We start from the raw sequence: 57,671 nt of genomic DNA, 5'->3' as shown, positions 1-57,671 counted from the left end.
TGTTCGCGGGCCGCACCGACGACCAGGTGAAGATCCGCGGCTTCCGGATCGAGCCCGGCGAGGTCGAGAACGTCCTCGCGTCGCACCCGCAGGTCGCCCAAGTGGCGGTCATCGCCCGCGAGGACACCCCGAACGACAAGCGGCTGGTGGCGTACGTGGTCCCGGCCGAGGGAGCGCACGCCGATCTGCCCGAACTGTTGACGCGGACGGCCGCCGAGCGGCTGCCCGCCTACATGGTCCCCTCCGTCGTCGTCGTGCTCGACGCTCTGCCGCTGACGGTCAACGGCAAGCTGGACCGCGGGGCCCTGCCCGTCCCCGCGTACACGGCCGGTTCCGGCCGCGGCCCGGCGAACGCGCGCGAGGAGGTCCTCTGCGCGGCCTTCGCCGACGTCCTCGGCGTGCAGAACGTCGGCGTGGACGACGACTTCTTCCAGCTCGGTGGCCACTCCCTGCTCGCTGTGCGCCTGGTCGAGGTGCTGCGCTCGCACGGCGTGTCCGTCTCGGTGCGGTCTCTGTTCCAGACGCCGACCCCGGCCGGGCTCGCCCTCTCGGCGGGCTCCGGCCGCCAGGTGGAGGTTCCGGCGAACCGGATCCCCGCCGACGCGCAGGAGATAACCCCGGCCATGCTGCCGCTCGTCGACCTGACCGCCGACGAGATCGCCGGCATCGCCGCCACCGTCCCCGGCGGCGCGGGGAACATCGCGGACGTCTACCCGCTGGCCCCGCTGCAGGAGGGTCTGCTCTTCCACCACCTGCTGGCGGACGGCGGCGACGACGCCTATGTCACCCCGGTGGTGTTCGAACTGGAGTCGCGGGAGCTGCTGGACACCTTTACCGAGGCCCTGCAGCAGGTGGTGGACCGGCACGACATCTTCCGCACCTCGATCGTCTGGAAGGGGCTGCGCGAGCCGGTCCAGGTGGTCTGGCGCCGGGCCCCGCTCTCCATCGAGGAGGTGATGCCGGCCGCGCACGGCGCCGACCCGGTCGAGCAACTGCTGGAGGCCGGCGGGACGTCGATGGACCTGGGCCGCGCGCCCCTGCTCACGCTGCACGTCGCCGCGCTGCCGGAGAACGACCGTTGGCTGATGCTGCTCAAGGTGCATCACACCGTCCAGGACCACACCGCCATGGAGGTGGTGCTCGGCGAGGTCCAGGCCTTCCTGACCGGCCGGGGCGACACGCTGCCGGCACCCGTGCCGTTCCGCACCTTCGTCGCCCAGGCGAGGGGCGGCATGGCGCAGTCGGAGCACGAGCGCCACTTCACCGAGCTGCTGGGCGATGTCGATGAACCGACCGCGCCGTTCGGGCTGGTCGACGTCCGCGGCGACGGCGCGGACACCGTCCGGGTCCACGTGCCCTTCGGGCCGGAGCTGCACGCGGGCCTGCGCGCGGTCGCACGCCGGCTGAGCACGAGTGCGGCGACCGTGCTGCACGTCGCGTGGGCACGGACCCTGGCGGCGGTCTCGGGCCGGGCCGACGTGGTGTTCGGCACCGTCCTGTTCGGCCGGATGAACGCCGGCGCCGGTGCCGACCGGATCCCCGGCCCGTTCATCAACACGCTGCCGGTCCGGCTGCGCACCGGTGAACTGGGCGCCCTCGAGGCCGTCTCGGCCATGCGGGACCAACTGGCCGAACTGCTGGAGCACGAGCACGCCTCCCTGGCCCTGGCCCAGCGGGCCAGCGGACTGGCCGGTGACACGCCGCTGTTCACCGCCCTGTTCAACTACCGCCACAACCCCGGCGGATCCGAGCGTGAGCGGGACGAGCGCACCCGCGGGTTCGAGGGCTTCGAGGCACGGTTCTCGCGCGAGCGCACCAACTACCCCCTCGCCGTGTCCGTGGACGACGACGGCGAGTCCATCGCGCTGGCCGTGGACGCGGTGGCGGGCGTCGACCCCCACGCCGTGGGACGGCTGGTGTGCACCGCCGCCGCGAACCTGGTCACCGCCCTGGAAGCGGCCCTGGACGGCGGCCCCGAGCAGCCGCTCAGCTCGGTACACGTCCTCGACGAGGCCACCGCCCACCACATGCTGACGGAGTGGAACGACACGGCGGTCGAGGTCGCCCCGCTGACGGTGCCGGAGCTGTTCGCCGCGCAGGTCGCGCGCACTCCGGGGGCGGTGGCTGTGGTCGCGGACGGCGTGAGCCTGTCGTATGCCGAGCTGGACGCGCGGTCGAACCGTCTGGCGCGTTATCTGATCGGTTGTGGTGTGGGTCCGGAGTCGGTGGTGGGGGTCTGCCTGGAGCGTGGTGTCGAGCTGCTGGTGGCGGTGCTCGGTGTGCTGAAGGCCGGTGGGGCGTACATGACCATCGACCCCGAGTATCCGGCGCAGCGCGTCGCCTACATGCTGCAGGACGCGGGGCCGCGGGTGCTGCTGGCCGCGACCGGGACCGAGGGCGTGCTGCCCGGTGCGGTGCTGCTGGACGACCCCGAGGTCGTGGCGGCCCTGGCGGGGCTGGACGGCGGCGCGCTGGACGAGCGCGGGGTCTTGGCACCGGACCATCCGGCATACGTGATCTACACCTCTGGTTCGACGGGGCGGCCGAAGGGTGTGCTGGTCTCGCACGCGGGTGTGGCGAGCATGCGGGCGGGCCACAGCCGTCTGCTGGGCGTGGGCGCCGGAGGCCGGGTGGGGCAGTTCGCCTCGGTGGGCTTCGACGCGTTCGCGTGGGAGTGGTTCATGGCCCTGCTGAACGGCGCGACCCTGGTGGTCATCCCGCCGGACCAGCGGGCCGGCACGCCTCTGGCGCAGCTGCTGGCCGAGCAGGCGGTGACCCACGTGACCCTGCCGCCCGCGGTGCTGGCGACGCTGGACGAGACGACGGTCGGCAAGGACCTCGTCCTGGTGACGGCGGGCGAGGCCCTGCCCCCGGAGACGGCGGCGCGCTGGTCGCGTGGTCGGCGGATGTTCAACGCCTATGGCCCCGCCGAGACCACGGTGGACGCCACCAGCTGGCCCTGCGACCCGTCCGCGGACGAGGTGGCGATCGGGTCGCCGGTGGTCAATACCCGGGTGTTCGTGCTGGATGAGTTTTTGGCTCCGGTGCCGGTGGGTGTGGCCGGCGAGCTGTATGTGGCGGGTGCCGGTCTGGCGCGGGGTTATCTGGGGCGTCCCGGTCTGACGGCGGAGCGGTTCGTCGCGCATCCCTTCGGTGGGCCGGGCGAGCGTCTGTACCGTACGGGTGACCGGGCGCGGTGGACGGCGGACGGGCAGTTGGTGTTCGCGGGCCGCACCGACGACCAGGTGAAGATCCGCGGCTTCCGGATCGAGCCCGGCGAGGTCGAGAACGTCCTGGCGTCGCACCCGCAGGTCGCCCAAGTGGCGGTCATCGCCCGCGAGGACACCCCGAACGACAAGCGGCTGGTGGCGTACGTGGTCCCGGCCGAGGGAGCGCACGCCCAACTCCCCGAGGTGATAACCCGTTTCGCCGCGGATCTGCTGCCCGCCTACCTCGTCCCGTCCGCGGTCGTGGTGCTGGACGCACTGCCGATGACGGTCAACGGGAAGCTGGACCGTGGGGCCCTGCCCGCCCCGGCGTACGTGACCGGCAGCGGCCGTTCTCCGGCGAACGCGCGTGAGGAGATCCTCTGCGCGGCGTTCGCCGATGTCCTCGGCCTGGAGAGCGTCGGCGTGGACGACGACTTCTTCCGGCTCGGCGGACACTCCCTGCTCGTGGTGCGTCTCGTCGAGGTGCTGCGCTCGAACGGCGTGCAGGTGTCGGTGCGGGCTCTGTTCCAGACGCCGACCCCGGCCGGCCTCGCGGCCTCCACCGGAGCCGTGCAGGTGGAGGTGCCGGCGAACCTGATCCCGGCCGACGCGGTGGACCTCACGCCGGAGCTGCTCTCCATGGTGGAGCTGTCGGAACAGGAGGTCGCCGCGGTGGTGGCGACCGTCCCCGGCGGTGCGGGGAACATCGCGGACGTCTACCCGCTGGCCCCGCTGCAGGAGGGTCTGCTCTTCCACCACCTGCTGGCGGACGGCGGCGACGACGCCTACGTGAGCAGGGAAGTGTTCGAGCTGGAGTCACGGGAGCTGCTGGACGCCTTCACCGAGGCCCTGCAGCACGTGGTGGACCGGCACGACATCTTCCGCACCTCGATCGTCTGGAAGGGACTGCGCGAGCCGGTCCAGGTGGTCTGGCGCCGGGCCCCGCTCGCCGTCGAGGAGGTGAACCTGGACGCGCACGGCGGCGACCCGGTCGAGCAGCTCCTGTCGGTCGGCGGGACATCGATGGACCTGGGACGGGCGCCCCTGCTCACCTTGCACGTCGCCGCGCTGCCGGACAGCGACCGCCGGCTGATGCTGCTCAAGGTGCACCACGCCGTCCAGGACCACGTCGCCCTGGAGGTGCTGCACGACGAGGTCCACGCGTTCCTGACCGGCCGGGGCGACGCGCTGCCGCAACCGATGCCCTTCCGTGATTTCGTCGCGCAGGCCCGCGGCGGCGTGGCGCAGTCGGAGCACGAGCGCTACTTCACCGAGCTGCTGGGCGATGTCGACGAGCCGACCGCGCCGTTCGGACTGGTCGACGTCCACGGCGACGGAGCGGACACGGACTGGGTACGGATGCCCTTCACGCCGGAGCTGCACGCGCGACTGCGCGCGGTCGCACGCCGGCTGAGCACGAGTGCGGCGACCGTGCTGCACGTCGCGTGGGCACGGACCCTGGCGGCGGTCTCGGGCCGGACGGACGTGGTGTTCGGCACCGTCCTGTTCGGCCGGATGAATTCCGGCGCCGGTGCCGACCGGATCCCCGGCCCGTTCATCAACACCCTGCCGGTCCGGCTGCACACTGGTGAACTGGGCGCCCTCGAGGCAGTGACGGCGATGCGCGCCCAGCTGGCCGAACTGCTGGAGCACGAGCACGCCTCCCTGGCCCTGGCCCAGCGGACCAGTGGACTGGCGGGGGACACGCCGCTGTTCACCGCCGTGTTCAACTACCGGCACAACAGTGGTGGATCCGGGCACGGCGCGGACGACGATGCGAACCACCGCTTCGAGGGCTTCACCATGCGGTTCGCGCGGGAGCGGACCAACTACCCGCTCGTGGTGGCCGTGGACGACGACGGCGAGTCGATCGAGCTGACCGTGGACGCGGTGGCCGCCATCGACGTACAGGCCGTCGGACGGCTGCTGTGCACCACAGCGGAGCACCTGGTCACCGCGCTGGAGACCGCGCTCGACGGAGGAGCGGAAGAGCCGCTGGCATCGGTGCGCGTGCTCGACGACGGGGAACTGCACCGGCTGCTCGACGAGTGGAACGGCACAGACCGGGATGCCGCCGCGCCGGTGTCCGTGCCGGAGCTGTTCGCCGCGCAGGTGGCGCGCACTCCGGAGGCGATCGCCGTCGTGTCCGAGGGCACGGAGCTGTCGTACGCCGAGCTGGACGCGCGGGTGAACCGGCTGGCCCGGTACCTGACAGGTCGGGGCGTGGGCCCGGAGTCGGTGGTGGCGGTCGCCCTGGACCGCGGGGCCGACCTGGTGGTCGCGCTGCTCGCGGTGATGCGGGCCGGAGGCGCTTACCTGCCGGTGGACCCGGAGTACCCGGCGGAGCGGGTGGCGTACACCATCGGCGACGCCGGGGCTGCCCTGGTGCTGACGGCGCGCGACCCGGGTGACCGGCTGGCGGGGCTGGGAGTCGCCGTGGTGGCCCTGGACGCCCCCGCGACGATCCGGGAGCTGGCGCAGCTGGACGCGGAGGTGCCGTCATCGGGCCGGCGAGGCGGGTCGCTCCCGGAGCACTCGGCGTACCTGATCTACACCTCCGGCTCCACGGGCCGGCCCAAGGGTGTGGCGGTGTCGCACGGAGCGCTGGCGACCCACCTGACCGGTGTGGCGCAGCGGGTGCCGCTGGCGGCGAGCGACCGTCTGGTCGCCGTGACCACGGTGTCCTTCGACATCGCGGCGCTGGAGCTGTTCCTGCCGCTGGTGTCGGGCGCGTCGGTGGTGGTGGCCTCCCGCGAGGTGGCGCGGGACCCGGCCGCCTTGACGGAACTGGTGGTCTCGTCCGGGGCGACGGTGGTGCAGGGTGTGCCGTCGCTGTGGCGGGCGCTGCTGGAGGTGCGCGGATGGCCCACCGGGGTGCGGGCGTTGGTGGGCGGCGAGGCCCTGCCGCCCGAGCTGGCGCAGCGGTTCACCGACCTCGGTGTCGAGGCGGTGAACCTGTACGGGCCGACCGAGGTGACGGTGTGGGCGACCTCCGCCGAGGTGACCGACGGCCCGGTGTTGGTGGGGCGTCCGTTCGCGGAGGTGCGCGCCTACGTCCTGGACGCCTGGATGCAGCCGGCGCCCGTCGGCGTGGTCGGCGAACTGTACCTGGCGGGTGCCCAGTTGGCGCGCGGCTACGCGAACCGTCCGGGCCTGACGGCCGAACGCTTCGTGGCCTCGCCGTACGGGCCGGGGGCGCGGATGTACCGCACGGGCGACCTGGCGAGGTGGACGCCGCAAGGGCGGCTGGAGTGCCTGGGCCGTGCCGACGACCAGGTGAAGGTCCGCGGGTTCCGGATCGAGCCGGGTGAGATCGAGGCCGTGCTGGCCGGCCAGGACTCGGTGGCACAGGCCGTCGTGGTGGTCCGCGAGGACCGGCCCGGCGACCAGCGGCTGGTGGCCTACGTAGTACCCCTCGGGGATGCGGGGGAGAAGGCCGAGGAGCTCGCGCAGGCGCTTCGGCAGGCGGCCCAGGACCAGCTTCCCGCGTACATGGTCCCGTCGGCGGTCGTGGTGCTCGACGCCCTTCCGCTGACCGCCAACGGGAAGCTGAACCGGAAGGCGCTGCCCGCCCCGGAGTACACCGCGGGTGCGGGCCGGGCGCCGGCGAACCGCCAGGAGGAGCTCCTGTGCCAGGCGTTCGCCGAGGTGCTGGGGCTCGAGAGCGTCGGCGTGGACGACGACTTCTTCGCGCTCGGCGGCCACTCCCTGCTCGCCACCCGGCTGATCAGCCAGATCAGGGCCCTGCTGCACATTGACGTCTCACTGCGAGCGCTCTACAGGACGCCGACGGTGGCCGGACTCGCCCAGCGGCTTGGAACCCAGAAGACAGCCAGGCCAGCTCTGCGGCCGATGCGTACCAACGAGGAGCACTGATGATCCCTCTGTCCTATGCCCAGCGTCGGCTCTGGTTCATCGGCCAACTGGACGGTCCCAGCCCTGCCTACAACATCCCGATCGTGCGGCGGCTGTCGGGCGAGCTGGACCCGTCGGTGATGAACGCGGCGCTGCGTGAGGTGATCGGCCGGCACGAGGTGCTGCGCACGGTGTTCCCGACCAAGGACGGCGAGCCCTACCAGCGCATCCGCACGGTCGACGAGCTGGACTGGGAGCTGGCGGTGGCCCATGTGGCGCCGGAGGACCTGGACGGAGCCGTGTCCGGGGCCGCCCGTCACCTGTTCGACCTGGCGTCGGAGGTGCCGATCAGGGCCTGGCTCTTCTCCACCGCACCCGACGAGCACGTCCTGGCGGTGGTGGTGCACCACATCGCGGGTGACGGCTGGTCGATGGGTCCGCTGGCCCGGGACGTCTCGGTGGCGTACACGGCCCGGTGCGCGGGCCGGGCTCCGGAGTGGGAGCCGCTGCCGGTGCAGTACGCGGACTACACGCTGTGGCAGCGTGAGCTCCTGGGCGACGAGAGCGACCCGGAGAGCCTGATCTCCCGTCAGATCACCTACTGGCGGGATGCTCTGGCAGATGCGCCGGAGGAGCTGGCGCTGCCCGTGGACCGTCCGCGTCCGGCGGTGGCCTCCCACCGCGGTCTCACCGCTGAGGTGGCCGTCCCCGCCGAGGTGCATGCGCGGCTCGCCGAGCTGGCCAGGGCGGAGGGCGTGAGCCTGTTCATGGTGCTGCAGTCGGCGCTGGCGGTGCTGCTGTCGCGGCTGGGGGCAGGCACGGACGTGCCGATCGGTACCGTCGTCGCCGGCCGTACCGATGTGGCGCTGGACGATCTGGTCGGGTTCTTCGTGAACACGCTGGTGATCCGCGCGGATCTGTCGGGGGACCCGACGTTCCGTGAGGTGCTCGACCGGATGCGGGAGACGAGCCTGTCGGCGTTCGATCACCAGGATGTGCCGTTCGAGAAGCTGGTGGAGGAACTGGCGCCGACGCGGTCGAGGGGGCGCCATCCGCTGTTCCAGACGGTACTGACGCTGCAGAACAACGCGGAGGCGGCGCTCGACCTGCCGGGGCTGAAGGCGAGCGGGCTGTCGGCGGGGGCACCGCCGGTGCGGTTCGATCTGGACGTGGTGCTGGGCGAGACGTTCGACGCGCAGGGCGTGCCGACGGGTGTGCACGGGACCGTGGCCGGGGCGGCGGATCTGTTCGAGCCGGAGTCGGTCGAGCGGATCGCGGTGCACTTCCTGCGCGTGCTGGCCGCGGTGGCCGCTGACCCGCAGGTACGGCTGAGCGGCGTCGAGCTGCTCGACGCCGCTGAGCGTCGCCGGGTGCTGGTGGAGTTCAACGACACGGCGGTGGCGGTCGAACCGTCGACGCTGCCCGGGCGGTTCGAGGCGCAGGTGGCACGGACGCCGGATGCGGTGGCGGTGGTCGCCGACGGCGTGGAGCTGTCGTACGCCGACCTGGACGCGCGGGCGAACCGGCTGGCCCGGTTGCTGGCCGGGCGGGGTGTGGGCCCGGAGTCGGTGGTCGCGGTGGCGTTGGAGCGCGGGACCGACATGCTGGTCTCGCTGCTGGCGGTCATGAAGGCGGGCGGTGCGTACCTGCCGGTCGATCCGGCGTACCCCGCCGACCGGATCGCGATCGTGCTGGCGGATGCCGCACCGGTGGCGGTGGTGACCTCACAGACCGTGGCCGCCACGATGCCGTCCGGCCTGCCGGCGGTCGTGCTGGACGAACCCGCGGTGGTTGCGGAGCTGGCGGGCCTTCCGGACACCTCACCGGGTGTGCAGGTGCTGCCTGAGCACCCGGCATACGTCATCTTCACGTCGGGTTCGACGGGTCGCCCGAAGGGCGTTGCGGTCACGCACGGAGGCCTGACGAACTACGTGTCGTCGGTGCCGGGCCGGGTGGGCTTCGATGCGCCCGGCGGCCGCTATGCGCTTCTTCAGGCGCAGGTCACGGACTTGGGCAACACGGTGGTCTTCGCGAGCCTGACGACGGGCGGCGTGCTGCACGTGATCGACGAGGGCCTGGTCACGGACCCGTCGGCGGTGTCGGTCTATCTGGTGGAGCACGGGATCGACTGTGTGAAGATCGTCCCCTCGCACCTGGCAGCGCTGTCCTCCGTGGTGGGCGTCGAAGGCGTTCTGCCGACGCGCTCGCTGGTCCTCGGTGGTGAAGCGGCCCCGCCCGCGCTGGTGCGCGAGCTGGTCGAGCACGCGGGTGACCGCGGGGTGTTCAACCACTACGGCCCGACCGAGACCACGATCGGCGTGGCGACGACCCGCCTCGAGGCGGACGGCGGTCTGGTGCCGGTGGGCACGCCGGTGGCGAACACCCGCTTCTACGTCCTCGACGACGCGCTCCAGCCCGTGCCGACGGGTGTCGCGGGTGAGCTGTATGTGGCCGGTGCGCAGCTGGCGCGTGGTTATGTCCAGCGCCCCGGGCTGACGGCTGAGCGGTTCGTGGCGAATCCGTTCGAGCCGGGTGTGCGGATGTATCGCACGGGTGACCGGGCCCGGTGGACGGCGGACGGCAAGGTGGTGTTCCTGGGCCGTGCGGACGAGCAGGTCAAGGTCCGCGGTTTCCGTGTCGAGCCCGCTGAGGTGCAGGCCGTGATCGCCGGGCACCCGCTGGTCGCGCAGGCCGCGGTGATCGCCCGCGAGGACGTCCCCGGGGACACCCGGCTGGTGGCGTACGTCGTCGCCGACGGCGAAGTCGGCGAACTTCCGGACACCGTCCTCGCGTTCGCCGCCGAACGGCTCCCGGAGCACATGGTGCCGTCGGCCGTCGTGGTGCTGGACGCGCTGCCGCTGACCGGCAACGGCAAGCTGGACCGCAAGGCCCTGCCCGCCCCGGTGTATGCGACCGGTGCCGGCCGTGGCCCGGTCAACGCGCGTGAGGAGATCCTCTGCGCGGCGTTCGCCGAGGTCCTGGGACTGCAGGACGTCGGTGTGGACGACGAATTCTTCCGGCTCGGCGGTCACTCGCTGTTGGCGGTGCAGTTGGTCGAGGTGTTGCGCAAGCAAGGTGTGTCGGTGTCGGTGCGGGCGCTGTTCGACTCGCCTACGCCGGCCGGTCTGGCGGCGTCGGTGGGTGCGGAGGAGGTCGCCGTGCCGGCGAACCTCATCCCTGCCGACGCGCAGGAGATCACGCCCGAGATGCTTCCGCTGGTCGATCTGACCGCTGAGGAGATCGCCCGTGTCGCGGCGACCGTGGAGGGCGGCGCGGCGAACATCGCGGACGTCTACCCGCCGGCCCCGCTGCAGGAGGGCCTGCTGTTCCATCACCTGATGGCGGAGGGCGGCGAGGACGCCTACCTGATGCCGGTGGTCATCGAGATGGACTCGCGGGAGCGTGTGGGGGACTTCGCCCGCGCCTTCCAGCAGGTGGTCGACCGCCATGACATTCTGCGGACCTCGTTCGTGTGGGAGGGGTTGCGCGAGCCGGTGCAGGTGGTGTGGCGCAAGGCCGTGCTGCCGGTGACCGAGGTGACCCTCGACCCCGAGGCCGCCGACCCGGCGGCCGAACTGCAGGCCGTTGTGGGCCTGTCGATGGATCTGGGCCGGGCGCCGCTGATCAGCGTGCACGCGGCCGCGCTGCCCGAGGGCGGGCGCTGGCTGGTGCTGCTGCGGCTGCACCATCTGGCGCAGGACCACACCGCGCTGGAGCTACTGCTCCATGAGGTGCGGGCGTTCCTGGCCGGGCGCGGCGGCGAGTTGCCCCAACCGCTGCCGTTCCGCGACTTCGTCGCACAGGTGCGCGGCAGTGCGGACCGGATCGCGCACGAACGGTACTTCGCCGAGCTGCTCGGTGACGTGACCGAGCCCACCGCGCCGTACGAGCTGGTCGACGTCCACGGTGACGGCGCCGCGGTGGAGCGCGCGGTGGTGCCGCTCGCAACCGGACTGGTCGACCGGCTGCGGAGCGTGGCGCGCCGGGCCGGAACCAGCCCCGCGACCCTGATGCACATCGCGTGGGCCCGGGTCCTCTCGGCGGTGTCGGACCATGCCGACGTGGTGTTCGGCACGGTGCTCTTCGGCCGGATGAACGCGGGTGCGGGCGCCGACCGGGTGGCGGGCATGTACCTGAACACGCTGCCGGTGCGGGTGAAGACGGGCGAGCTGGGCGCACTGGAGGCGGTGACGGCGATGCGCGGCCAGCTCGCCGAGCTGCTGGAGCACGAGCACGCCTCCCTGGCCCTGGCCCAGCAGGCCAGCGGCCTTCCGGGCAACACCCCGGTCTTCACCTCGCTGCTCAACTACCGCCACAACACCCGTGCGGAGGCCGAACAGCAGGGTCACACCGCGCCCGAGGGCATGCGCGTGCTGTCCTCCAGCGAGCGCACCAATTACCCGCTCACCGTCTCCGTCGACGACAACGGCGACACGATGGAGCTCGTGGTCGACGCGGTCGCGCCGATCGCCCCGGAGTCCGTCGGCCTGCTGGTACAGACGGCCGTCGAGGGCCTGGTTCCCCTGGTCGAGACGGCACTTGACGGTGCACCCGACGAGGCACTCCGAAACATCCCCGTGCTGGCCCCCGAGGAACTGCACCGGATCCTGACGGAGTGGAACGACGCCGGGGCCGAGCTTGCGGGGACCACTCTGCCGGCCCTGTTCGAGGCGCGGGCGGCACGGACGCCTGATGCGGTGGCGATCACCGCCGACGGCGAGCAGGTCACGTACGCTGAGTTGGAGGCGCGGGCGAACCGGCTCGCACGGTTGCTGGTTTCGCGCGGTGTGGGTGCGGAGTCGGCGGTGGGCGTCTGCCTGGAGCGCGGCGTCGAGTTGATCGTGGCGCTGTTGGCGGTGGTGAAGGCAGGCGGTGCGTATCTGCCGATCGATCCGGCGTATCCGGCGGACCGGGTGGCGTTCACGATCGACGATGCCAAGGCCGCTCTGGTACTCACCGAGCAGGGACCTGCGGACCGGTTGGCGGGGCTGGGGGTCGACGTGCTGGCCCTGGACGACCCCGCGGTGGCACAGGAGTTGGCGCACCTGGGCGCCGGTGTGCTGTCCACGGACGAGCGCGGGGTGCTGGCACCGGACCATCCGGCGTACGTGATCTACACGTCGGGTTCTACGGGACGCCCCAAGGGTGTGGTGGTGACGCACCGGAACGTGACGGACCTGTTCGCCCGGACGCAGGGCCTGTTCGGGTTCGGGCCCGCGGACGTGTGGAGCTGGTTCCACTCCTTCGCGTTCGACTTCTCGGTGTGGGAGTTGTGGGGCGCGCTGCTGCACGGTGGCCGGGTGGTCGTGGTGCCGTACGAGGTGTCGCGTTCGCCGGAGGACTTCCTTGCGCTGGTGGAACGCGAGGGCGTGACGATGCTCAGCCAGACTCCGTCCGCGTTCTACCAGTTGATGGGAGCCGAGGAGCGTCGGCCGGAGGCGGTGCGGTCCTTGCGTGCCGTGGTGTTCGGCGGTGAGGCGCTGGATCCGGTGCGGCTGGCCGGGTGGTGGGAGCGCCAGGGTGCGGATGGCCCGCGGTTGGTGAACATGTACGGCATCACCGAGACCACGGTGCACGTGACGTTCCAGGACCTGGCGGCCGGCGACACGGCGGGCAGTGTGGTGGGCCGCGGCATCCCCGGACTGGGCGTGTTCGTACTGGACGAGCGGTTGCGTCCGGTGCCGGTGGGAGTCGGCGGTGAGGTGTATGTGACCGGTGGTCAGCTGGCGCGCGGCTATCTCGGGCGCGCGGGGCTGTCGGCGGAGCGTTTCGTGGCGTCGCCGTTCGGCGCGCCGGGTGAGCGGATGTACCGGACCGGTGACCGGGCGCGGTGGGGTGCGGACGGTCGCCTGGAGTATCTGGGGCGTGCGGACGAGCAGGTGAAGGTTCGCGGCTTCCGGATCGAGCCGGGCGAGATCGGTTCGGTGGCGGCCGAGCATCCCGCGGTGGCGCAGGCCGCGGTCGTCGCGCGCCAGGACACCGGTGACACCCGCCTGGTGGCCTACGTGGTGCCCGCCGATGGTCACGACGGCGACGAACTCCCGTCCCTCACACGCGAGTTCCTGGCCGCACGGCTGCCGGAACACATGGTCCCCTCCGCGATCGTGGTCCTCGACGGCCTCCCGTTGACGATCAACGGAAAACTGGACCGCAAGGCCCTGCCCGCTCCGGAGTACACGGCCGGTTCGGACCGCGGACCGGCGAACGCCCGCGAAGAGGTGCTCTGCGCCGCCTTCGCCGAGGTGCTGGGCCTGGAGGGCGTGGGCGTCGAGGACAACTTCTTCCAGCTGGGCGGTCATTCGCTGCTCGCGGTGCGTCTGGTGGAGGTGTTGCGCGGGCGTGGTGTGTCGGTCTCGGTGCGGGCGTTCTTCCAGTCCCCGACCCCGGCCGGCCTGGCAGCGTCGACGGGCGCGACGCAGGTGGAGGTGCCGGCGAACCTGATCCCCGCGGACGCGGTGGAGATCACCCCGCAGATGCTGCCCCTGGTGGAGCTGACCGCCGACGAGATCGCCGCAGTCGTCGCGACGGTCGAGGGCGGTGCGGCGAACGTGGCGGACGTCTATCCGCTGGCTCCGCTGCAGCAGGGCCTGTGGTTCCACCACCTCATGGCTGAGGGCGGTGTGGATGCGTATGTGCTGCCCACGGTGCTGGAGTTCGAGTCGCGGACGCGTCTGGACGCGTTCGTCGAGGCGCTGCAACGGGTCGTGGACCGCCATGACATCTTCCGCACCTCGATCGTGTGGCAGGGGCTGGTCGAGCCGGTGCAGGTGGTGTGGCGGAAGGCCGTGCTGCCGGTTGCGGAGGTCGCGCTGGATCCGCAGGCCGGGGACCGGGTCGAGCAGTTGCTGGCCCTCTCCGGGCTGTCGATGGACCTGGGCCGTGCGCCGTTGATCGACATGCACGTGGCGGCGGTGCCGGGCGGCGACAGCTGGCTGGCGCTGATGCGCGTGCACCACATCGTGCAGGACCACACGGCGGTCGAGGTGCTGCTGAGGGAGGTGGAGGCGTTCCTGACGGGGCGTGGTGGCACGCTGCCGGAGCCGCTGCCGTTCCGTACCTTCGTCGCGCAGGCGCGTGGCGGCGTGGCGCAGGCGGAGCACGAGCGGTACTTCGCCGACCTGCTGGACGATGTGCAGGAGCCGACCGCGCCGTTCGGGCTGGTGGATGTGCGCGGTGACGGCGCGGCCGCGGTGCGTCGGATGGTGCCGTTCTCACCGGAGTCGCACGAGCGCCTGCGTGAGGTCTCGCGTCGGCTGGGGACGAGCGCGGCGACGGTGCTGCACGTGGCGTGGGCGCGCGTACTGGCTGCAGTCAGCAGTCGTGACGACGTCGTGTTCGGCACGGTGCTGTTCGGCCGGATGAACTCGGGTGTGGGTTCGGCGCAGGTGCTCGGACCGTTCATCAACACCCTGCCGGTGCGGGTGCGCACGGGTGAACTGAGTGTGCTCGGCGCGGTCACGGGCATGCGTGATCAGCTGGCGGACCTGCTGGAACACGAACACGCCTCGTTGGCGCTGGCTCAGCAGGCCAGTGGAGTCGCGGGCGACACCCCCCTGTTCACCTCGTTCCTCAACTACCGCCACAACACGGCCCCGAGAGCCGCGCAGGCATCGGCCGACGGCTTGGCCGGCATACGGCAGGTGTACGCGCGGGAGCGCACCAACTACCCGTTGAGCGTCTCGGTCAACGACACCGGCGAGTCGATCGCGCTCGACGTGGACGCGGTGGCCCCGGTCGATCCCCAGGCGGTGGGCGTGTTGCTGCGCACGGCCACCGAGCACCTGGTCGGCGCCCTGGAGACGGCGCTGGCCACAGGCACGGACCAGCGGCTGAGCACGCTCCCGGTGCTGGCCGAGGAGGAGCTGCGCCGGGTCCTCACCGAGTGGAACGACACGGCGGCCGAGGTGTCCCCGGTGCCCGTGGTCGGGCAGTTCGAGCAGTGGGCGGCGCGGACCCCCGACGCGGTGGCGGTTGTCGCCGACGGCGAGGAGGTGTCGTACGCCGAGCTGGACGCGCGGGCGAACCGGCTGGCGCATCAGCTGGCGGGCCGCGGGGTCGGCCCGGAGTCGGTGGTCGCGCTGGCCCTGGACCGGGGCGTGGACCTGGTCGTCGCGGTGCTGGCGGTGCTGAAGTCCGGTGCCGCCTACCTGCCGGTGGACCCGGAGTACCCGGCCGAGCGGATCGCCTTCATGCTCGAGGACGCGGTGCCCGCGCTGGTGCTGGCCTCGGCGGCCACGGCCGAAGTGGTCGAACGGGAGGGGGCGCCGGTGCTGCTCGTGGACTCCGAGCAGGCGCTCCGGGAGCCGGCCGCACCGGCCCCGGCCGAGCGGCCCGCTCAGCTGCCCGGGCAGCTCGCGTACGTGATCTACACCTCGGGGTCGACGGGCCGGCCGAAGGGCGTGGGTGTCCCGCTGGGGGCGTTCGCGAACACGGTGGCGGCGCTGGCCCGCTTCGGGGCCGGTCCGGGCTCGCGGGTGGCGCAGTTCGCCTCGGTGAGCTTCGACAACTTCTGCCTGGAATGGTCGCTGGCCCTCACGTACGGGGCGACGTTGGTCGTGGTCCCGCCGAACCGGCGTCTGGGCGCCGAACTGGCCGGCTTCTTCGCCGAGGCCGGGGTCACACACGCCACTCTGCCGCCTGCGGTGCTGGCGGGCCTGGAGGAGGGCTCGATCGGCGCCGAGGTGGTGCTGGAGGTCGGTGGCGAGGCCTGCCCGCCGGAGCTGGTCGAGCGCTGGGCCGCCGGGCGGCGGCTGTTCAACACCTACGGCCCGACCGAGACGACCGTGGACGCGCTCAGCTGGCAGGCGCGGCCCGGGGTGACGGACGTACCGATCGGCGCGCCGATCGCGAACACCCGGGCGTACGTGCTGGACGGCGCGCTGTCGCCGGTCCCGGTGGGCGCGGCCGGTGAGCTCTACCTGGCGGGCGCGGGTCTGGCACGCGGTTACCTGGGGCGTGCGGGGCTGACGGCGGAGCGGTTCGTCGCCGACCCGTTCGGCGGGGCGGGCGAGCGCCTGTACCGCACGGGCGACCTGGTGCGCCGCAACGCCCAGGGCGAGATGGAGTACCTCGGCCGGGCCGACGACCAGGTGAAGGTCCGTGGCTTCCGGATCGAGCTGGGCGAGGTCCGGGCCGCGGTGGCCGCGCACCCGCAGGTCCTGCAGGCGGCCGTGGTCGTCCGGCGGGAGGCGGTGGGTGACGCGCTCCTGGTGGCCTACGTGGTCGCCGCCGAGGGCGCGGTCGGACTGCCCGCCTCGGTCCGCGACTTCGTCGCCGAGCGGCTGCCCGGGTACATGGTGCCGTCCGCCGTGATGGTGCTGGACGCGCTGCCGCTGACGGTGAACGGCAAGCTCGACCACAGGGCCCTGCCCGCCCCGCAGTACGCCTCCGGCGCGGGCCGTGGCCCTGCCACCCTCCAGGAGGAACTGCTGTGCGGCGCGTTCGCACAGGTGCTGGGCCTGCCCGAGGTCGGTGTGGACGACGACTTCTTCGCCCTCGGCGGCCACTCGCTGCTCGCCACCCGGCTGATGAGCCGGATCCGCACCGTCCTCGGGGTCGAGGTGCCACTGCGCACGTTGTTCGACGCCCCGACGGTGGCCGGCCTGGCCGCCCGCCTGGGCGACGCCGGGACGGCGCGGACGGCGCTGACGGCAGGGGAGCGGCCGGAGCGGGTGCCGCTGTCGTACGGCCAGCGCCGTGTGTGGTTCCTGGGGCAGCTGGAGGGCCCGAGCGCGACCTACAACGTGCCGGTCGCCCTGCGGCTGGTCGGCCCGCTGGACGAGGAGGCACTGAACGCGGCACTGCTGGACGTGATCGGCCGGCACGAGGTGCTGCGCACGGTCTACCCGGTCGTGGACGACGAGCCGTACCAGCAGGTCCTCCCGGCGGAGGGGCCGGCCTGGCGGCTGTCGGTGGCCGAGGTGGCCGCGGAGGCTTTGGAATCGGCGATCGCCGAGGCGGCGGCGCACCTCTTCGACCTGGCGTCGGAGCTGCCGATCAGGGCGTCGCTGCTGCGGACCGCTCCCGAGGAGCACGTCCTGGTGGTGACGATCCACCACATCGCCAGTGACGGCTGGTCGACGGGCGTGCTGGCCCGCGACCTCTCGGTGGCCTACGCGGCGCGCACGGCAGGCCGGGCGCCGCAGTGGCAGCCGCTGCCCGTCCAGTACGCCGACTACGCGCTGTGGCAGCGCGGCCTGCTGGGCGACGAGCACGATCCGGAAAGCCTGATCTCCCGCCAGGCCGACTACTGGCGCGGCGCGCTGGCGGGGGCGCCGGAGAAACTCGACCTGTCCTTCGACCGCCCGCGTCCCGCCGTGCCCTCGCACCGCGGCCACCAGCTGCCGGTCGATGTGCCGGCGGAGGTCCACGCCCGGCTGGTGGAGCTGGCGCGGGCCGAGGGCGTGACGGTGTTCATGGTGCTGCAGGCCGCCCTGGCGGTGTTGTTGTCGCGCCTGGGCGCCGGTGACGACATCCCGATCGGCTCGCCTCATGCCGGCCGCACCGACGACGCACTCAGCGACCTGGTCGGCTTCTTCCTCAACACCCTGGTGGTGCGCACCGACCTGTCGGGCGACCCGACCTTCCGTCAGGTGCTGGGCCGGGTGCGCGAGCGCAGCCTGGAGGCGTTCACGCACCAGGACGTGCCGTTCGAGCGGCTGGTGGAGGAGCTGGCCCCGAACCGCTCGATGGCCCACCACGCCCTGTTCCAGGTGATGCTCACCCTGCAGAACACCGAGCAGGCGGTGCTGGAACTGCCCGGCCTGCGGGTCGAGCAGCGCCGGGCCGGGCGGACGCCGGCCCGGTTCGACCTCGATGTCATCGTGTCCGAGGCGTTCGACGAGCAGGGCGCCCCGGCGGGCGTGCGGGGTTCGGTGACCGCGGCGGCGGACCTGCTCGACGAGGCCTCCGCCGAACGCCTGGTGGCCCGGCTGGTGCACGTGCTGGACGTCCTCACCGGCGACCCGCAGCTCCGGCTGAGCACCGTGGACGTGCTGGGCGTGGCCGAGCGCGAGCGGCTGCTGGAGGAGTGGAACGCCACTGCTGCCGACGTGCCCTCGCAAACGGTGGCGGAGCTGTTCGCCACGCAGGTGGCGCGCGATCCGGCCGCGGTGGCGGTGGCCGCCGACGACGAGGAGGTGACCTACGCCGAACTGGACGCACGGGCGAACAGCCTGGCCCGGTACCTGGTCGGCCGGGGCGTGGGCCCGGAGTCGGTCGTCGGGGTCTGCCTGGAGCGCGGCGTCGACCTGATGGTGGCCCTCCTCGCCGTGGCGAAGGCAGGCGGCGCCTACATGCCGATCGACCCGGCCTACCCGGTGGACCGCATCGCGTACATGCTGGAGGACGCCGAGCCCGCCGTGGTGCTGGCTTCTTCGGGCACGGCCGCGGTCGTGCCCGGCACCGCGGTGCTGGTGGACGCCCCGGAGACGGCGGCTGAGGACGACGGCGCCCCGGCCACCCCGTCGGTCCGGGTGGAGAACCCGGCCTACGTGATCTACACCTCGGGCTCGACCGGGCGTCCCAAGGGCGTGCTGGTCTCCCACGCGGGTGTGGCGAGCCTGGTGGCGGGCCACGTCCGCCACCTGGGGGTCGGCGCCGGGTCGCGGGTGGGGCAGTTCGCCTCGCCGGGCTTCGACACCTTCGGCTGGGAGTGGCTGATGGCCCTGCTGACCGGCGCGACCTTGGTGACGATCCCGCAGGAGCGCCGACTGGGCGAGGCCCTGCCGCAGTTCCTCGCCGGGGAGCGGGTCACGCATGTGACGCTGCCGCCGGCCGTGCTGGCCACCCTGGACGAGGAGTCGATCGGCGCGGACGTGGTCCTGGTGACCGCCGGTGAGGCCTGCCCGCCCGACGTGATGGCCCGCTGGGCGCGCGGCCACCGGCTGTTCAACTCCTACGGCCCGACCGAGACCACGGTCGACGCGACGCTGTGGCGCTGCGACCCGGAGGCCGGCGAGGTCGCGATCGGCGCGCCGGTCGTCAACACCCAGGTCTTCGTCCTGGACGAGTTCCTCGCGCCGGTGCCGGTCGGCGTGCCCGGCGAGCTGTACGTCGCCGGCATCGGCCTGGCGCGCGGCTACCTGGGCCGCCCCGGCCTGACGGCGGAACGCTTCGTCGCCAATCCCTTCGGCGGCCCCGGCGAGCGGTTCTACCGCACGGGCGACCGAGCCCGCTGGACGGCCGACGGGCAGTTGGTGTTCGCCGGCCGCACGGACGACCAGGTGAAGATCCGCGGCTTCCGGATCGAACCGGGTGAGATCGAGAACGTCATCGCCTCGCACCCGCAGGTCGCCCAGGCCGCCGTCGTCGTACGCGAGGACACGCCCGGCGAGAAGCGCCTGGTCGCCTACGTGGTCGCCGACGGCGTGCCCGCCGACCTTCCCGGGCTGGTCACCGCTCTGGCCGCCGAGCGGCTGCCGGAGTACATGGTGCCGTCGGCGGTCGTGGTGCTCGACGCCCTGCCGATCACCGTGAACGGCAAGCTGGACCGCAAGGCGCTGCCCGCCCCCGAAGAGCGCTCCGCCGCGGGCCGGGGCCCGGCGAACCCGCGCGAGGAACTCCTGTGCGGCGTGTTCGCACAGATTCTCGGCGTGGAGAGCGTCGGCGTCGACGACGACTTCTTCGCCCTCGGCGGCCACTCCCTGCTCGCCGTCCGGCTGGCCAGCCGGATCCGCGCGGTGCTGGGCGTGAACCTGGACATCCGGGTCCTGTTCGACGCGCCGACCGTCGCGGCCCTGGCCGCCCGGATCGCCGACGAGGACGGCGACAGCCGGCCGGCCCTGACGCCGATGGAGCGCCCCGACCGGGTGCCGCTGTCCTACGCCCAGCGCCGGATGTGGTTCATCGGCCAGCTCCAGGACGCCGGTGCCGCCTACAACGTCCCGATGGCGCTGAGGCTGCCGGAGCAGATCGACCGCCAGGTCCTCGGCGCGGCCCTGCGGGATGTTCTCGGCCGGCACGAGGTGCTGCGCACCGTGCTGCCGACGGAGGACGGCGAGCCCTACCAGCGGATCATCCCGGTCGAGGAACTGGTGTGGGAGTTGACGGTCGCCGAGGTGGCGCCGGAGGAACTGGAGGGTGCCGTGGCCGAGGCCGCGGGACATGTGTTCGATCTGGCGGCGGAGGTGCCGATCCGGGCGTGGCTGTTGGAGGCGGGGCCGCGGGAGCGGGTGCTGGTGGTCGTGGTGCACCACATCGCCGGTGACGGTTGGTCGTGGGCGCCGCTGGCGCGGGATCTGTCGACGGCGTATGCGGCGCGTACGACGGGTCGGGTTCCTCAGTGGGAGGCGCTGCCGGTGCAGTACGCGGACTACGCGCTGTGGCAGCGGGAGCTGCTGGGTGAGGCCGGTGATCCGGAGAGCCTGATGTGGCGTCAGATGGAGTACTGGCGTGCGGAGTTGGCTGATGTGCCGGAGGAGCTGTCGCTGCCGGTGGACCATGTGCGTCCGGCGGTGGCGTCCAACCGGGGCCACGAAGTGCGGGTGGAGGTTCCCGCGGGGTTGCACGCGGAGCTGGCGCGGGTGGCGCGGGCCGAGGGCGTGACGATGTTCATGGTGCTGCAGTCGGCGCTGGCGGTGTTGCTGTCGCGGCTGGGTGCGGGCACGGATGTGCCGATCGGCGCGGCGAACGCGGGCCGTACGGATGCGGCGCTGGAGGATCTGGTCGGGTTCTTCGTGAACACGCTGGTGATCCGCGCGGATCTGTCGGGTGATCCGTCGTTCCGTGAGGTGCTGGGCCGGGTGCGGGAGACGAGTCTGTCGGCGTTCGAGCACCAGGACGTGCCGTTCGAGCGGCTGGTGGAGGAGTTGGCGCCGGCTCGTTCGATGGGCCGTCACCCGTTGTTCCAGACGGTCTTCACCATGCAGAACAACGCGCGGGCCGTCCTCGACCTCCCGGGTACGGGTGTGAGCGGGATGGCGACCGGCGCGGCCACGGCGGCGCGGTTCGACCTGGACGTGCTGCTCGGTGAGGCTTTCGATGCGCAGGGTGCGCCGGCAGGTGTGTACGGCACGGTGATCGGTGCGGCGGACCTGTTCGAGTCGGAGTCGGTCGAGCGGATCGCGCGGCGTCTGGTGCGGGTGCTGGAGCTGGTGGCGGGCGATCCGGGGCTGCGGCTGAGCGGTGTGGACGTCCTGGAGGAGGCCGAGCGTCGGCGGGTGCTCGTCGAGTGGAACGACACGGAGGTGGACTTCGGGACGGGTCTGGTACCGGAGCTGTTCGCGGCACAGGTGGCGCGTACGCCGGATGCGGTGGCCGTGGCGGCGGACGGCGAGGAGGTGTCGTACCGGGAGCTGGATGAGCGGGCGAACCGGCTCGCCCACTACCTGCTGGCCCAGGGCGTCGGCGCGGAGTCGCTGGTCGGCGTCTGCCTGCCGCGGGGCGTGGACATGATGGTGGCCGTCCTCGCCACCTGGAAGGCGGGTGCAGGCTATCTGCCGGTCGATCCGGAGTACCCGGCGGAGCGCATCGCGTTCACGCTGGCGGACAGTGGCGCGGTGCTGACCCTCGCGGACGAGGAGGTGCTGGACGAACTCCCCGCCGGGCGGGCCCGGGTGGTGGCGGTCGACGGTGCGCTCACGGCGATGCAACTGGCCGCCCTGCCGACGACCGCTCCCGGGGTGCCGGTGTCGGCGGACGGTCTGGCGTATGTGATCTACACGTCGGGCTCGACGGGCCGGCCGAAGGGCGTGGCGGTCACCCACGGTGGGCTCGCCAACTACGCGCGGCACGCGGCCGGTTCGTACGGCACGGAGGGCGGCGCGCCGCTGCACTCGTCGCTGGCGTTCGACCTGACGGTGACCAGCGTCGTCGTACCGCTGATCTCGGGTGCGCCGGTGGTGGTGAGCCGGGAGGGCGGCGCCGAGGGACTGGCGCACCTGCTGCGTGACGGCGGCGGGTTCGGTCTGGTCAAGGCCGTCCCGGCACATCTGCCGCTGCTGGGCGAGATGCTGTCGGACGGCCAGGTGAAGGGTGCCGCGGCCACCTGGGTGGTCGGTGGCGAGGCGCTGCCGGCCCAAGTGGTGCGGTCCTGGTTGGAGCGGGCTCCCGAGTCGGTGGTGGTGAACGAGTACGGACCGACGGAGACCGTGGTGGGCTGCGCGGTGTTCGAGCTGCGGGCCGGGCAGGAGATCGGCGAGCCGGTTCCGATCGGCCGTCCGATCGCCAACACCCGCCTGTACGTGCTGGACGAGTACCTGCGCCCCGTGGCGCCGGGTGTGGCGGGTGAGCTGTACATCGCCGGTGCGCAGCTGGCGCGTGGTTATGTGAAGCGCCCGGGTCTGACGGCTGAGCGGTTCGTCGCGAACCCCTTCGAGCCCGGTCTGCGTATGTACCGCTCGGGCGATGTGGCGCGCCGGCGTACGGACGGGCAGCTGGAGTATCTGGGCCGGGCGGACGAGCAGGTCAAGGTCCGTGGTTTCCGGATCGAGCCCGGCGAGGTCCAGGCCGTGCTGGCTGCCCACCCGCTGGTCGCGCAGGCCGCGGTGATCGCCCGCGCGGACGTCCCCGGGGACACCCGGCTGGTGGCGTACGTCGTCGCCGACGACGAAGTCGGCGAACTCCCGGACACCGTCCTGGCGTTCGCCGCCCAACGGCTCCCGGAGCACATGGTGCCGTCCGCTGTCGTGGTGCTGGACGCGCTGCCGCTGACCGGCAACGGCAAGCTGGACCGCAAGGCCCTGCCCGCCCCGGACTACGCCGCAGGCGCGGGTGCCGGCCGGGCGCCCGCCAACGCGCGCGAGGAGGCGCTGTGCGCGGCGTTCGCCGAGGTCCTGGGGCTGGAGAAGGTGGGCGTCGACGACGACTTCTTCGAGCTGGGCGGTCACTCGCTGCTGGCCGTGGAACTGGTCGCCCGGATCCGTGCCGTGCTGGAGGTCGAGGTGCCGATCAGGACGCTGTTCGACGCGCCGACCGTGGCGGGACTCGCGCAGCGGCTCGGCACGGAGAAGTCGAGCCGGCCGGCCCTGCGGCCGATGCGCGACCGGGGCGCCCGATGAGGGCGCGGCACTGACCGGATCGGCCGGGTGAACGCCGACGGCCGGCTGCCGCGGTCCGTGGAAGCGGACGCGACAGCCGGCCGTCGACGGCGGATCGGGTCGGGGCGCGCGCGTACCGGCCGCCCGTGCACCCGGCCGTGGTTACGGGGTCACCAGGCCGGCCTCGTAAGCCATGATCACCAGCTGGACCCGGTCGCGGGCGTTCAGCTTGGCCAGCAGCCGTGTGACGTAGGTCTTGGCGGTGGCGACGCTGATCACCAGGTGCTCGGCCAGCTCGGTGTTGGACATCCCCTGGGCGACCAGGGTGAGCACCTCGCGCTCGCGGCCGGTGATGCCGGTGAGGGTCCGCCGAGCCTTCGCGCCGGTCGGGCGGCCGGCGAACTCCTTGATCAGCCGGCGGGTGACGCTGGGGGCGATCAGAGCGTCGCCGTCGGCGACCACCCGCACCGCGGCCAGGATGTCGTCCAGGGCCATGTCCTTGACCAGGAAGCCGGAGGCGCCGGCCTGCAGTGCGCCGTAGACGTAGTCGTCGTCGTCGAAGGTGGTGAGGACCAGGATCTGGGCCTTGCCGGGGCCGGCGGTGATCTTCCGGGTGGCCTCGATGCCGTCCATGCCGGGCATCCGGATGTCCATCACCACGACGTCGGGCTCCAGGGCGGCGGTCAGTTCCACCGCCTCGGCGCCGTCGCCGGCCTCGCCGACCACCTCCAGGTCGGGGGTGTCGGCCATCACCAGCTGCAGGGCGGTGCGGATCAGCTGCTGGTCGTCGGCCAGCAGCACGCGGATCGTCATCGGACCACCTCCGGGACGGGAAGACGGGCAGCCACACGAAAGCCGCCCTCGGGAAGCGGCTCGGCGGAGAACTCGCCGCGGAGCAGGTCGACCCGCTCGCGCATGCCCACGAGCCCGAAGCCGGACCCGGCGGCGCCACTGGGAGGGTGCCGGCGGCCCCGGTCGAGGACCTCGATGAACAGCTCCGACTCCTGGCAGTCGATGGACACCTGGCATGCCTTGGTGTCGGCGTGGCGCACCACGTTGGTGACCGCCTCCTGGACGATCCGGAAGGCCGACATGTCGACCTCGGGGGGAAGGTGCCGCCGCTCGCCGCTCCACCGCACGTCGACCTGGACGCCGGCGGCCGCCGTGGTCGCCGCCAGCCGGTCGACGTTCGCCAGACCGGGGCCCGGCTCCAACGGGGCCGGCTCGGCGTCCGCACCGGGCCTCGGCTGCCGCAGGACGCCGAGCATCCGGCGCAGCCCGGCCAGCGTCTCCCGGCTCGCGGTCTCGATCTCGCCCAGGGCGGTGCGGGCCCGGTCCGGCTGGGTCTCGATGACCCGGCGGGCGGCGCCGGCCTGCAGGGCCACGATGCCGATGGTGTGCGCGACCATGTCGTGCAGCTCACGGGCGATCCGCAGGCGCTCGGCGGTGACCGCCCGGGCGGCCGCCTGGGCGCTGAGCTCCTTGGCGTGGTCGCGGGCCTGGCGCATCGAGTGGCCGATCAACAGGGAGATGACGGCCAGCAGCACCGCACCCTGGGCGTCGCCGGTGTCGGTGAGCGGAACCATGAGGATGTGCGCGAGCAGGACGCCGATCAGCATGCCCGCCGCGATGCGCGCGGTTCGCCGGGGCCGGGTGGCCGTGATAACGAGCAGGGCGATGTCCGCCGAGAGGAACTGCAGCGGCGGGAACTGCGAACCGGAAGACCAGCCCTTGGTCACGCTCACCGAGGCGGCGATCAGCAGGGCGAGACCGGCCAACGGCCGCCGCGCCAGCAGCACGCTGCCCGCGAGCGCCAACAGTGCCGCCGCGCCCACCATGGCCCAGTCCCGGCTCATCGCCCCCGAACGGCCGCCCATCGCGGCGCCGCTGAACCAGGCGGCGGCACCGCTCCGCCCGACGAGCAGCGTGGGGTAGAGGGTGACCACCAGCCAGGTGAGGGCTGTCCAGGCGCCTGGCGGCACGCGTTTGAGCAGCGGGAGAATCAGCGTGGCGTACATACGCCGAGAGTAGCCAGGCGTTCCCGAGCGGGCATCGGACCACGGGTGTACGACCGTGGCTGACAGGCAGGGGCGCGCAAGTGTCACCACAGGTGCGATGTGCGCAACCCGCGCCGGCAGCACGATGGTCCCTATGATCGAAGTCCACGAGCTGACGAAGCGCTACGGCAAGAAGCTGGCGGTCAACAACCTGAGCTTCACCGTGCACCCCGGTCAGGTGACCGGGTTCCTCGGCCCCAACGGGGCCGGCAAGAGCACCACTTTGCGGTTGATCCTCGGCTTGCACACCTCCACCAGTGGGACCGTCACGGTCGACGGCCGTCCGTTCCGCTCGTTGCCCCGTGGCATGCGGCACGTCGGCGCCCTGCTGGACGCCGGTGACGTGCACGGCGGGCGCACCGCCCGGGCCCACCTGCGGGCGCTGGCGCGCAGCAACAGGATCCCGCGCAGCCGGGTGGAGGAGGTGCTGCGGGAGGTCGGCATCGCCGACGCGGCGGACCGCCGGATCGGCGGCTTCTCCCTCGGCATGCGCCAGCGCCTCGGCATCGCCACCGCGCTGCTCGGCGACCCGCCGGTACTGCTCTTCGACGAACCGCTCAACGGGCTCGACCCGGAGGGCGTGCACTGGGTGCGCGGCCTGTTCCGCCGCCTGGCCGCCGAGGGACGCACGGTCTTCGTCTCCAGTCACCTGATGTCCGAGATGGAGCACACCGCCGAGCAACTCGTCGTCCTCGGCCGCGGGGAGCTGATCGCCGTGGAGAGCGTGGCGCAGTTCGCGGCCCGTGGGGCCCGCCGGAGCGTGTCGGTCCGTACGCCGGACCCGGCGGCGCTGCTGCCGCTGCTCACCGACGAGGGCGCGGAGGTGGAGCGCGAACCCGACGGGAAGCTCAAGGTGGTCGGGCTGGACGCGGACCGGATCGCGGAGATCGCGTTCCAGAACCGCATCCTGGTGAACGAGTTGACCAACCACACCAGCTCGCTGGAGGAGGCGTTCATGGAACTGACCGCCGACAGCGTCGAGTACGTCGCGGGAGAGACCAAGTGACCGCGCAGACGACATCGAAGACGACCCCGGTGTCCGACGAGCGGCCACTGGAGCCCAAGGCCTCGTTCAGCGATCTGCTCGCGTCCGAGTGGATCAAGCTGTGGTCCCTGCGCTCGATCCCCTGGGCCTTCGCCGGCACGGTGGCGGTGATCCTCACCATCACCATCACCGGCGCCGTCGCCGACGCGCACCACTACACCGGGAACAACGAGAAGGACCAGGCGTACTTCCGGGCGTTCGGGACGGTGGCCGCCACCTTCAACACCGGCGCCGCCACCATGCTGATCGTGGGCGCCGGTGCCATCGGTGCCATCACGGTCCTCGGTGAATACACCACCGGAATGATCCGGACGACCTTCACGGCCGTACCGGCCCGCCGTTCGGTGATGGCCGCGAAGGTGGCGGTGATCGTCGGTGCGGCGACCGCCCTCGGTGTGGTCGCAGCACTGCTCTCGTACGGTGCGGCTCAGGCCGTGCTGTCCGGTGAGGACGTCGGCGTGGGCCTCGGGCACCCCGGGATCGTGCGCCTGCTCATCGCCTCCGCGGCGCTCGCTCCGGTGGCCGCCCTCGTGGGCATGGGGCTGGCCGCGCTGATCCGGCACAGCGTACTGACCATCGTGGTCACGATCGCCCTCCTCTTCGTCATTCCCTCGGTGATCAACGGCCAGAGCCACTTCGGCGCGAGCCTCCTGCACATGACGATCCTGCAGGCCTGGCGGCGCATCGGCTACGACCAGGCCGTCGGGGAGATGTGGCCGTGGACGGTGGGGGGTGCCTACATCGTGCTCGTGGTCTGGTCGCTGATCGCGGCCGGGCTCGCCATCATCACCCCCAACCACCGGGACCAGTGAGCGGCGCTGCCGCTGGCCCCTTCCGCCCGGCGGGCCGAGCTGCCCGCCGGAGCACGTCCCGCTGGAGGCGGCGTTCCTCGAAACGGGCCGCCGACAGTGTCGAGTACCTTGAAGGAGAGACCGAGTGACCGCGCCGACGACTACGGACCAGACGGCGGTACCCAGCGTGTCGCCGTTGGAGCCCCGGGCCCGCTTCAGTGACCTCTTCGCCGCCGAGTGGATCAAGCTGTGGTCGCTGCGGTCGACCCTGTGGGCCTTCGTCGCCACGGCGGCGATGGTGCTCACGAGCACCAGCGCCAACGCCAGGGGAGACGCCCGGCAGTATGCGGAGGCCGACGAGGAGCGGCGGGCGCTGTTCCGGATGCTCGGGTTGGTGCCCGACTCCTTCCCGACCGGCTCCGCGACGATGCTGATGCTCGGTGCCGGTGCGATCGGTGCCATCGCGGTCCTCGGTGAGTACACCACCGGCATGATCCGGACGACCTTCACAGCCGTTCCCGCCCGTGGTTCGGTGATGGCCGCGAAGGTGGCGGTGGTCGCCGTCGCCACGGCCCTCTTCGGCGCGCTCGTGGGGTTCCTCTCCTACGGTGCCGCCCAGGCCGTCCTGTCCGGTCAGGACATCGCCGTGGGCCTCGGGCACACCGGGATCCCGCGCCTGCTCCTGGCCGCCACGCTGCTCGCTCCGGTCTCCGCACTGGTGGGCATGGGAGTGGCCGCGGTGGTCCGGCACGCCGTGATCACCATCGTGGCCACCACCGCCCTGCTCTTCGTCCTTCCCACGCTGCTGAACGACAACAGTCGCCTCAGCGCGAGCTTCCTGCACATGACGGTCCTGCAGGCCTGGGGCCGCATCGGTCGCGAACAGGACCTCGGGGAGCAGTGGCCGTGGACGGTGGGGGGCGCCTGCATCGTTCTCGCCGTCTGGGCGCTGGTTTCCGCGGCGCTGACGATCTTCTCCGCGAACCATCGGGACCAGTGAGCGGCGCTCGACAGGATCCTCTCCCCGGCGCGGGCCAATACGGCCCGCGCCTTTCCTTTGTTCATGTATGGAAAAACCTCGGCCTAGCCGTTTGTCAAGAATTCGAGCAGGCCGATTTTCTGCACTGTTCAACTGGCCCGGCGAGGCCAGTTGAACAGCCGCTTTGAACACCCCTCCCAAGCTTTTCTCACGCTGTCCGGGCCGGTTTACCGGCACGTGGGCCGAACATTGATCATCCGCTGGGCGGTGGGCCATAGTGACTGCCGGGGAAGCCGCGGTGGCCCCGTACGACCAGAGCATGAAACAGGGGGCTTTTGCCGGGCCGGAATCGGTGTCGACACGGCGCTGTCGGCAACCGGAATCGACCGAGGGCCCAAGCACGAGCGGTTGTGACAGGCCGGACCGGGCGGAGGAATTCCGTGCGGTCCTCACAGCCGTGCCCACCGACGCTGTCGGCCGTGCCGGCCGCAGGGCCGGGAGAACGGCCGGAGATCACCAGTCAGCCTCGGCCGACGTCGCGGCGAGGACGTAAGCAGGAGGGGTCCTGATGATTCCGTTGTCATACGCGCAGCGCCGGTTGTGGTTCATCCACCAGGTGGAGGGGCCGAGCGCGCACTACAACATCCCCCTTGCCCTGCCGCTGGCCGGCGAACTCGACCAGGACGCCCTCGCCGCGGCCCTGCGCGACGTCCTGGAACGGCACGAGGTCCTGCGGACCACCTTCGCCGTGGCCGACGGCGAGCCCTACCAGCACATTCACGCCATCGAGGAGCTGGACTGGGCCCTCGAGCGGGTCGACCTCTCCGGCCACGAGCCGTCCGCCGCCCGGGCCGAGCTCGACCGCGCGCTGGCCGACGCGGCCACGACCGCCTTCGACCTGTCCGCCGAACTCCCCATCCGGGCCTGGCTGTTCACCACCGCCCCGGCGGAGCACGTGCTGGCCGTGGTGGTGCACCACATCGCCGGCGACGGCTACTCGCTGCGCCCGCTGGCCGACGACGTCTCCGCCGCCTACGCGGCCCGTCGCGAGGGCCGGGCGCCCTCCTGGGAGCCGCTGCAGGTCCAGTACGCGGACTACACCCTCTGGCAACGCGAACTGCTCGGCGACCCGGCCGACCCGACGGGCCTGATGAATCGTCAGATCGCGTACTGGCAGAACACGTTGAGCGGCGCCCCGGAGGAGCTGGAGCTCCCCTACGACCACACCCGGCCCCCGGTGGCCTCCTACCGCGGCCACAGCACCCCGCTGGACATCCCCGCCGAGACGCACGCCCGGCTGGTCGAGCTGGCCCGGGCCGAAGGCGTGACCGTCTTCATGGCATTGCAGGCCGCGCTCGCCGTGCTGCTGTCCAAGCTCGGCGCCGGCACCGACCTGCCGATCGGCACAGCCGTGGCCGGCCGCACCGACGTCGGCCTGCGCGACCTGGTCGGATTCTTCATCAACAGCCTCGTGCTGCGCACCGACGTCTCCGGCGACCCGACCTACACCGAACTCCTCGCCCGGGTGCGCGAGACGGACCTGTCGGCCTTCGAGCACCAGGACGTCCCCTTCGAGAAGCTCGTCGAAGACCTCGCCCCGACCCGTACGCTGGCCCGCCACCCGCTGTTCCAGGTCATGCTCAGCGTGGAGAACCTCGCCCGCGCCGAGGCCGACCTCGGTGCCGCACGGACCGAGGGACCCGCCGCGGAGCCGGCCACGGCCGCCGGACCCATCGGCACGGTCGCCAAGTTCGACCTGGAGGTCGTCGCCGAGGAGGCCTTCGACGAGACCGGTGCCCCGGCCGGTCTGCGCGGCTCGGTCATCGTCAACGCGGACCTCTTCGAGGCCGCGTCCGCCGTCCGCATCGCCGAGCGGCTGGCCCGCGTCCTCGAGCAACTGACCGCCCGGCCCCAGGCCCGGATCGACACCGTCGACGTCCTCGCCGCGGACGAGCGCGTCCGGCTGCTGACCGCGTGGAACGACACCGCGGCCGAGGTCGGGCCGGGCCTGCTGCCCGACCTGTTCGCCCAGCACGTCGAGCGGACTCCGGACGCCGTCGCGGTGGTCCACGAGGGCACCGAGGTCAGCTACGCCGAACTCGACGCCCGCGCGGGCCGGCTCGCCCACCAACTGGCCGCCCTCGGCGTGGGCGCCGAATCGGTGGTCGGCCTCTGCCTGCCGCGCGGCGTGGACATCGTCACGGCGATCCTCGCCGTCTGGAAGACCGGCGGCGCCTACGTGCCCCTCGACCCCGAGCACCCGGTCGACCGCCTGGCGTACATCCTCGACGACAGCGGCGCCCGCGTGGTGCTCAGCACCCGGGGTGCGGCCGACGGCGTCGCAGCCGAACTCGACGCCGACCGGGTGCTGTGGCTCGACGACCCGCAGGAGGCCGCGGAGCCGGCCGCCCTGCCCGCCACGGCCCCGCACAGCCCGCTCACCCCCGCCGGACTGGCCTACGTCATCTACACCTCCGGCTCGACCGGCCGGCCGAAGGGCGTCGCCACCGCCCACGCCGCCCTCGCCAACCTGGTGTCGGTGTTCGGACCCCTGATGGAGGTGGGCCCGGGCGTCCCGGTCCTCCAGTTCGCCTCGTTCAATTTCGACGCCTCCGTCCTGGACGTCGCGGTCACCCTCGCCCACGGCGGCACCCTCGTCGTGGCGAGCGCGACCGAGCGTTCCGACCCCGCCCTCCTGCGCGCCCTCGTGCAGTCGGCCGGCGTCCGCTCCGCCAGCCTCGTGCCCTCGCTGCTCGCCGTCCTGGAACTGGAGGACCTGGCCGGGGTCGGCGCCATGGTCGTCGGCTCCGAGGGCATCGATCCCGCCCTCGCCCGGGCCTGGGCCCGCGACCGGCGGCTCGTCCACGCCTACGGGCCGACCGAGGCGGCCGTGATCACGGCCGTCGGGCAGGTCGACCCCGACGGCACCGGCGCGGTGCCCTTCGGCGGGCCCGTGGCCAACACCCGGATGTACGTCCTGGACCGCGACCTCCAGCCGGTCGCGCCCGGCGTCACCGGTGAGCTCTACATCGGCGGGGCGCAGCTGGCCCGCGGCTATGTCGGCCGAGCGGATCTGACCGCGGAGCGGTTCGTCGCCTCCCCGTACGCGCCCGGCGAGCGTTTCTACCGCACCGGCGACAGGGTGCGCTGGACGGAGGACGGCCGGCTGGTCTTCGCCGGCCGCGCGGACGAGCAGGTCAAGATACGCGGCTTCCGGATCGAGCCCGGCGAGGTGCAGGCCGTGGTCGCCGAGCACCCCGGGGTCGCCCGGGCCGCCGTCGTCCCCCGTGAGGACACCCCCGGCGACGTCCGCCTGGTCGCCTACGTCGTCCCGGCTCAGGCCACCGCCGACCAGGCCCGACTCGGCTCCGCCGTACGCGAGTTCGTCGCATCACGACTGCCGCAGTACATGGTCCCGGCGGCGGTCGTCCTGCTGGACACCCTGCCGCTGACCGTCAACGGCAAGCTCGACCGCACGGCGCTGCCGGCCCCGGAGTTCACCGTCGGCGGCGGACGCCCCCCGGCGAACCGCCAGGAGCAGGTCCTGTGCGAGGAGTTCGCCGAGGCCCTGGGCCTTGAGCGGGTCGGTGCCGACGACGACTTCTTCGCCCTCGGCGGCCACTCGCTGCTCGCCGTCCGGCTCGTCGAGCGGCTGCGTGCCCGCGGCGTCCCGGTCTCCGTGCGTGCGCTCTTCGAGAGCCCGACCCCGGCAGGGCTCGCCGTGTCCGGCGGTGCCGCCCAGGTCACGGTGCCCGAGAACCTGATCCCGGCGGGCGCGACCGCCATCACGCCGGAGATGCTCCCGCTGGTCGACGTCACCGCCGAGGAGATCGAGCGGATCACGGCGACGGTGGAGGGCGGCGCCGCGAACATCGCGGACATCTACCCGCTCGCCCCGCTGCAGGAGGGCCTGCTCTTCCACCACCTGCTCGCCGGCGCCGGCGAGGATGCCTACGCCCTCCCCACGGTGCTGGAGTTCGACTCGCGCGAGCTCCTGGACCGTTTCCTGGACGCCCTGCAGCAGGTGGTCGACCGGCACGACGTCCTGCGCACCGGCATCGTCTGGGACGGCCTGCGCGAACCGGTCCAGGTCGTGTGGCGCCGGGCGGAACTCCAGGTGGCGGAGGTCGCCCTCACCCCGAACGGGGACGACCCGATCACCGAGCTGGTGGCGGTCGGCAGCACGCCGATGGACCTCAGCCGGGCCCCGCTGATCGGCCTGCACGTGGCCCAGGCACCGCAGGGCGGAGCCGACGGCCGGTGGCTCGCCCTGATCCGGATGCACCACATGGTGCAGGACCACACCGCGAAGGAGGTCCTGCTGACGGAGGTGCGCGCCTTCCTCACCGGGCGCGGCGACGAACTCTCCGAGCCGCTCCCGTTCCGCAACTTCGTGGCCCAGGCGCGCGGCGCCGTCGACGAGTCCGAACACGAGCGCTACTTCGGCGAGCTGCTCGGGGACGTGGACGAGCCGACCGCGCCGTACGGCCTGGTCGCCGCGCGCGGCGACGGCAGCGGTGTGGTCCGCGACGCGCTCACCCTGCCGCAGGACCTGACCGACCGGATCCGGGAGACCTCCCGGCGGATCGGCGTCAGTCCGGCGTCCGTCCTGCACGTCGCCTGGGCGCGGGTGCTCGCGGCGGTCTCCGGCCGTACCGACGTCGTCTTCGGCACCGTCCTCTTCGGCCGGATGAACGCCGGCACCGGCTCCGACCGCGTCCTCGGCCCGTTCATGAACACCCTCCCCGTCCGCCTGCGCACCGGTGAACTCGGCGCCTTGGAGGCCGTGTCGGTGATGCGTGGCCAGCTCGCCGAGCTGCTCGAGCACGAGCACGCCCCCCTGGCGGTCGCGCAGCGCGCCAGCGGCGTGCCTGGCAACAGCCCGCTGTTCACCTCCTTCTTCAACTACCGCCACAGCCAGGGCACACAGGGTGCGGAGACCGATCGGAGCGACGGCCCCGAGGGCACGGCCGGCGGCATCCGCATGGTCTACGAGCACGACCGGACCAACTACCCCCTGTCCGTCGCCGTGACCGACGACGGCGACACGCTCGACGTGACGATCGACGCCATCGCCCCGATCGTTCCGCAGGCGGTCGCCGAGCTGATGCACGTCGCCGTCGCCAACCTCGCGGCGGCGCTGGGGACAGCCCTCGACGGCGGGCCCGACACGCCGCTGAACTCGGTGGACGTGCTGGGTGAGGCCGAGTCCGGTCGGGTCCTGGTGGAGTGGAACGACTCGGCGGTGGAGCTGGGTTCGGCTCTGGCGCCGGAGTTGTTCGCCGCGCAGGTGGCGCGTACGCCGGATGCGGTGGCGGTCGTGGTGGACGGCGAGGAAGTGTCGTTCGCGGAGCTGGACGCTCGGGCGAACCGGCTCGCCCACTATCTGCTGGGTCAGGGGGTCGGCGCTGAGTCACTGGTGGGCGTGTGCCTGCCGCGCGGGCTGGACGCGGTGGTCGCGATTCTGGCGGTGTGGAAGGCGGGGGCGGCGTTCGTGCCGATCGACCCGTCGTATCCGGTGGAGCGGATCTCTTTCATGCTCGCGGACAGCGGCGCGGTGCTGACCCTCACCGACGAGGAGGTGCTGGACGAACTTCCCGCCGGGCGGGCCCGGTTGGTGGCGGTGGACAGCGCGCTGACGGCGATGCAGTTGTCGACGTTGCCTGTGGCGGCGCCTGAGGTGTCGGTGTCGGCGGACGGTCTGGCGTATGTGATCTATACGTCGGGTTCGACGGGTCGCCCGAAGGGTGTGGCGGTGCCGCACGGAGCGTTGGCGAACTATGCGCTGTGGGCGGTGGGTTCGTATGAGACGGCGGGCGGTGCGCCGCTGCACTCGTCGCTGGCGTTCGACTTGACGGTGACGAGTGTGGTGGTGCCGCTGATCTCGGGTGCGCCGGTGGTGGTGAGCGGTGAGGGCGGTGCGGAGGGTCTGGCGGAGCTGGTGCGTGAGCGTGGTGGCTTCGGTCTGGTGAAGGCCGTCCCCGCTCACCTGCCGTTGCTCGTGGAGATGTTGACGGATGCCCAGGTGGCCGGTGCCGCGTCCACATGGGTGGTCGGTGGTGAGGCGTTGCCCGGCTCGGTGGTGCGGGAGCTGTTGGAGAGGGCGCCGGGGTCGGTGGTGGTGAACGAGTACGGTCCGACGGAGGCGACGGTCGGCTGTGCGGTTTTCGAGGTGCGGGCCGGGGACGAGGTCGGTGCGGTGGTGCCGATCGGCCGTCCGGTGGCGAACATGCGGCTGTATGTGCTGGATGCCGGGCTGCGTCCGGTCGCGCCGGGTGTGGCGGGTGAGCTGTACCTTTCCGGTGCGCAGTTGGCGCGTGGGTATGTGAAGCGGCCGGGGCTGACGGCGGAACGGTTCGTCGCGAACCCGTTTGAGCCGGGTGCGCGGATGTACCGCTCGGGGGATGTGGCGCGCTGGCGTGCTGATGGCCGGCTGGAGTTCCTGGGGCGTGCGGACGAGCAGGTCAAGGTCCGCGGCTTCCGGATCGAGCCCGGCGAGGTCGAGCCCGTCGTCGCCGGTCACCCGCAGGTCGCGCAGGCCGCCGTCGTCGCTCGTGAGGACGTACCCGGCGATGTCCGTCTGGTCGCGTACGTCGTCGCCGACGACCCCGACGACGATGCTGCCGAACTTCCCGCTCTGGTACGGGACTTCGCCGGACGTCGGCTGCCCGAATACATGGTTCCGTCGGCGGTCGTGGTGCTGGAGGAGCTGCCGCTGACCAACAACGGGAAGCTGGACCGCAAGGCCCTGCCCGCGCCCGAGCTGTCGGGCGGCGCCGGGTCCGGGCGGGCACCGGCGAACGAGCCGGAGCGGGTGCTGTGCGAGGTGTTCGCCGAGGTGCTGCGCGTGCCCGAGGTCGGCGTCGACGACGACTTCTTCGTCCTCGGCGGCCACTCCCTGCTCGCTGTCCGCCTGACCAGCCGGATCCGGACGCTGCTCGGCGTGGAGGTAGAGGTCCGTGACCTGTTCGAGGCCCCGACCGTCGGTGGCCTCGCCGCCCGGCTCGCGGGCGCCGAGACGGCCCGGACACCGCTCACGCGCCGGGAGCGCCCGGAACTGGTGCCCCTCTCGTTCGCCCAGCGTCGCCTCTGGTTCATCAGCCAGCTGGAGGGCCCAAGCGCCTCCTACAACATCCCGGTGGCGCTGCGGCTGACCGGTGAGGTCGACCGCGAGGCTCTGAACGCCGCCCTGCGGGACGTCATCGGCCGCCACGAGGTGCTGCGCACGGTGTTCACCGCCGTCGACGGCGAGCCCTCCCAGCGGATCCTCGGCCTCGACGACCTGGCCTGGGAGCTGGAGTTCGTGGACGTCGCCCCCGCCGATCTGGAGGCCGCGGTCGCCGCAGCGTTCGACCACTCCTTCGACCTGGCGGAGCAGGTGCCCTTCCGCAGCTGGCTGTTCCACAGTGGAGCGGACGACCACGTCCTGGTCGTGGTCCTGCACCACATCGCCGGCGACGGCTGGTCGAGGGCCCCGCTGGCCCGCGACCTGTCGACCGCCTACACGGCGCGGCGCGCCGGGCAGACGCCCAAGTGGGAGCCGCTGCCGGTCCAGTACGCCGACTACACCCTCTGGCAGCGCGAACTCCTCGGCGACGACGAGGACCCCGACAGCCTGATGGCACGCCAGATCGCCTACTGGCGTGAGCAGCTCGCCGGCATCCCGGAGGAGCTGGACCTCCCCGGCGACCACGCGCGTCCCGCCGTCGCCACCCACCGCGGCCACGGCGCACCGCTGCAGGTCCCGGCAGCCGTCCACGCGCAGCTCGCCGAGCTCGCGGCCGCGGAGGGCACGACCGTGTTCATGGTGCTGCAGGCGGCACTGGCCGTCCTGCTGAACCGTGTCGGAGCCGGCACCGACATCCCGATCGGTTCGGCGAACGCGGGTCGCACGGACGAGGCGCTGGACGACCTGGTCGGCTTCTTCGTCAACACCCTCGTGGTGCGCACGGACCTGTCGGGCCGGCCGACGTTCCGCGAGGTGCTGGGCCGGGTGCGCGAGGCCACACTGTCCGCGCTGGCACACCAGGACGTCCCGTTCGAGAAGCTGGTCGAGGAACTCGCCCCGGCCCGGTCGCTGTCGCGCCACCCGCTGTACCAGGTCGCCCTGACGCTGGAGAACACGGTCGAGGCGGTGCTCGACCTGCCGGGCGTCGAGACCGGCGGACTGTCGGCCGGGGACGCGGTGTCCCGGTTCGACCTGGAGGTCGGCCTCCGGGAGGTCTTCGACGCTTCCGGTGCTCCGGCGGGCCTGTACGGCGCGGTGGTCGCCTCGGCCGATCTCTTCGAGCGGGAGTCGGTCGAGCGCCTCGCGCGCTGGTTGGGCCGGGTGCTGGAGGCCGTGGCGAGCGACCCGGTTCAGCCGGTGGCGCTGGTGGACGTGGTCGACCCCGTCGAGCGTCGGCGGGCGTTGGTGGAGTGGAACGACACGGCGGTCGAGGTCGCCCCGCTGACGGTGCCGGAGCTGTTTGCCGCGCAGGTCGCGCGCACTCCGGGGGCGGTGGCTGTGGTCGCGGACGGCGTGAGCCTGTCGTATGCCGAGCTGGACGCGCGGTCGAACCGTCTGGCGCGTTATCTGATCGGTTGTGGTGTGGGTCCGGAGTCGGTGGTGGGGGTCTGCCTGGAGCGTGGTGTCGAGCTGCTGGTGGCGGTGCTCGGTGTGCTGAAGGCCGGTGGGGCGTACATGACCATCGATCCCGAGTATCCGGCGCGGCGTGTCGCCTACATGGTGGAGGATGCCGCGCCGGCCGTGGTGCTGGCGTCGGCCGGCACGCAGGCGCTGGTGCCTGGTGCGGTGCTGGTCGAGGAGCTGGACCTGGCGGAGCTGGACGGCGGCCCGCTGGACGGGGTGGTGCGGCCGCAGGACGCCGCGTACGTGATCTACACCTCGGGTTCGACGGGGCGGCCGAAGGGCGTGCTGGTCTCGCACGCGGGTGTGGCGAGCATGCGGGCGGGCCACAGCCGTCTTCTGGGCGTGGGCGCCGGGGGCCGGGTGGGGCAGTTCGCCTCGGTGGGCTTCGACGCGTTCGCGTGGGAGTGGTTCATGGCCCTGCTGACCGGCGCGACCCTGGTGGTCATCCCGCCGGACCAGCGGGCCGGCGCGCCTCTGGCGCAGCTGCTGGCCGAGCAGGCGGTGACCCATGTGCTGCTGCCGCCCGCGGTGCTGGCGACGCTGGACGAGACGACGGTCGGCAAGGACCTGGTCCTGGTGACGGGCGGTGAGGCCCTGCCGCCCGAGGCGGCGGCGCGCTGGTCGCGTGGTCGGCGGATGTTCAACGCCTATGGCCCCGCCGAGACCACGGTGGTCGCCACGTTCTGGCCGTGCGACCCGTCGGTGGACGAGGTGGCGATCGGGTCGCCGGTGGTCAACACGCGGGTGTTCGTGCTGGATGAGTTTTTGGCGCCGGTGCCGGTGGGTGTGGCCGGTGAGCTGTATGTGGCGGGTGCGGGTCTGGCGCGGGGTTATCTGGGCCGTCCTGGTCTGACGGCGGAGCGGTTCGTCGCGCATCCCTTCGGTGGGCCGGGCGAGCGTTTGTACCGTACGGGTGACCGGGCGCGGTGGACGGTGGACGGGCAGTTGGTGTTCGCGGGCCGCACCGACGACCAGGTGAAGATCCGTGGCTTCCGGATCGAGCCCGGTGAAGTCGAGCACGTGGTGGCTTCGCACTCGCAGGTCGCGCAGGCGGCGGTGATCGTCCGTGAGGACGTCCCCGGCGACAAGCGTCTGGTCGCCTACGTGGTCGCCGACGGCGACAACGCGCGTGCCCAACTGTCTGAGGTCGTACGACAGTTTGCTGCTTCCCGTCTTCCCGACTACATGGTGCCGTCGGCCGTGGTGGTGCTGGATGCCCTGCCGCTGTCGGTGAACGGCAAGCTGGACCGGGGGGCCCTGCCCGCGCCCGTGTACTCCACCGGCTCCGGTCGGGGCCCGGCGAGCGTGCAGGAGGAGCTGCTCTGCGCGGTGTTTGCCGAGGTGCTCGGCTTGGAGAGCGTCGGCGTGGACGACGACTTCTTCCGTCTGGGCGGTCACTCCCTGCTCGCGGTGCGTCTGGTGAGCCGGGTGCGGTCGATCCTGGGTGTGGAGGTGCCGCTGCGCGGGCTGTTCGAGGCGCCCACTGTCGCCGGGCTCGCGGCCCGGCTCGTGGGTGCGGATCGGGCGCGGGTGGCGCTGACGGCGGGGCAGCGGCCGGAGCGGGTGCCGCTGTCGTTCGCGCAGCGCCGGCTGTGGTTCATCAACCAGCTCGAAGGCCCCAGCGCCGCCTACAACGTCCCGGCGGTGATCCCACTGACCGGCGACGTGGACCGGGACGCGCTGAGCGCCGCGTTCCTGGACGTGCTCGGACGGCACGAGGTGCTGCGCACCGTCTTCCCGGTGGTCGACGGCGAGCCCTACCAGCGGATGCTCGACATCGGGGACCTGGAGTGGACGCTGCAGGTGGAGGAGGTCGCACCCGAGGCGCTGGACGCAGCGGTCGCCGAGGCAGTGGCGTACAGCTTCGACCTGGCGTCCGAACTGCCCATCAGGGCCTGGTTGTTCGAGGCGGGTGCGGAGCTGCGGGCGTTGGTCGTGGTGATGCACCATGTGGCCAGTGACGGCTGGTCGAGGGGCCCGCTGGCGCGGGATCTGTCGACCGCCTATGCGGCGCGCAGTGCGGGCCGGGCGCCGGAGTGGGCGCCGCTGCCGGTGCAGTACGCGGACTACACCCTGTGGCAGCGCGAGATCCTCGGTGAGGAGAACGACCCCGACAGTGTGATGGGGCAACAGCTCGCGTACTGGCGTGAGGCGTTGTCGGGTTCGCCGGAGGAGCTGGGTCTGCCGTTCGACCGGGTGCGTCCGGCGGTGGGTTCGCATCGGGGTTATCAGGTGCCGGTGGAGGTTCCGGCGGCTGTGCATGAGCGGCTGGTGGAGGTGGCCCGGGCGGAGGGCGTGACACCGTTCATGGTGTTGCAGGCTTCGCTGGCGGTGCTGCTCTCCAAGCTGGGTGCGGGGACGGACATTCCGATCGGTTCGGCGAACGCAGGTCGTACGGATGAGGCTCTCGACGATTTGGTCGGGTTCTTCATCAACACGCTGGTGGTGCGGACGGACCTGTCTGGGTGGCCGAGCTTCCGTGAGGTGCTGGGCCGGGTGCGGGAGCGGACGCTGTCCGCGCTGGCGCATCAGGATGTGCCGTTCGAGCGCTTGGTGGAGGAGCTGGCGCCGGCCCGCTCGATGGCCCGCCACCCGCTCTTCCAGGTCGTTCTCACGACACAGAACACCGTCGAGGCCGTGCTCGACTTGCCAGGCCTTGCTACCGGTGGCCAGACGAGCGAGCCCGCTGAGGGAACCTCCGCATCGACGGTCCACGACGCGGCGGCGAAGTTCGACCTCGACGTCATCGTGGGTGAGGACTTCGACGTCGATGGTCGTCCGGCGGGTGTGCGTGGCACGGTGACGGTGTCGGCGGATCTGTTCGAGCCGGTGTGGGCCGGGCGGATCGCTGCGGCCTGGGTTCGGGTGCTGGATGCGGTGACGCGCGACCCGGGCGTTGCGGTGGCTTTGGTGGATGTGGCTGACGCGGTCGAGCGTGAGACGGTGCTGACTGGGTGGAACGCCACGGCGCTGGAGGTTGCGGCCTCGTCGGTGGTGGAGCTGTTCGAGGCGCAGGTGGCGCGGACGCCGGATGCGGTGGCGATCGTGGCCGACGGTGAGCGGCTCACCTATGCGGAGCTGGATGCGCGGGCGAACCGGCTGGCGCACTATCTGATCAGTCAGGGTCTGGGTGCCGAGTCGGTGGTGGGCCTGGCGCTGCCGCGTGGTGTCGAGATGATTGCCGGGATTTTGGCGGTGTGGAAGGCGGGGGCGGGTTATCTGCCGCTGGATGCGGCGCAGCCGACGGAGCGGGTGGCCTTCGCGATGAAGGACAGCCGGGCGGCGCTGGTGGTGACCACGGAGGAGATCCTCGACGAACTGCCCTCGGTGGGCGTGCGGTTGGTGGCCGTCGACGGCGCTCTCCTGCGGATGCAGTTGGCGACGGCGCCGGTGTCGGCGCCTGGCGTACCGGTGTCGGCGGAGGGTCTGGCGTACGTCATCTATACGTCGGGTTCGACGGGCCGTCCGAAGGGTGTCGCGGTCACACACGGTGGTGTGGCGAACTATGTGTCCTCGGTGCCCGGCCGGGTCGGGTTCGATGTGCCGGGCGGCCGGTATGCGCTTCTTCAGGCGCAGGCCACCGACCTGGGCAACACGGTGGTCTTCGCGAGCCTGACGACCGGTGGCGAGCTGCATGTTCTGCCCGAGGAGGCGGTCACCGACCCGGCGCTGGTGGCCGGCTACCTGACCGAGCATCGGATCGACTTCCTCAAGGCCGTTCCCTCCCACCTGGCGGCGCTGGCTTCCGTGGCCGGGGTGGAGGGCGTACTGCCGGCACGTTCGCTGGTCCTGGGCGGCGAGGCCGCATCCCCGGAGCTGGTGCGTGAGCTGACCGAACAGGCCGGCGATGCGGCGGTGTTCAACCACTATGGTCCGACGGAGACGACGATCGGTGTGGCGACCACCCGCCTGAGCGCGGACGACGCGGCCGCAGGCCTGGTCCCGGTCGGCTCGCCGGTAGGTAACACGCGCTTCTATGTCCTCGATGCCGCTCTACGGCCGGTGCCTGTGGGTGTCGCGGGTGAGCTGTATGTGGCGGGTGCGCAGCTGGCGCGCGGCTATGTCCAGCGTGCGGGGCTGACGGCGGAGCGGTTCGTGGCGAACCCCTTCGAGCCGGGTGTGCGGATGTATCGCACGGGTGACCGGGCCCGCTGGACGGCGGAGGGCCGGGTGGTCTTCCTGGGCCGCACCGACGAGCAGGTCAAGATCCGTGGCTACCGCGTCGAGCTGGGTGAGGTGCAGTCGGTCGCTGCCGCGTACCCGCTGGTGGCTCAGGCGGCCGTCGTGGCCCGCGCCGACGTCCCCGGGGAGACCCGTCTGGTGGCATACGTTGTCGCCGACGACCCGGACGAGGACACCAGCGGACTCCCTTCCGCGGTACGTGAGTTCATCGGGCGGCGTCTGCCGGAGCACATGGTGCCGTCGGCGGTCGTGGTCTTGGATGAGCTGCCGCTGACCGGGAACGGGAAGCTGGACCGCAAGGCGCTGCCCGCTCCGGACTACGGCAACTCCTCGGCCGGTAGCGGCCGCCGTGCGGCGACCTTGCAGGAGGAGTTGCTCTGCCTGGCCTTCGCCGAGGTCCTCGGGCTGGAGAGCGTCGGCGTGGACGACGACTTCTTCGACCTTGGCGGTCACTCCCTCCTCGCGGTGCGCCTGGTCAGCCGTATCCGCATCGTTCTGGGTGTCGAGACCGAGATCCGCACCCTGTTCGAGGCCCCGACCGTCGCGGCCCTCGCCGCCCGCCTCGCCGGCGCCGAAACCGCCCGCACACCCCTCACAGCGATGCCGCGACCGGAAAGCCTCCCGCTCTCCTACGCCCAGCAGAGGCTTTGGTTCCTCAGCCAGTTGGAGGAGTCGAGCGCCACCTACAACGTCCCGGTGGTGCTCCAACTGCCCGGCGACACCGACCGGGAGGCGCTCAACGCCGCCTTCCGCGACGTGATCGGGCGGCACGAGGTGCTGCGCACGGTGTTCCCGGCGGTCGACGGCGAGCCGTATCAGCGGATTCTGGCGCTCGGTGAGCTGGACTGGGAGATCAAGGCCGTCCCGGTGGCGTCGACGGACCTGGAACGCGAGGTGCAGACGGTTGCGGAGCATCCCTTCGACCTGACCGGCGAAGTGCCGATCCGCGCCTGGTTCTTCGAGCCGGAGGGCGGCGCCGACCCGGTGCTGGCCGTCGTCCTGCACCACATCGCCAGCGACGGCTGGTCGACGGCACCGCTGGGACGGGACCTGTCGACGGCCTACGAGGCGCGCAGCGCCGGCCGGGCGCCTGTCTGGGAGCCGCTGCCGGTCCAGTACGCGGACTACACGCTCTGGCAGCGCGACCTGCTCGGCGACGAACGGGACGCGGACAGCCTGATGGGCAGGCAGGTCGCGTACTGGAAGGAGGCCCTGTCGGGCATCCCCGAGGAGCTGGACCTCCCGGCCGACCACCTCCGTCCCGCCGTCTCCTCGTACCGCGGGCACGACGCGGCGCTACAGATCCCTGCGGACGTCCACGCCCGACTGGCGGAGCTGGCGCGTGCCGAGGGCGCGACGATGTTCATGGTGCTCCAGGGGGCCCTGGCCGTCCTGCTCAACCGGCTCGGCGCCGGCACCGACATCCCGATCGGCACGTTCAACGCGGGCCGTACTGACGAGGCGCTCGACGACCTCGTCGGCTTCTTCGTCAACACGCTGGTGATGCGCACGGACCTGTCCGGCGACCCGACGTTCGCCGAGGTCATCGCCCGCGTTCGCGAGGTGGGACTTTCCGCCTTCGCGCACCAGGAGGTGCCCTTCGAGAAGCTGGTGGAGGAGCTCGCGCCTGCCCGCTCCATGGCCCGTCACCCGCTGTTCCAGGTGTCGTTGACCCTGCAGAACAACCAGCCGGCGAGACTGGAACTCGGTGGTGCACCCTCCGCGGGGGCGGCGCTCTCGGCGGCCCCCGCGGCGGCGAAGTTCGACCTCGAGGTCGGTGTCGGCGAGGCCTTCGATGCCGACGGGGCTCCGACCGGGCTGTACGGCGGCATCGCCGCCTCGGCGGACCTGTTCGAGGCGAAGACGGTCCTGCTGTTCGCCGACTGCCTGGTGGGCGTTCTCGACACGCTGTCGAGGAACCCGGAGCTGCCGCTGAGCGGTGTGCGCATCGTGGACCGCGCGGGCGCCCCGGCGGTCTTCCCGGACCGTCCGGCCGTCGGCTCGGTTCCCCGCTCGCCGGGTGCGGCCTCCGACCGCAGGCTGGTGGCATACGTGGTGCCCGCGCCGGGCGCGGAGGTGGACCCGGCGGAGCTGCGCGCGTTCGTGCGGGAGCAGTTGCCGGAGTCGATGGTGCCGGCAGCCGTGATGCTGCTCGACGAACTGCCACTGACGGCGAACGGCAAGGTGGACACCGCACGGTTGCCCGCCCCCACGTACACCGCGGGTGAGAGCCGAGGCCCGGCAACGCTGCAGGAGGAACTGCTCTGCGCCGCGTTCGCGCAGGTGCTCGGCCTGGAGCGGGTCGGCGTCGACGACGACTTCTTCGCCCTCGGCGGCCACTCCCTGCTCGCCGTCCGGCTGATCAGCCGGGTCCGTGTGGTTCTGGGCGTCGAGGTGCCACTGCGGACCCTGTTCGAGGCGCCGACGGTCGCCGGGCTCGCGGCGCGCCTGGCCGGCTCGGCCGGGGCTCGTCTCGCCCTGCAGGGCGGCGAGCGGCCGGAGCGCCTCCCGCTCTCCTTCGCGCAGCAACGGCTCTGGTTCATCGACCAGTTGGAAGGCCCCAGCTCGACCTACAACGTCCCGTTCCGGATCCCGCTTCCGGCCGACATCGACACCGGAGCGCTGAGCGCGGCCCTGCGTGACGTCATCGGGCGGCACGAGGTCCTGCGGACGGTGTACGAAGCGGATGAGAGCGAACCGTTCCAGCGGATCATCGAGATCGACGATCTGGCCTGGGAGCTGCAGGTCGTGGAGGTCGCGCAGGACAAGCTGGAGGAGACGCTCGTCGAGGCCTCGGGCCACGCCTTCGACCTGTCGGCGGACGTGCCGATCCGCGCCACGCTGTTCGAGGCCGGGCCGCAGGAGAGGGTCCTGCTGATCCTGCTCCACCACATCGCCGGCGACGGCTGGTCGGACGACCCGCTCAGCCGGGACATCGTGACCGCGTACGAGGCGCGGTCCGCGGGCCGGGCCCCGGAGTGGGCGCCGCTGCCCGTGCAGTACGCCGACTACACGCTCTGGCAGCGCGAACTGCTCGGCGACGAGCGGGACCCGCAGAGCCTGATCGCACAGCAGATCGCCTACTGGCGTGAGGCGCTGGCCGGGGCGCCGGAAGAGCTGACGCTCCCGGTGGACCGGCCGCGTCCGGCGATTGCCTCCCACCGGGGGCACCGCCTTCCGCTGGAGGTTCCGGCGGCCGTGCACGCGCGACTGGTGGAGGTGGCCCGGGCGGAGGGCGTGACACCGTTCATGGTGCTCCAGGCCTCGCTCGCCGTGCTGCTCTCCAAGCTCGGCGCGGGAACGGACATTCCGATCGGCTCGGCGAACGCCGGCCGCACCGACGAGGCGCTTGACGACCTGGTCGGCTTCTTCATCAACACCCTGGTCGTGCGGACGGACCTCTCCGGCCGACCGACCTTCCGCGAGGTGCTGGGCCAGGTGCGGGAGCGGACGCTGTCCGCGCTGGCGCACCAGGACGTGCCCTTCGAGAAGCTGGTCGAGGAACTCGCTCCTGCCCGCTCCCGTGCACGGCACCCGCTGTTCCAGGTCCAGCTGGACCTCCAGAACAACACCGCCGACCGCGTGACGTCGGGCACCGACACGGACGGCGAATCGACCGGCGGCGTGTCGGCCGGCACCGCGGCGGCGAAGTTCGACCTGGAGGTGCGGCTCACCGAGGCGTTCGATGCCGAGGGCGCTCCCGGTGGGCTGCGTGGCTTGGTGGTGGCGGCGGCCGACCTGTTCGACGTGGAGTCGGTCGAACGGATCGGATCCGCTCTGCGCAGGGTGTTGGACGCGGTGACGCGCGACCCGGGCATGGCGGTGGATTCGGTGGACGTCCTCGATGACGCCGAGCGTCGTCGGGTGTTGGTGGAGTGGAACGACTCGGCGGTGGACCTCGGTTCGGACTTGGTGCCGGGGTTGTTCGCGGGGCAGGTGGCGCGGACGCCGGATGCGGTGGCGGTCGTCGCGGATGGTGAGGAGGTGTCGTTCGCTGAGCTGGACGGCAGGGCGAACCGGCTTGCTCACTATCTGCTGGGTCAGGGCGTCGGCGCCGAGTCGACCGTCGGCGTGTGCCTGCCGCGCGGTGTGGACGCGGTCGTGGCGATCCTGGCGGCGTGGAAGGCCGGGGCTGCGTTCCTGCCGATCGATCCTGCTTATCCGGTCGAGCGGATCTCGTTGATGCTGGCGGACAGCGGTGCGGTGCTGACGCTGACCGACGAGGAGGTCCTGGACGAACTGCCCGCGGGCCGTGCTCGGATGGTTGCGGTGGACTCCACCCTCATGGAGATGCAGCTGTCGATGCTGCCGGTGACGGCGCCTGAGGTGTCGGTGTCGGCGGAGGGTCTGGCGTATGTGATCTTCACGTCGGGGTCGACGGGTCGGCCGAAGGGTGTGGCGGTCACGCATGGCGGTCTGGCGAACTACGTGCGGTGGGCCGCTGGTGCGTATGAGACGGCGGGTGGTGCGCCGCTGCATTCGTCGCTGGCGTTCGACCTGACGGTGACCAGTGTCGTGGTGCCGCTCATCTCCGGCTCGCCGGTGGTGGTGAGCGGTGAGGGCGGCGTGGAGGGGCTGGCGGATCTGCTGCGGGATGGTGGCGGCGGGTTCGGTCTGGCGAAGGTGGTGCCCGCGCATCTGCCGCTGCTGTCGGAGACATTGACTGAGGGTCAGGTCAAGGACGCGGCGTCCACGTGGGTGGTCGGTGGTGAGGCGCTGCCCGGCTCGGTGGTGCGGGAGCTGTTGGAGAACGCGCCGGGGTCGGTGGTGGTGAACGAGTACGGTCCGACGGAGGCGACGGTCGGCTGTGCGGTGTTCGAGGTGCGGGCCGGGGACGAGGTCGGTGCGGTGGTGCCGATCGGCCGTCCGGTGGCGAACATGCGGCTGTATGTGCTGGATGCCGGGCTGCGTCCGGTCGCGCCGGGTGTGGCGGGTGAGCTGTACCTTTCCGGTGCGCAGTTGGCGCGTGGGTACGTGAAGCGGCCGGGGCTGACGGCGGAACGGTTCGTGGCGAACCCCTTCGAGCCGGGTGCGCGGATGTACCGCTCGGGTGACATCGCCCGTTGGCGTGCTGATGGCCGGCTGGAGTTCCTGGGGCGTGCGGACGAGCAGGTGAAGGTCCGCGGCTTCCGGATCGAGCCCGGCGAGGTCGAAGCCGTCGTCGCCGGTCACCCGCAGGTCGCGCAGGCCGCCGTCGTCGCTCGTGAGGACGTACCCGGCGATGTCCGTCTGGTGGCGTACGTCGTCGCCGACGACCCTGACGAGGAACTGGACGCCCTGCCCGGCCAGGTGCGTACGTTCGCGGCGGACCGTCTGCCCGAGTACATGGTTCCGTCGGCGGTGGTCGTCCTGGAGGAGCTGCCGCTCACCAACAACGGGAAGCTGGACCGCAAGGCCCTGCCCGCGCCCGAGCTGTCGGGTGGCGCCGGGTCCGGGCGGGCACCGGCGAACGAGCGCGAGCGGGTGCTGTGCGAGGCGTTCGCCGAGGTGCTGCGCGTGCCCGAGGTCGGTGTCGACGACGACTTCTTCGCCCTCGGCGGCCACTCCCTGCTCGCGGTCCGCCTGACCAACCGGATCAGGACCCTGCTGAACGTCGAGGTGGAGATCGCGGTGCTGTTCGACGCCCCGACTCCGGCCGAGCTCGCCGCCCGACTGGCGGAGCAGACGGCGCCGGCACCGACCAGGCCGGCCCTGCGGCCGAGGCGCAACCAGGAGGAGTCCTGATGATTCCGTTGTCATTCGCGCAGCGGCGGCTGTGGTTCATCTCCCAGCTGGAGGGGCCGAGCGCCACGTACAACGTGCCGCTGATCCTCCCGCTCGGCGGGGGGACGGACCGGGCGGCGCTGAACACCGCCCTGCGGGACGTCATCGGCCGGCACGAAATCCTGCGGACCGTGTTCACGACCGTGGACGGCGAGCCGTACCAGAGCGTGCTGAAGCTCGACGACCTGGCCTGGGAGCTGTCGGTCGAGGAGGTGCCCCGGGCGGAGCTCGACGCCGCGGTCGCGGCAGCCGAGGGGTACACCTTCGACCTGGCGGCCGAAGTGCCGGTCCGCGCCTGGCTCCTGGCCGTATCGCCTCAGGAGCAGGTGCTGGTCGTGGTGTTCCACCACATCGCCAGCGACGGCTGGTCGACGGGCCCCTTCACCCGCGACCTCATGACGGCGTACCAGGCCCGCAGCGAGGGTCGGGCGCCCGAATGGGAGCCCCTGCCGGTCCAGTACGCGGACTACGCGATCTGGCAGCGTGAGCTGCTGGGTGAGGCGGACGACACGAACAGCCTGCTGCACCGGCAGATGAGCTACTGGCGCGACGCGCTGGCGGGCCTCCCGGAGGAGCTCGCGCTGCCGGTCGACCACCCGCGCCCCGCGGCGGCCTCGTACGGGGGCCACCGGGTGCGGCTGGAGATCTCCGCGCGGACGCACGCCCGGCTGCTGGAGCTGGCGCAGGCCGAGGGCGCCACGCTGTTCATGGTGCTGCAGGCGGCCCTGGCCGTCCTGCTGAGCCGCCTCGGCGGGGGGACGGACATCCCGGTCGGGACGGACGTCGCGGGCCGGACCGACGAGGCGTTGGACGATCTGGTCGGCTTCTTCGTGAACACGCTCGTGCTGCGTACGGACCTCACCGGTGACCCGACGTTCCGCGAGGCGCTGCGGCGGGTGCGGGCGACCAGCCTCGCCGCGTTCGGTCACCAGGACCTGCCGTTCGAGCGGCTGGTCGAGGAGCTCGCCCCTGCCCGGTCGCTGTCCCGGCACCCGCTGTTCCAGGTGATGCTGACCCTGCAGAACGCCGCGCGGACGATGCTGGACGAGGAGCGCGTCGAGGTGTCCTCGGCGGCCCCCGCCGACGCGGCGGCGGCCAAGTTCGACCTGGAGCTGTCGTTCACCGAGGTGCTGGGGCGCAACGGCGCACCGTCCGGGATCCGGGGCTCGGTGACGGCCGCCTCCGATCTGTTCGAGGCGAAGACGGTCCTGCTGTTCGCCGACTGTCTGGCGGGCGTGCTGGACACGCTGACGACTAACCCGGAGCTGCCGCTGAGCGCTGTGCGGATCGTGGACGGTGCGGGCGACCCGGCGGTCTTCCCGAGCCGCCCTTCCACCGGCACCGCTCTCCGGACGTCTGGGGCGGCCTCCGACCGCAGGCTGGTGGCGTACGTGGTGCCCGCGCCGGGCGCGGAGGTGGACCCGGCGGAGCTGCGCGCGTTCGTGCGGGAGCAGTTGCCGGAGTCGATGGTGCCGGCCGCCGTGGTGCTGCTCGACGAACTGCCGCTGACGGCGAACGGCAAGGTCGACACCAACCGGCTGCCGGCGCCGCCGCAGTACCCGGCGGGCACCGGGCGGGCCCCGGCGAACGCACGCGAGGAGCTGCTCTGCGCCGTCTTCGGCGAGGTTCTGGAGCTGGAGCGGGTCGGCGCGGACGACGACTTCTTCGCCCTCGGCGGCCACTCCCTGCTGGCGATCCGGCTGGTCGAGCGGCTGCGCGCGCAGGGTGTGGCGGTGCCGGTGCGGGCGCTCTTCGAGACGCCGACCCCGGCCGGGCTGGCGCTCGCGGCGGGCACCACGCGGGCCGCGGTGCCAAAGAACCCGATTCCCGCCGGCGCGACCACGATCACCCCGGAGATGCTGCCGCTGGTCGACCTCACACCCGAGCAGATCGAGCGAGTCGTCGCGAGCGTGGACGGCGGCGCGGCCAACGTCGCGGACATCTACCCGCTCGGTCCGCTGCAGGAGGGCCTGCTCTTCCACCACCTGCTGGCCGACGGCGGCGACGACGCCTATGTCCTGCCGGCGGTGCTGGAGTTCGACTCGCCGGCCAGGTTCGACGCGTTCGTGCAAGCGCTCCAGAGCGTCCTCGACCGGCATGACATCTTCCGGACCTCCCTCGTCTGGGAGGGACTGCCCGAGCCCGTCCAGGTCGTGTGGCGCCACGCGCCGATGCAGGTCGTCGACGTCACCCTCGACCCGCACGGTGAGGACCTGGCCACCGACCTGATCGCGGCCGTGGGCCTGTCCATGGACCTGGGCCGGGCCCCCCTGATCACGGTGCACCGGGCCGCCGTGCCGGGTACGGACCGCCGGCTGGCGCTGATCCGCATCCACCACCTGGTGCAGGACCACACGGCACTGGAGCTGCTGCTCTCCGAGGTGGGTGCCTTCCTCACCGGCCGGGCCGCCGATCTGCCCGAGCCGATGCCCTTCCGGGACTTCGTGGCGCGCTCCCGCGACGAGGCCGAACTGGCCGCACACGAGCGGTACTTCGCCGAGCTGCTGGGCGACCTGGACGAGACCACCGCGCCGTTCGGTGTCACCGAGGTGCACGGCGACGGCACGTCGGTGACCCGCCGGGTGGTGCCCTTCACGCCCGCGTCCGAGCGCCGGCTGCGCGAGGTCGCCCGCAGGCTGCGGGTGAGCGCGGCGACCGTCCTGCACGTGGCCTGGGCCCGGGCGGTCGGAGCGATGTCCGGCCGGGACGACGTGGTCTTCGGGACCGTGCTGTTCGGCCGGATGACGGGCGACGCCGGGGCCGGCCAGGTGCCCGGCCCGTTCATCAACACGCTTCCGGTACGCGTCCGTACGGCCGACACCGGGGTCCTGACGGCGGTGTCGCAGATGCGCTCCCAGCTGGCCCGGCTGATGGAGCACGAGCACGCCTCGCTCTCGACCGCCCAGCAGGCCGCCGGACTTACGGGTGAGACGCCGCTGTTCACGGCCTTCCTCAACTACCGCCACAACCCCGGCCGGAGCGAGGAGCAGCCGGCCGAGGAGCCGGCGGCCGACGGACGGTCGGCCGAGGAACAGCAGGACGGCCAGGGCATCCGCCTGCTGTACGCGCGCGAGCGCACCAACTACCCGCTCGGGGTCGCCGTGGACGACGACGGCGACGGCCTCGCGCTGACCGTCGACGCGGTCGAGGCGATCGACGCGGAGGCGGTCGGCGTGCTGGTGCGCACCGCCACCGAGCAGCTGGTGTCGGCGCTGGAGACGGCGCTGGACGGCGGTCCGGAGGTCGCGCTGGGCGCGGTCGAGGTGCTGGACGCGGCTGAGCGTCGTCGGGTGCTGGGGGAGTGGAACGACACGGCGGCGGAGGCTACGGCGGCCACGTTGCCGGCGTTGTTCGAAGCGCAGGTGGCGCTCACGCCCGATGCGGTGGCGGTGGTGTCCGAGGGTGTGGAGGTGTCGTACGCGGAGCTGGACGCGCGGGCGAACCGGCTGGGGCAGCTGCTGGCCGCGCGTGGTGTCGGTCCGGAGTCCGTGGTCGGCGTGGTCATGGAGCGCGGTGCCGACCTGGTGGTCGCGCTGCTGGCGGTGGCGAAGGCCGGTGCGGCGTACCTGCCGGTGGATCCGGAGTACCCGGCTGAGCGGATCGCCTTCGTCCTCTCGGATGCGGGTGTGCCACTGGTGGTTTCGCAGTCGGCGGTTGCGGGCGTGGTGCCGGCGGAGGTGCCGGTGCTCGTCGTCGACGAGCCGTCCGTGGTGCGGGACCTGGCCGAGGCCGCGGAGGTGCGCCCGGGCGTGGCGGTGGCGCCGGGGAACACGGCGTACGTCATCTACACCTCGGGTTCCACGGGTCGTCCCAAGGGCGTCATGGTCTCGCACGGCGCGCTGGTCAATCACTTGTTCGGTGTGGGGCAGCGGGTGGAGCTGGGAGCGGAGGACCGGCTGCTGGCGGTGACCACGGTGTCCTTCGACATCGCGGCTCTGGAGCTGTTCCTGCCTCTGGTCCGCGGGGCGTCGGTGGTTCTCGCGGCGCAGGCCGTGGTGCGCGATCCGGCCGCGCTGATGGGGCTGGCGGTCTCGTCGGGTGCGACGGCGTTGCAGGCGGTGCCGTCTCTGTGGCGAGCCCTGCTCGACGTGGGTGACTGGCCGGCCGGTGTCCGGGCGCTGGTCGGCGGTGAGGCGCTGCCGCAGGAACTGGCGCAGCGGTTCGTGGGGCTGGGGATCGCCGCGGTGAACCTGTACGGGCCGACCGAGGCGACCGTCTGGGCCACTTCGGCCGAGGTGACGGGCGGCGCGGTCGTGGTGGGCCGGCCGTTCGCCAACACCCGGGCGTATGTGCTGGACCGGTCGCTGCGCCCGGCGCCGGTCGGTGTGGCGGGCGAACTGTATCTGGCGGGCGCGCAGTTGGCGCGCGGCTACACGGGCCGTCCGGGCCTGACGGCGGAGCGCTTCGTGGCCTCGCCGTTCACGGCCGGACAGCGGTTGTACCGGACCGGTGACCTGGCTCGCTGGAACGCGGAGGGAGAGCTGGAGTGCCTGGGCCGGGTCGACGACCAGGTGAAGGTGCGCGGCTTCCGGATCGAGCTGGGCGAGGTGGAGGCCGTCCTGGAACGCCAGGAGGGCGTTGCCCGGGCGGTGGCGGCGGTGCGCCGTGACATGTCCGGTGACGCGCTGCTGGCCGCCTACCTGGTTGCGCAGACCGGCCCGGCGGAGCTGGATGTCGTGGAGGTCAGGGCGCAGCTCGGCCGGGAGCTGCCCGGCTACATGGTGCCCTCCGCGTTCGTCGTCCTCGAGGAGCTGCCGCTGACCGCGAACGGCAAGGTCGACCGCAAGGCCCTGCCCGCCCCCGACCTCGCCCCCGGCTCCGGCCGTGGCCCCGCCACCGTCCGCGAGGAGATCCTCTGCGCCGCCTTCGCGCAGGTGCTCGGCCTGGACGGCGTCGGCGTCGACGACGACTTCTTCGCCCTCGGCGGTCACTCCCTGCTCGCCGTCAGACTGATCAGCCTCCTGCAGGCGCAGGGCGTGGCGGTGTCGGTGCGGGCGCTGTTCGACAGCCCGACCCCGGCCGGCCTGGCCCGCTCGGGCGGCGCACGGCAGGTGGAGGTGCCCGAGAACCTCATCCCGGCGGACGCGACCGCGATCACGCCGGAGATGCTCACCCTGGCCCACCTCACCGAAGAGGAGATCGACCGCGTCGTCGCGACCGTCGAGGGCGGCGCCGCGAACATCGCGGACATCTACCCGCTCGCCCCGATCCAGGACGGCCTGCTCTACCACCATCTGCTCGCCGACGGCGGCGACGACGTCTACGTCCAGCCGAATGTCCTGGAGTTCGGCTCACGCGAGCTGCTCGACCGCTTCGCCGAGGCACTCCAGCAGGTCCTGGACCGGCACGACATCCTGCGCACCGGCATCGTCTGGGACGGCCTGCGTGAGCCCGTACAGGTAGTGTGGCGCAAGGCCGTACTCCCGGTGCGCGAGGTGCCGCTGGACCCGAGGGCCGGCGACCCGGTGGCCGAGCTGACCGAGGCGGTCGGACGGGTCATGGACCTGTCCCGGGCACCTCTGGTCGAGCTGCACACGGCCGCCGGACCGGACGGCCGCTGGCTCGGCCTGGTGCGAGTGCACCACATGGTGCAGGACCACACCGCGCTGTCCGTGCTGCTGGACGAGATCCACGCCTTCCTCACCGGCCGCGCCGACGAACTGCCGGAGCCGCTGCCGTTCCGCGACTTCGTGGCGCAGGTCCGCGGCGTCCCGCGCGCGGAGCACGAACGCTTCTTCGCCGAGCTGCTGGGTGACGTCACCGAACCGACCGCTCCGTACGGCCTGACGGACGTGCGCGGCGTCGGCGCCGAGGCCGAACGCGCCTCCCAAGCGCTGGCTCCCGAGCTGGAGGCGCGGCTGCGCACGGTGTCACGCCGGCTGGGTGCCAGCGTGGCGACGCTGATGCATGTCGCCTGGGCCCGGGTGATCGGCGCGGTCAGCGGCCGGGACGACGTCGTGTTCGGCACGGTGCTGTTCGGCCGGATGAACGCCGGAGCCGGCGCCGAACGTGTCCCGGGCCCCTTCATCAACACGCTCCCGGTACGGGTGCGCACGGACGAACTCGGAGTCCTGGACGCGGTGTCCGCGATGCGCGGCCAGCTGGCGCAGCTCCTCGAACACGAGAACGCGCCGCTCACCGTGGCCCAGCAGGCCAGCGGACTCACCGGCGGCGCACCGCTCTTCACCTCCTTCCTCAACTACCGCCACGCCGCCGACCAGTCGGACGACCAGGCGGCGGCAGCACAGCAACCCTCCGAGAGCGAGACGGGCGGGATCCGCACCCTGCTCTCCCGGGACGCCACCAACTACCCGCTCGCCCTGGCCGTCGACGACAACGGACGGGCCATCCGCACGGCGGTGGACGCCGTCGCGCCCGTCGACCCGATGGCGGTCGTCGGGCTGGTGGGCAGGGCCGTCGAGGGCCTGGTGTCGGCGTTGGAGGTGGCGCTGGAGGGTGGTCCGGAGGTCGCGCTGGGTGCGGTTGAGGTGCTGGACGCGGTGGAGCGTCGTCGGGTGTTGGTGGAGTGGAACGACACGGCGGTGGAGGTCGAAGGGGGCACGCTTCCGGGGTTGTTCGAGGCGCAGGTGGCGCTCACGCCTGATGCGGTGGCGGTGGTGTTCGAGGGTGTGGAGGTGTCGTACGCGGAGCTGGACGCGCGGGCGAACCGCTTGGCGCGTCTGCTGGCCGGCCGGGGTGTCGGCCCGGAGTCGGTGGTGGGGGTGTGTCTGGAGCGCGGGGTCGAGTTGGTGGTGGCGCTGCTGGCGGTGGTGAAGGCGGGTGCGGCGTATCTGCCGCTGGATCCGGGCTACCCGGCGGAGCGGATTGCCGTGGTGCTGGAGGATGCCGTGCCGGCTGCGGTGGTGACCACCGGCGGGCTTGCGGAGGTGCTTCCGGCGGGTGTGGCAGGGGTGCTGGTGGAGGATCCGGCCCTGGCGGATCTCGACGGTGGCGCGCTGGGTGTGGTGATAGAGCCGCAGGATGCCGCGTATGTGATCTTCACGTCGGGTTCGACGGGGCGTCCGAAGGGCGTTGTGGTGGCGCACGAGGGCATCGTGAACCGGCTGGCGTGGATGCAGTCCCGCTACGAACTCGGTGCTGAGGACCGGGTGGTGCAGAAGACGCCGTTCGGGTTCGACGTGTCGGTGTGGGAGTTCTTCTGGCCGCTGCTGGAGGGTGCGTGCCTGGTGGTGGCGCGTGCGGGCGGGCACCGGGATCCGGAGTACCTGGCCTCGCTGATCGCCGGGCAGGGGGTGACGACGGCGCACTTCGTGCCGTCGATGCTGGAGGCGTTCCTTGCCGAGCCGTCCGCGGCGGGTTGCGGTGCGGTGCTGCGCCGGGTGGTGTGCTCGGGTGAGGCGTTGCCGTTGCACACGCAGCAGCGGTTCTTCGAGGTGTTCGGCGGGGTGGAGCTGCACAATCTGTACGGGCCGACCGAGGCCTCGGTCGATGTCACCGCCTGGCAGTGCGAGCGCGAGCAGACCATGGGTGTGGTGCCGATCGGCGCGCCGATCGCCAACACCCGGGTGTACGTCCTGGATGCCGGGCTGAGCCCGGTTCCGGTGGGTGCGGGCGGTGAGCTCTATCTGGCGGGTGTGCAGTTGGCGCGTGGTTACGCGGGCCGTGCTGCCCTGACGGGGGAGCGGTTCGTTGCGAACCCGTTCGAGCCGGGCGCGCGGATGTATCGCACCGGTGACATCGCCCGTTGGCGGGCGGATGGCCAACTGGAGTACCTGGGCCGGGCCGATGAGCAGGTCAAGATACGCGGCTTCCGGATCGAACCGGGAGAGGTGCAGGCCGTGATCGCCGGGCATCCGCTGGTGGCGCAGGCCGCGGTGATCGCTCGCGAGGATGTGCCGGGTGAGCTGCGTCTGGTGGCCTACGTCGTCCCGGACTCCGAGACCACGGCTGAACTACCCGAGGTGGTACGGGAGTTCGTCACGGGTCGGCTGCCGGAGCACATGGTGCCCTCGGCTGTCGTCGTCCTGGACGAGCTGCCGCTGTCGGTGAACGGCAAGCTCGACCGCAAGGCTCTGCCCGCCCCCGCGTACACCACCGGCACTGGCCGGGCTCCGGCCAATGAGCGGGAGGAGATCCTCTGCGCCGCCTTCGCGCAGGTGCTCGGTCTGGAGAGTGTCGGCGTCGACGACAACTTCTTCGACCTCGGCGGGCACTCCCTCCTCGCCGTTCGACTCACCAGCCAGATCCGGGCGGTGCTGGGCGTCGAGGTGCCGTTGAAGGCGCTTGTGGAGGCGCCGACGGTGGCCGGACTGGCACAACAGCTCGGACATGAGAAATCAGCTAGGCCGGCGTTGCGGCCGATGCGCAGCCAGGAGGAGTTCTGATGGTTCCGTTGTCTTTCGCGCAGCGCCGGTTGTGGTTCCTTTCGCAGCTTGAGGGCCCGAGCGCCACCTACAACATCCCGATCGTCAGGCGCCTGCCGGGACGGATCGACGCCGATGCACTCCACATGGCCCTGCGGGACGTCATCGGACGCCACGAGGTGCTGCGCACCGTCTACCCGACGGTCGACGGTGAGCCGTACCAGCGCATTCTGAAGATGGAGGAACTGGACTGGGAACCGGTGGTGGCCGATCTGCCGCCCGCCGAACTCGACTCCCGGATTTCGGAGTTGGAGTCCCATCCGTTCGACCTGGCCGACGAGGTGCCGATCCGTGCCACGCTGCTGCGGACCGGCCCGGAGGAGGCGGTGCTGGTCGTGGTGGTCCACCACATCGCGAGCGACGGCTGGTCGACGGGGCCGCTGCTGCGCGATGTGACGCAGGCCTACCTCGCCCGCAGCGAGGGCCGGGTGCCCGAGTGGGAGCCGCTGCCCGTCCAGTACGCCGACTACACCCTCTGGCAGCGTGAGCTGCTGGGCGACCAGGAGGACCCGGAGAGCCTGCTGGCCCGTCAGCTCGCCTACTGGCGCGACAAACTCGCCGGTGCTCCCGAGGAGCTCGACCTGCCGTTCGACCACGCCCGCACGGCGGTTGCCTCGCACCGCGGCCACGGCGTGCCGCTGGAGATCCCGGCCGCGGTCCACGCCCGGCTCGCCGAGGTGGCTCGCGCCGAGGACGCCACGGTCTTCATGGTCCTGCAGTCCGCGCTGGCGGTCATGCTGTCCCGCCTGGGCGCGGGCACCGACATACCGATCGCCACAGCCGTCGCCGGGCGAACCGACGTCGCGCTGGACGACATGGTCGGCTTCTTCGTCAACACCCTGGTCCTGCGCACGGACCTCACCGGCGACCCGGCCTTCCGCGAGGTGCTCGCCCAGGCGCGGCAGACCGGGTGGGACGCCCTCGCGCACCAGGACGTGCCGTTCGAGAAGCTCGTCGAGGAGCTCGCACCTGCCCGCTCCCTGGCCCGGCACCCGCTGGTCCAGGTCATGCTGACCGTCCACAACAACGAGCGGATCGTGCTGGAGCGCTCGGGCGCCGAGTCCGACGGTCGGACGGCGGCGGACGCCGCGGTCGACGTGCGCGCGGCCAAGTTCGACCTCGAACTCGACTTCGTCGAGCTCTTCGATCAGAACGGCGCTCCGGCGGGCCTGCGCGGCTCGCTGACCGCCTCGGTGGACCTCTTCGAGCGCGACGCCGCCGCGCGGCTCGCGACCCGGTTCCGACAGGCGCTGGAACTGCTGGTCGCCGAGCCGGAGACCCGGGTGAGCGGCCTGGAGGTGCTGGACGCGGACGAGCGTCGGCGTGTCCTGGTGGAGTGGAACGACACGGCGGTGGAGGTCGAGCCGTCGACGCTTCCGGGGTTGTTCGAGGCGCAGGTGGCGCTCACGCCTGATGCGGTGGCGGTGGTGTTCGAGGGCGAGGAGGTGTCGTACGCGGAGCTGGATGCGCGGGCGAACCGGTTGGCGCGTCTGCTGGCCGGCCGGGGTGTCGGCCCGGGTTCTGTGGTGGGGGTGTGCCTGGAGCGCGGGGTTGAGCTGGTGGTGGCGCTGCTGGCGGTGGTGAAGGCCGGTGCGGCGTATCTGCCAATGGATCCGGAGTATCCGGCGGAGCGGCTCGGCTATGTGGTGGAGACGGCGGGCGTGTCTGTGGTGGTGACCACCGGCGGGCATGCGGAGGTGCTTCCGGCGGGTGTGGCGGGGGTGCTGGTGGAGGATCCGGCCCTGGCGGATCTCGACGGTGGCGCGCTGGGTGTGGTGATAGAGCCGCAGGATGCCGCGTATGTGATCTTCACGTCGGGTTCGACGGGGCGTCCGAAGGGCGTTGTGGTGGCGCACGAGGGCATCGTGAACCGGCTGGCGTGGATGCAGTCCCGCTACGAACTCGGTTTTGAGGACCGGGTGGTGCAGAAGACGCCGTTCGGGTTCGACGTGTCGGTGTGGGAGTTCTTCTGGCCGCTCTCGGTGGGCGCGGCCCTGGTGGTGGCGCGTGCGGGTGGGCACCGGGATCCGGAGTACCTGGCGTCGCTGATCTCCGGGCAGGGGGTGACGACGGCGCACTTCGTGCCGTCGATGCTGGAGGCGTTCCTTGCCGAGCCGTCTGCGGCGCGGTGTGTGAGCCTGCGCCGGGTGGTGTGCTCGGGTGAGGCGCTGTCGCCGGTGGTGGCAGATCGCTTCTTCGAGGTGTTCGACGGGGTGGAGCTGCACAATCTGTACGGGCCGACCGAGGCCTCGGTCGATGTCACGGCGTGGCGTTGTGAGCGGGGCAGTGGAAGCGGTGTCGTGCCGATCGGTGGGCCGGTGGCCAACACCCGTCTGTATGTGCTGGACGAGTACTTGCAGCCGGTCGCTCCCGGTGCGGCGGGCGAGTTGTATCTCGCCGGCGTGCAGCTCGCGCGCGGGTATGTGAGTCGTCCGGGGCTGACGGCCGAGCGGTTCGTGGCGAATCCCTTCGAGCCGGGCCGGCGGATGTATCGCACGGGTGACGTGGCCCGTTGGACCGCTGATGGTGTGGTGGAGTATCTCGGCCGTGCGGACGAGCAGGTGAAGATCCGCGGCTTCCGTATCGAGCCGGGGGAGATCCAGGCTGTCGTTGCCGCGCATGCGCGGGTCGCGCAGGCGGCTGTCGTCGCGCGTGAGGATGTGCCGGGTGACAAGCGTCTGGTGGCGTATGTCGTTGCGGAAGGCGGCAACGCTTCCGAACTGCCCGAAGATGTACGGCAGTTCGTGTCGTCTCGGCTGCCGGAGTACATGGTGCCGTCGGCTGTCGTCGTCCTGGA

At 72.1% G+C, this 57,671-nt stretch carries 10 protein-coding genes (1 of these 10 running past the window's edge); 8 read left to right on the top strand and 2 right to left on the bottom strand.

Going from position 1 to position 57,671, the window contains the following annotated elements:
* A protein-coding gene (locus tag ACFYWX_RS35580; protein ID WP_389428973.1) for an amino acid adenylation domain-containing protein crosses the window boundary here: on the top strand, positions 1 to 7,085 show its end. The gene continues 8,917 nt to the left of window position 1, outside the view; the window shows 7,085 of its 16,002 coding nt (coding positions 8,918-16,002); its start codon lies off the left edge, out of view; its stop codon occupies positions 7,083 to 7,085.
* On the top strand, positions 7,085 to 23,062 hold the full coding sequence (locus tag ACFYWX_RS35575) for an amino acid adenylation domain-containing protein (RefSeq protein WP_389428972.1): 15,978 nt from the start codon (positions 7,085 to 7,087) through the stop codon (positions 23,060 to 23,062). Before ACFYWX_RS35580 ends, ACFYWX_RS35575 begins: the two co-directional genes overlap by 1 nt.
* A gap of 141 nt (positions 23,063 to 23,203) precedes the next feature.
* Here the strand turns inward: ACFYWX_RS35575 and ACFYWX_RS35570 are convergent, their stop codons facing one another.
* Positions 23,204 to 23,854, bottom strand: a complete 651-nt coding sequence (locus ACFYWX_RS35570) for a response regulator (RefSeq protein WP_389428971.1) — start codon at positions 23,852 to 23,854, stop codon at positions 23,204 to 23,206.
* Positions 23,851 to 25,059, bottom strand: a complete 1,209-nt coding sequence (locus ACFYWX_RS35565) for a sensor histidine kinase (RefSeq protein WP_389428970.1) — start codon at positions 25,057 to 25,059, stop codon at positions 23,851 to 23,853. Before ACFYWX_RS35565 ends, ACFYWX_RS35570 begins: the two co-directional genes overlap by 4 nt.
* A gap of 133 nt (positions 25,060 to 25,192) precedes the next feature.
* Between ACFYWX_RS35565 and ACFYWX_RS35560 the strand changes: the two genes are divergently transcribed.
* From ACFYWX_RS35560 to ACFYWX_RS35535, 6 genes are all read left to right on the top strand, one after another.
* Entirely contained in the window at positions 25,193 to 26,104 is a 912-nt protein-coding gene (locus ACFYWX_RS35560) for an ABC transporter ATP-binding protein (protein WP_389428969.1), read from the top strand.
* Positions 26,101 to 26,955: an ABC transporter permease gene (locus ACFYWX_RS35555; RefSeq protein WP_389428968.1), complete on the top strand. Its 855-nt coding sequence runs from the start codon at positions 26,101 to 26,103 to the stop codon at positions 26,953 to 26,955. The genes ACFYWX_RS35560 and ACFYWX_RS35555 overlap by 4 nt, the downstream gene beginning before the upstream one ends.
* 124 nt (positions 26,956 to 27,079) lie before the next feature.
* Positions 27,080 to 27,934: an ABC transporter permease gene (locus tag ACFYWX_RS35550; protein WP_389428967.1), complete on the top strand. Its 855-nt coding sequence runs from the start codon at positions 27,080 to 27,082 to the stop codon at positions 27,932 to 27,934.
* Between the two features lie 547 nt (positions 27,935 to 28,481).
* The gene (locus ACFYWX_RS35545) at positions 28,482 to 46,451 is read left to right on the top strand and encodes a non-ribosomal peptide synthase/polyketide synthase (RefSeq protein ID WP_389428966.1); all 17,970 of its coding nucleotides are present in this window, start codon (positions 28,482 to 28,484) and stop codon (positions 46,449 to 46,451) included.
* Positions 46,451 to 54,835, top strand: coding sequence for an amino acid adenylation domain-containing protein (locus ACFYWX_RS35540; RefSeq protein WP_389428965.1), 8,385 nt, complete (start codon positions 46,451 to 46,453; stop codon positions 54,833 to 54,835). The genes ACFYWX_RS35545 and ACFYWX_RS35540 overlap by 1 nt, the downstream gene beginning before the upstream one ends.
* On the top strand, positions 54,835 to 57,671 hold a 2,837-nt coding region (locus tag ACFYWX_RS35535; RefSeq protein WP_389428964.1), incomplete at its 3' end, for an amino acid adenylation domain-containing protein. The genes ACFYWX_RS35540 and ACFYWX_RS35535, both read left to right, overlap by 1 nt.

Source organism: Streptomyces sp. NPDC002888, assembly GCF_042888465.1.
Taxonomy (GTDB): domain Bacteria; phylum Actinomycetota; class Actinomycetes; order Streptomycetales; family Streptomycetaceae; genus Streptomyces.
The sequence above is the reverse complement of the archived record's forward strand: the minus strand, read 5'-3'. Positions and strand labels throughout refer to the sequence as shown.

Coding starts and splice junctions, on each gene's coding strand:
- ACFYWX_RS35565 (WP_389428970.1), bottom strand. CDS start 25,059: ATGTACGCCACGCTGATTCTCCCGCTGCTCAAACGCGTGCCGCCAGGC.
- ACFYWX_RS35570 (WP_389428971.1), bottom strand. CDS start 23,854: ATGACGATCCGCGTGCTGCTGGCCGACGACCAGCAGCTGATCCGCACC.
- ACFYWX_RS35560 (WP_389428969.1), top strand. CDS start 25,193: ATGATCGAAGTCCACGAGCTGACGAAGCGCTACGGCAAGAAGCTGGCG.
- ACFYWX_RS35540 (WP_389428965.1), top strand. CDS start 46,451: ATGATTCCGTTGTCATTCGCGCAGCGGCGGCTGTGGTTCATCTCCCAG.
- ACFYWX_RS35575 (WP_389428972.1), top strand. CDS start 7,085: ATGATCCCTCTGTCCTATGCCCAGCGTCGGCTCTGGTTCATCGGCCAA.
- ACFYWX_RS35545 (WP_389428966.1), top strand. CDS start 28,482: ATGATTCCGTTGTCATACGCGCAGCGCCGGTTGTGGTTCATCCACCAG.